57 protein-coding genes (1 of these 57 cut by a window edge) are annotated in these 57,671 nt (G+C 41.4%); 31 read left to right on the plus strand and 26 right to left on the minus strand.

What is annotated here, in order from left to right; all coding sequences use genetic code 11:
* Positions 1–19: 19 nt before the first annotated feature.
* The 3 genes from AAFN64_RS04890 to AAFN64_RS04900 form a co-directional block, all read right to left on the minus strand.
* Positions 20–790 carry a carboxypeptidase-like regulatory domain-containing protein gene (locus tag AAFN64_RS04890; RefSeq protein ID WP_300485586.1) on the minus strand — a complete coding sequence of 257 codons (771 nt, stop codon included), beginning with the start codon at positions 788–790 and terminating at the stop codon, positions 20–22.
* Between the two features lie 78 nt (positions 791–868).
* A complete protein-coding gene (locus tag AAFN64_RS04895; RefSeq protein ID WP_347759461.1) occupies positions 869–2,743 on the minus strand; it encodes a DEAD/DEAH box helicase in 1,875 nt (624 codons plus the stop codon).
* Between the two features lie 247 nt (positions 2,744–2,990).
* On the minus strand, positions 2,991–3,563 hold the full coding sequence (locus AAFN64_RS04900; RefSeq protein ID WP_300487733.1) for a non-canonical purine NTP diphosphatase: 573 nt from the start codon (positions 3,561–3,563) through the stop codon (positions 2,991–2,993).
* Between the two features lie 185 nt (positions 3,564–3,748).
* Here AAFN64_RS04900 and AAFN64_RS04905 point away from each other — a divergent pair, with 185 nt between their 5' ends.
* The 8 genes from AAFN64_RS04905 to AAFN64_RS04940 all read left to right on the plus strand — a co-directional run bounded on the left by AAFN64_RS04905 (position 3,749) and on the right by AAFN64_RS04940 (position 8,864).
* Positions 3,749–4,603, plus strand: coding sequence for a methylated-DNA--[protein]-cysteine S-methyltransferase (locus AAFN64_RS04905; protein ID WP_347759462.1), 855 nt, complete (start codon positions 3,749–3,751; stop codon positions 4,601–4,603).
* Complete coding sequence (locus AAFN64_RS04910) at positions 4,603–5,316, plus strand: 2OG-Fe(II) oxygenase (protein WP_347759463.1); 714 nt, start codon at positions 4,603–4,605, stop codon at positions 5,314–5,316. The genes AAFN64_RS04905 and AAFN64_RS04910 overlap by 1 nt, the downstream gene beginning before the upstream one ends.
* Positions 5,317–5,318: 2 nt before the next feature.
* A complete protein-coding gene (locus tag AAFN64_RS04915; RefSeq protein WP_347759464.1) occupies positions 5,319–5,567 on the plus strand; it encodes an Ada metal-binding domain-containing protein in 249 nt (82 codons plus the stop codon).
* Entirely contained in the window at positions 5,567–6,175 is a 609-nt protein-coding gene (locus tag AAFN64_RS04920; protein WP_300487721.1) for an alpha-ketoglutarate-dependent dioxygenase AlkB, read from the plus strand. Before AAFN64_RS04915 ends, AAFN64_RS04920 begins: the two co-directional genes overlap by 1 nt.
* A 212-nt stretch (positions 6,176–6,387) precedes the next feature.
* Entirely contained in the window at positions 6,388–6,798 is a 411-nt protein-coding gene (locus AAFN64_RS04925; protein ID WP_300487718.1) for a hypothetical protein, read from the plus strand.
* Positions 6,799–6,801: 3 nt separating this feature from the next.
* A complete protein-coding gene (locus AAFN64_RS04930; RefSeq protein WP_347759465.1) occupies positions 6,802–7,449 on the plus strand; it encodes a hypothetical protein in 648 nt (215 codons plus the stop codon).
* Positions 7,422–8,210: an ATP-binding protein gene (locus AAFN64_RS04935; protein ID WP_347759466.1), complete on the plus strand. Its 789-nt coding sequence runs from the start codon at positions 7,422–7,424 to the stop codon at positions 8,208–8,210. The genes AAFN64_RS04930 and AAFN64_RS04935 overlap by 28 nt, the downstream gene beginning before the upstream one ends.
* 18 nt (positions 8,211–8,228) lie before the next feature.
* On the plus strand, positions 8,229–8,864 hold the full coding sequence (locus tag AAFN64_RS04940; protein ID WP_347065551.1) for a response regulator transcription factor: 636 nt from the start codon (positions 8,229–8,231) through the stop codon (positions 8,862–8,864).
* Positions 8,865–8,921: 57 nt separating this feature from the next.
* On the opposite strand, the gene AAFN64_RS04945 is transcribed toward AAFN64_RS04940, so the two are convergent.
* From AAFN64_RS04945 to AAFN64_RS05015, 15 genes are all read right to left on the minus strand, one after another.
* A complete protein-coding gene (locus AAFN64_RS04945; RefSeq protein WP_347759467.1) occupies positions 8,922–9,746 on the minus strand; it encodes an N-acetylmuramidase family protein in 825 nt (274 codons plus the stop codon).
* Complete coding sequence (locus AAFN64_RS04950) at positions 9,743–11,587, minus strand: carboxypeptidase-like regulatory domain-containing protein (RefSeq protein WP_347759468.1); 1,845 nt, start codon at positions 11,585–11,587, stop codon at positions 9,743–9,745. The genes AAFN64_RS04945 and AAFN64_RS04950 overlap by 4 nt, the downstream gene beginning before the upstream one ends.
* A 71-nt stretch (positions 11,588–11,658) precedes the next feature.
* The gene (locus AAFN64_RS04955) at positions 11,659–13,206 is read right to left on the minus strand and encodes a hypothetical protein (RefSeq protein WP_300487701.1); all 1,548 of its coding nucleotides are present in this window, start codon (positions 13,204–13,206) and stop codon (positions 11,659–11,661) included.
* 112 nt (positions 13,207–13,318) lie between these two features.
* Positions 13,319–13,537, minus strand: a complete 219-nt coding sequence (locus tag AAFN64_RS04960) for a hypothetical protein (protein ID WP_136402626.1) — start codon at positions 13,535–13,537, stop codon at positions 13,319–13,321.
* A gap of 382 nt (positions 13,538–13,919) precedes the next feature.
* Complete coding sequence (locus AAFN64_RS04965; protein ID WP_347759469.1) at positions 13,920–15,650, minus strand: ATP-binding protein; 1,731 nt, start codon at positions 15,648–15,650, stop codon at positions 13,920–13,922.
* Between the two features lie 6 nt (positions 15,651–15,656).
* A complete protein-coding gene (locus AAFN64_RS04970) occupies positions 15,657–16,784 on the minus strand; it encodes a sensor protein KdpD (protein ID WP_347759470.1) in 1,128 nt (375 codons plus the stop codon).
* An 11-nt stretch (positions 16,785–16,795) separates the two neighbouring features.
* Positions 16,796–17,893, minus strand: coding sequence for a porin (locus tag AAFN64_RS04975; protein ID WP_347759471.1), 1,098 nt, complete (start codon positions 17,891–17,893; stop codon positions 16,796–16,798).
* Complete coding sequence (locus AAFN64_RS04980; protein ID WP_347759472.1) at positions 17,893–18,456, minus strand: K(+)-transporting ATPase subunit C; 564 nt, start codon at positions 18,454–18,456, stop codon at positions 17,893–17,895. Before AAFN64_RS04980 ends, AAFN64_RS04975 begins: the two co-directional genes overlap by 1 nt.
* Positions 18,457–18,477: 21 nt before the next feature.
* The gene (gene kdpB / locus AAFN64_RS04985; RefSeq protein ID WP_347759473.1) at positions 18,478–20,523 is read right to left on the minus strand and encodes a potassium-transporting ATPase subunit KdpB; all 2,046 of its coding nucleotides are present in this window, start codon (positions 20,521–20,523) and stop codon (positions 18,478–18,480) included.
* A 9-nt stretch (positions 20,524–20,532) separates the two neighbouring features.
* Positions 20,533–22,221 carry a potassium-transporting ATPase subunit KdpA gene (gene kdpA, locus AAFN64_RS04990; RefSeq protein WP_347759900.1) on the minus strand — a complete coding sequence of 563 codons (1,689 nt, stop codon included), beginning with the start codon at positions 22,219–22,221 and terminating at the stop codon, positions 20,533–20,535.
* A gap of 180 nt (positions 22,222–22,401) precedes the next feature.
* The gene (locus tag AAFN64_RS04995) at positions 22,402–22,683 is read right to left on the minus strand and encodes a hypothetical protein (RefSeq protein ID WP_136402632.1); all 282 of its coding nucleotides are present in this window, start codon (positions 22,681–22,683) and stop codon (positions 22,402–22,404) included.
* Positions 22,684–22,847: 164 nt separating this feature from the next.
* Complete coding sequence (locus tag AAFN64_RS05000) at positions 22,848–24,200, minus strand: sigma-54 dependent transcriptional regulator (RefSeq protein ID WP_347759474.1); 1,353 nt, start codon at positions 24,198–24,200, stop codon at positions 22,848–22,850.
* 158 nt (positions 24,201–24,358) lie between these two features.
* Positions 24,359–25,774, minus strand: coding sequence for an alkaline phosphatase (locus AAFN64_RS05005; protein WP_347759475.1), 1,416 nt, complete (start codon positions 25,772–25,774; stop codon positions 24,359–24,361).
* Between the two features lie 124 nt (positions 25,775–25,898).
* Positions 25,899–27,107 carry a diaminopimelate decarboxylase gene (gene lysA, locus AAFN64_RS05010; RefSeq protein WP_347759476.1) on the minus strand — a complete coding sequence of 403 codons (1,209 nt, stop codon included), beginning with the start codon at positions 27,105–27,107 and terminating at the stop codon, positions 25,899–25,901.
* A gap of 290 nt (positions 27,108–27,397) precedes the next feature.
* Positions 27,398–28,423: a GntG family PLP-dependent aldolase gene (locus AAFN64_RS05015; protein WP_347759477.1), complete on the minus strand. Its 1,026-nt coding sequence runs from the start codon at positions 28,421–28,423 to the stop codon at positions 27,398–27,400.
* A gap of 49 nt (positions 28,424–28,472) precedes the next feature.
* On the opposite strand from AAFN64_RS05015, the gene prfB reads away from it, so the two are divergent.
* A protein-coding gene (prfB, locus tag AAFN64_RS05020; RefSeq protein WP_300486564.1) for a peptide chain release factor 2 occupies positions 28,473–29,580 on the plus strand; the annotation gives its coding sequence in 2 pieces (ribosomal slippage) (positions 28,473–28,535 and positions 28,537–29,580; 1,107 coding nt in all).
* A 103-nt stretch (positions 29,581–29,683) separates the two neighbouring features.
* Here the strand turns inward: prfB and AAFN64_RS05025 are convergent.
* Positions 29,684–30,754 carry an endonuclease gene (locus AAFN64_RS05025; protein ID WP_347759478.1) on the minus strand — a complete coding sequence of 357 codons (1,071 nt, stop codon included), beginning with the start codon at positions 30,752–30,754 and terminating at the stop codon, positions 29,684–29,686.
* Between the two features lie 235 nt (positions 30,755–30,989).
* Here AAFN64_RS05025 and AAFN64_RS05030 point away from each other — a divergent pair, with 235 nt between their 5' ends.
* The 16 genes from AAFN64_RS05030 to AAFN64_RS05105 all read left to right on the plus strand — a co-directional run bounded on the left by AAFN64_RS05030 (position 30,990) and on the right by AAFN64_RS05105 (position 46,302).
* Positions 30,990–31,511, plus strand: coding sequence for a hypothetical protein (locus AAFN64_RS05030; RefSeq protein ID WP_300486570.1), 522 nt, complete (start codon positions 30,990–30,992; stop codon positions 31,509–31,511).
* Positions 31,512–31,712: 201 nt separating this feature from the next.
* Entirely contained in the window at positions 31,713–33,902 is a 2,190-nt protein-coding gene (locus AAFN64_RS05035) for a glutamine synthetase III (RefSeq protein ID WP_347759479.1), read from the plus strand.
* A 305-nt stretch (positions 33,903–34,207) separates the two neighbouring features.
* Positions 34,208–35,026, plus strand: a complete 819-nt coding sequence (locus tag AAFN64_RS05040) for a hypothetical protein (RefSeq protein ID WP_347759480.1) — start codon at positions 34,208–34,210, stop codon at positions 35,024–35,026.
* Between the two features lie 66 nt (positions 35,027–35,092).
* The gene (locus tag AAFN64_RS05045) at positions 35,093–35,575 is read left to right on the plus strand and encodes a hypothetical protein (protein WP_347759481.1); all 483 of its coding nucleotides are present in this window, start codon (positions 35,093–35,095) and stop codon (positions 35,573–35,575) included.
* Between the two features lie 10 nt (positions 35,576–35,585).
* Positions 35,586–36,302, plus strand: a complete 717-nt coding sequence (locus tag AAFN64_RS05050) for a CsgE family curli-type amyloid fiber assembly protein (protein ID WP_347759482.1) — start codon at positions 35,586–35,588, stop codon at positions 36,300–36,302.
* A gap of 16 nt (positions 36,303–36,318) precedes the next feature.
* Positions 36,319–36,771, plus strand: coding sequence for a curli production assembly/transport component CsgF (locus AAFN64_RS05055; protein WP_300486584.1), 453 nt, complete (start codon positions 36,319–36,321; stop codon positions 36,769–36,771).
* A gap of 1 nt (position 36,772) precedes the next feature.
* The gene (locus AAFN64_RS05060) at positions 36,773–38,209 is read left to right on the plus strand and encodes a CsgG/HfaB family protein (protein ID WP_300486587.1); all 1,437 of its coding nucleotides are present in this window, start codon (positions 36,773–36,775) and stop codon (positions 38,207–38,209) included.
* A gap of 11 nt (positions 38,210–38,220) precedes the next feature.
* Positions 38,221–39,708 (plus strand): carboxypeptidase regulatory-like domain-containing protein, encoded by a 1,488-nt coding sequence (locus AAFN64_RS05065; protein ID WP_300486590.1) that lies wholly within the window; start codon positions 38,221–38,223, stop codon positions 39,706–39,708.
* A 138-nt stretch (positions 39,709–39,846) separates the two neighbouring features.
* A complete protein-coding gene (locus AAFN64_RS05070) occupies positions 39,847–40,674 on the plus strand; it encodes an OmpA family protein (RefSeq protein WP_300486592.1) in 828 nt (275 codons plus the stop codon).
* An 83-nt stretch (positions 40,675–40,757) separates the two neighbouring features.
* The gene (locus AAFN64_RS05075) at positions 40,758–41,936 is read left to right on the plus strand and encodes an AIR synthase related protein (RefSeq protein WP_347759483.1); all 1,179 of its coding nucleotides are present in this window, start codon (positions 40,758–40,760) and stop codon (positions 41,934–41,936) included.
* Positions 41,937–42,022: 86 nt separating this feature from the next.
* Positions 42,023–42,463: a hypothetical protein gene (locus AAFN64_RS05080; protein ID WP_347759484.1), complete on the plus strand. Its 441-nt coding sequence runs from the start codon at positions 42,023–42,025 to the stop codon at positions 42,461–42,463.
* 3 nt (positions 42,464–42,466) lie between these two features.
* Positions 42,467–43,030, plus strand: coding sequence for a Crp/Fnr family transcriptional regulator (locus AAFN64_RS05085; protein WP_300486600.1), 564 nt, complete (start codon positions 42,467–42,469; stop codon positions 43,028–43,030).
* 68 nt (positions 43,031–43,098) lie between these two features.
* Positions 43,099–43,425: a multidrug efflux SMR transporter gene (locus AAFN64_RS05090; protein ID WP_300486603.1), complete on the plus strand. Its 327-nt coding sequence runs from the start codon at positions 43,099–43,101 to the stop codon at positions 43,423–43,425.
* A gap of 105 nt (positions 43,426–43,530) precedes the next feature.
* Complete coding sequence (locus AAFN64_RS05095; protein WP_347759485.1) at positions 43,531–44,274, plus strand: class I SAM-dependent methyltransferase; 744 nt, start codon at positions 43,531–43,533, stop codon at positions 44,272–44,274.
* A gap of 9 nt (positions 44,275–44,283) precedes the next feature.
* Positions 44,284–44,700 (plus strand): Holliday junction resolvase RuvX, encoded by a 417-nt coding sequence (gene ruvX / locus AAFN64_RS05100; protein ID WP_347759486.1) that lies wholly within the window; start codon positions 44,284–44,286, stop codon positions 44,698–44,700.
* A 105-nt stretch (positions 44,701–44,805) separates the two neighbouring features.
* On the plus strand, positions 44,806–46,302 hold the full coding sequence (locus tag AAFN64_RS05105) for a malate:quinone oxidoreductase (protein WP_347759487.1): 1,497 nt from the start codon (positions 44,806–44,808) through the stop codon (positions 46,300–46,302).
* A gap of 106 nt (positions 46,303–46,408) precedes the next feature.
* Here AAFN64_RS05105 and AAFN64_RS05110 read toward each other — a convergent pair whose 3' ends face one another.
* Positions 46,409–48,625 carry an FUSC family membrane protein gene (locus AAFN64_RS05110; RefSeq protein ID WP_347759488.1) on the minus strand — a complete coding sequence of 739 codons (2,217 nt, stop codon included), beginning with the start codon at positions 48,623–48,625 and terminating at the stop codon, positions 46,409–46,411.
* A 198-nt stretch (positions 48,626–48,823) separates the two neighbouring features.
* Between AAFN64_RS05110 and def the strand changes: the two genes are divergently transcribed.
* The 5 genes from def to AAFN64_RS05135 all read left to right on the plus strand — a co-directional run bounded on the left by def (position 48,824) and on the right by AAFN64_RS05135 (position 52,214).
* Positions 48,824–49,411 (plus strand): peptide deformylase, encoded by a 588-nt coding sequence (gene def, locus AAFN64_RS05115; RefSeq protein ID WP_300486620.1) that lies wholly within the window; start codon positions 48,824–48,826, stop codon positions 49,409–49,411.
* 56 nt (positions 49,412–49,467) lie between these two features.
* A complete protein-coding gene (locus AAFN64_RS05120) occupies positions 49,468–49,896 on the plus strand; it encodes a DUF5606 domain-containing protein (RefSeq protein WP_300486623.1) in 429 nt (142 codons plus the stop codon).
* Positions 49,897–49,966: 70 nt separating this feature from the next.
* Positions 49,967–50,740: a nucleoside triphosphate pyrophosphohydrolase gene (gene mazG, locus AAFN64_RS05125; protein ID WP_347759489.1), complete on the plus strand. Its 774-nt coding sequence runs from the start codon at positions 49,967–49,969 to the stop codon at positions 50,738–50,740.
* Between the two features lies 1 nt (position 50,741).
* Positions 50,742–51,059, plus strand: a complete 318-nt coding sequence (locus AAFN64_RS05130) for an antibiotic biosynthesis monooxygenase (RefSeq protein WP_347759490.1) — start codon at positions 50,742–50,744, stop codon at positions 51,057–51,059.
* 18 nt (positions 51,060–51,077) lie between these two features.
* Positions 51,078–52,214, plus strand: coding sequence for a hypothetical protein (locus AAFN64_RS05135; RefSeq protein WP_347759491.1), 1,137 nt, complete (start codon positions 51,078–51,080; stop codon positions 52,212–52,214).
* Positions 52,215–52,380: 166 nt separating this feature from the next.
* Here the strand turns inward: AAFN64_RS05135 and fabF are convergent, their stop codons facing one another.
* The 5 genes from fabF to AAFN64_RS05160 are packed head-to-tail and all read right to left on the minus strand — an operon-like array spanning position 52,381 to position 56,500.
* Positions 52,381–53,619 (minus strand): beta-ketoacyl-ACP synthase II, encoded by a 1,239-nt coding sequence (gene fabF / locus AAFN64_RS05140; RefSeq protein WP_347759492.1) that lies wholly within the window; start codon positions 53,617–53,619, stop codon positions 52,381–52,383.
* Between the two features lie 37 nt (positions 53,620–53,656).
* The gene (locus AAFN64_RS05145; protein ID WP_300486635.1) at positions 53,657–54,202 is read right to left on the minus strand and encodes a TetR/AcrR family transcriptional regulator; all 546 of its coding nucleotides are present in this window, start codon (positions 54,200–54,202) and stop codon (positions 53,657–53,659) included.
* 47 nt (positions 54,203–54,249) lie between these two features.
* Positions 54,250–54,684, minus strand: a complete 435-nt coding sequence (locus AAFN64_RS05150) for a hotdog domain-containing protein (RefSeq protein WP_347759493.1) — start codon at positions 54,682–54,684, stop codon at positions 54,250–54,252.
* A 14-nt stretch (positions 54,685–54,698) separates the two neighbouring features.
* A complete protein-coding gene (locus AAFN64_RS05155; RefSeq protein ID WP_347759494.1) occupies positions 54,699–55,871 on the minus strand; it encodes an acetyl-CoA C-acyltransferase in 1,173 nt (390 codons plus the stop codon).
* A gap of 44 nt (positions 55,872–55,915) precedes the next feature.
* Complete coding sequence (locus tag AAFN64_RS05160) at positions 55,916–56,500, minus strand: TetR/AcrR family transcriptional regulator (RefSeq protein ID WP_347759495.1); 585 nt, start codon at positions 56,498–56,500, stop codon at positions 55,916–55,918.
* A 121-nt stretch (positions 56,501–56,621) separates the two neighbouring features.
* Between AAFN64_RS05160 and AAFN64_RS05165 the strand changes: the two genes are divergently transcribed.
* Entirely contained in the window at positions 56,622–57,236 is a 615-nt protein-coding gene (locus AAFN64_RS05165) for an LpxA family transferase (protein WP_347759496.1), read from the plus strand.
* Here the strand turns inward: AAFN64_RS05165 and AAFN64_RS05170 are convergent.
* Positions 57,222–57,671, minus strand: partial view of an MFS transporter gene (locus AAFN64_RS05170; protein WP_300486649.1) — the final stretch only. 723 nt of this gene lie beyond the right edge of the window; only the last 450 of its 1,173 coding nucleotides appear in the window; its start codon lies beyond the right edge, outside the window — the gene reads right to left on this strand; it ends in the stop codon at positions 57,222–57,224. The two genes, AAFN64_RS05165 and AAFN64_RS05170, sit on opposite strands and share 15 nt — an antisense overlap.

Here is a 57,671-nt window from a genome sequence, read left to right on the forward strand (position 1 = left end):
CTCTTTTTTTATTTTATACTTATTTTTTTCGTTTTAAGATCTTATAATCTTCATAACAGCTACTAATCGCTTCCATGATTTGGAGATCGTTTGCTGTTTTGATAAAGGTTTCCGAATAATTACAGCGTTGTAAGATTTCGTTGATTTCCTTCGGATCGATTCCCAAAAGCGAAGCCAGGGTTTCTTTGTCGAATTTGGAAGCCAAAAGGTTTTTGACCACATCGTCTTTTTTGATTTCCTTTAACTTGCTCATTTCTTTCGGTTTTTTTCCAAAGAAATTATAGAGTAAATCGGCAGGATTAAAAAGTGATCCTAAGACGCGGTTAATTTTATTAGGAGAGTGATCACCGGCTTCATAACCGTATGGTAATCCCGAAATCGGATAACGGAAATTTTCATTTAACGGTAAAATTTTGGTGTCGACTTCCAGATAACCTGTTAGCTGGTATTTATTGATTACGACTTCCTCCAAAGCATAGGCCTTTTCGGTTAAGCGGATCTTGGTGTTTTTGTTTTTAATCCAGTCGTTGGTAACCCGTATTTTAATTGATTCAAATCCAATAAAAGAGAAGTGAATCGTGTCGTTAACTTTGGCTTCAATGGTGAATTCACCATGTCCGCTGGAAGTGGTTCCTTTAACGGTATTAATGTTAACAATATTGACGTTACTCTTGGGTAATAAAGTCGTAGCGTTCACTACTATACCGGAAACCGTTGAGGGGGTTTCCGTTTCCTGTGCGTAGGAAGCAAATGTTAGTAGGGTAAATAAAAAAACTGCAAAAAATCTCATACGGGTTATTAGATTGGTCTAAAAGTAAGGGATATTTTGCAGTTTTTAAGTTATATTAGAAGAAAATTAACAAAAGAATTAGCTTCTTCTAGGGCGTTTTCCGCTGTTGTTGTTCGAAGAACCTTCGGAACGACGCGGAGAACGGTCTGATCCTGATCTTCTTTCATTTCGTAATGGTCGGTCACCGAAATCATCTTTTCTTTCCGAACGACCACCGCCAAAACTACGCTCTCTTCTTGGTCCTCTGTCACGATCGCCACCTCTGTCGCGGTCACCACCTCGGGAACGGTTGCGATCACCGCCACCGCTACGTCCGTTATGGTCGCGTCTTCTGTTGTTGGAACCACCGTCGTTTTTAGAAATTTCCACGTTGATTTTACGTCCTTCCAAATGAATGTTGTTTAAAACATCCATTACTTTTTCAGCGTATTCAGAATCGGTATTAAAGAATGAGAAACCTTCTTTTACATCCACTTTAAATAAATCGTCACGACCTAATTCTAAAGTGTCACGTAAGAAGTCTTTCAACGTCATCCAGTCAAAATTATCACGGGAACCGATGTTGATAAAGAAACGTACCGCTCCGTCAGACGGGATACTTCCTGCATCTTCACGACGTTCACCAGCATTTTGAGCGGATAAATCACGAGATTTTTTATAGTAATTGATAAAACGGTTGAATTCTACCGAAACCATTTTCTTGATTACTTCCTCTTTTGTAAGGTCTTTCATTACCTCATAAATAGCTGGAAGGTAGGCATCGATTTCATGGTCAACTTCAACGTCTTTGATTTTATTCGCTAAGTGGAATAACTGAATTTCGCAGATTTCAATTCCGGAAGGAATTGGTTTTTCTTCGAATTTCGTTTTGATGATACGTTCGATTTGTGAAATTTTACGCAATTCACTTTTCGTAATGATCACCATTGATGTTCCGGATTTTCCGGCACGTCCGGTTCTACCGGAACGGTGTGTATACGTTTCGATTTCGTCCGGTAACTGGTAGTTGATTACGTGTGTAATATCGTCTACGTCAATACCACGAGCCGCTACGTCGGTAGCAACTAACATTTGGATCTGACGACCACGGAACGATTTCATTACGCCGTCACGTTGTGCCTGAGAAAGGTCACCGTGTAAAGCGGCAGCATTATATCCGTCTTCGATTAGTTTTTCAGCAACAGCTTGTGTGTCTCTTTTGGTACGACAGAAGACAACCGAGAAAATATCCGGGTTAGCATCAGCCAGTCGTTTTAAAGCCGAATAACGGTCGCGGGCATTTACCAGGTAAAATTCGTGCGAAACGTTTTGTGAACCAGAGTTTTTGTGACCCACTGTAATTTCAAGTGGTTTACGCATAAACTCACGTGCAATACGCGCTACTTCCTGTGGCATGGTTGCCGAAAACAACCAGGTACTTTTGTCTTCCGGTGTATCGGATAAAATGGAAGTGATATCATCATAAAATCCCATGTTTAACATTTCGTCGGCTTCGTCAAGAACACAGAAATTAATGTTCTTAATGTTTACCATTCCTCTGTTAATCATGTCCTGCATTCTTCCTGGAGTGGCCACGATAATCTGTGCGCCTCTTTTTACATCTTTCGCCTGTTCGGTAATGCTTGCACCACCATAAACGGCTACAGTGTGAATTCCTTTAACGTATTTTGAATATTGTTTAATCTCATTGGTGATCTGTAAACAAAGTTCGCGTGTTGGCGATAAAATTAATGCCTGAGTCGTTCTGTCCTCAGCGTCAATCTTTTGAATCAGTGGAAAACCAAACGCAGCGGTCTTACCTGTCCCGGTCTGTGCCAATGCAACTATGTCTGTGTCTTTTTCCAATAATAGGGGAATCGCCTTTTCCTGTACCTCCGACGGATTTTCAAATCCTAGATCTTTAATCGCCAGCAGTAGCGATTCATTCAATCCTAATTGTTCAAATTTATTCATTCGTTATTTTTAAATTGGGGGCAAAGTTACTGTAAATTAACGAGATATGCTAATATGTTTTCGATATTTATGCTTTTGTTTTTTACTGATTTTCAATAAGTTATTGTTTTGATGCCAACTTCATTGGGCTTTCCGAAGGTTTTCAATGTCAAATTGATGAAATATTGGTTCTAATTTGTGAAATTTTTAAACAGAATTTTCGGCAAAATTTAACAATGACATTTCTGTAATCCAAACTTTTACCGCACTATTGGTTTAAAAAAGCAACCAGTTGTTTTACGGCTTTTCCACGGTGACTGATGCCGGATTTTTCTTCCATTTCCAGTTCGGCAAATGTACGGGTGTCATTTTCGGGTACAAAAACCGGATCATAACCAAAACCGTTGCTTCCTTTTCGCTCGCGGATAATCGTTCCGTTGATAATACCGGTAAACAGCTGTTGCGTTCCGTTGAGGTTTAAAGCAATCACGGTTTTAAAATTAGCCTTGCGGTTGTTTTCTGTTTCCAGTTCCGACAGTAATTTGTCGATATTGTCGTTATCGTTTTTATGATCACCGGCATAACGGGCCGAAATAACACCCGGAGCACCGTTTAGTGCGTCAACTTCCAGTCCGCTATCGTCTGCAAAACAGTTATAGCCGTAGTGTTCGGTAACGTAATTGGCTTTTAAAATGGCATTGCCTTCAATGGTATCGGCTGTTTCCGGAATGTCTACATCGCAATGGATATCACTTAGACTTAAAACCTGAATGGAGTCGGGAAGGAGTTGCTGAATTTCTTTAATTTTGTTGTGGTTGTTGGATGCGAAAACCAGTTTCATACTCGTTGGGAATTTGTAGTTTAAGCACACAAAGATAATTCAAAAAGCATTTTTGTATCACAAACTGAGGCAAATAATTTTGTAAATTTAAAGGACTTTTCGAAGCGTTTTAATCCCGCAAGTTTCGGGTCGGAAAGCGTTTTTTCGGCGATTACCTTTGTAAGGTGAATTCCAAATATATACTCATGAAAACACAGGAACAATTTCAGTTTGACCGAATTGCAAAGGCAATCGACTTTTTGCATCATAATTTTAAAACACAACCGTCATTGGACGAGGTGGCTTCTTTTGTCCATGTGAGTCCATTCCATTTTCAAAAACTATTTACCGAATGGGCAGGTGTGAGTCCGAAGAAGTTTTTACAATATCTTACAGTGGAACACGCCAAAAAAATGCTTAAATCCAGTCAGCTTACCTTATCCGAAGCGGCCTTCGAAACCGGACTTTCCGGAACCGGACGCTTGCACGATTTGTTTATCAACATCGAGGGAATGACACCCGGAGATTATAAAAACGGTGGCGAACAGTTGCGTATCAATTATAATTTCGACGAAAGTCCGTTTGGGACGTTGTTGATGGCTTCCACCGAAAAAGGAATCTGTCGGCTTGTTTTTGCCGACGATCAGGAGTTGGCATTACAGGAATTAAAAGCGGAATTTCCCAATGCGTCTTTTACCAATCAGACCGATACTTTTCAAAAAGACGTACGTTCGTTTTTTGGCAACGACTGGAATGAATCGCATACTGTAAAATTACACTTACGCGGAACGGATTTTCAGCTAAAGGTCTGGGAAACGCTGTTAAAAATACCGATGGGACAGTTAACGACCTACGGTGATATTGCCAAAAGTATCGAAAAACCGAGAGCTTCACGAGCAGTGGGAACGGCAATCGGAAATAATCCGGTGGCGTTCTTAATTCCGTGTCATCGCGTAATTCAAGCTACCGGAATGATTGGTGGTTATCATTGGGGAAATGCCCGGAAAAAAGCCATTATCGGATGGGAAGCCTGTCAATCGGATCTTTTACTACAGGAATAATGGAGACTATATTGGAACAATTGCAGGCTACCGATTGGGATCGGGTGGCCGGAATGATGCATGAAAAAGGATACGCCGTATTGTCGGACATAATTCCGGAATCGGTTTGTGATACCTTGATCGGATATTATCCGGAAGATAAACGGTATCGGAAAAAAGTAGTGATGGAGCGGTATCGCTTTGGACAAGGCGAATACAAATATTTTGATTACCCGTTACCGGATCTGATTCAGCAATTGCGGACTACGGTTTATGAAAAATTGGTGCCGATTGCCAATTTATGGATGAAAGCATTACAGATAGACCGGCAATTTCCCGGAAAACACGAGGAATTATTAGCGCTTTGTAAGGCAAACAACCAGTTGAAACCTACGGTATTGGTACTGAATTATAGTGAAGGCGGTTTTAATACCTTGCATCAGGATTTGTATGGCGATGTCTTTTTCCCGATTCAGATTGTGTTGTTTCTCAATGAACCTGAAGAAGACTATACCGGAGGCGAATTTGTGCTGACCGAACAGATTCCCAGAGCACAATCAAAAGCGATCGTCTTACAACCAAAACGTGGTGATATGCTGATTTTTACGACAAACTTCCGCCCGGTACGCGGTACAAAAGGCTATTATCGTGTAGCGATGAAACACGGTGTGAGTGAAGTTCGAAGCGGAAAACGGTATACGATGGGAATCATTTTTCACGACGCGATCAGTTAAAGATGTGGCTACACGAACAACTTCCGGATACCGAACTACACCGTCGGATCCGGAAACAAAGCATTATCTTTGGAGGAAATAAAAAACTGAAAATTGTTGGACGTTTACATTGTGCATCCGGCAAAAGAATGAAAAAAATAAACCGGGTATTTTTTGCTTCAATGGAAGAAGCGGAAGCGATGGGATATCGGCCTTGTGGTCATTGCATGCGGGAAGCGTATCAACACTGGAAAATAAAACAACAACTATAATGGATTTATTCAGCACCGGAGAAATCGAAAACATACTGCCATATGACGGGGAAGTGTACTATCACGGTTGTATAATCAACGGTCGGGAAGCACAGCAGTATTACGATCGTTTTATGGAAACCATCGAATGGCGCAATGACGAGGCGGTTGTTTTTGGGAAGCTGATCCAGACCAAAAGAAAAGTGGCCTGGTATGGTGATCATCCGTTTCAGTATACCTATTCCAATACGACCAAAACGGCTTTACCGTGGACGGAAGAATTAATCGCCTTAAAAAAAATAGCCGAAAATGTAAGCGGTACGACTTTTAATTCCTGTCTGTTAAACCTCTATCACGACGGACAGGAAGGAATGGCCTGGCATAGCGATAGCGAAAAATCCCTTGGTGTGAATACCGTGATTGCGTCGCTAAGCTTTGGAGCCGAACGCAAGTTTGCCTTTAAACACAAAACAACTAAAGCTACGGTTTCGCTGGTATTGGAAGCCGGAAGCCTACTCATTATGCAGGGAACCACCCAAACCCACTGGTTACACCGTTTGCCGCCAACAACCAAAGTGATGCGTCCGCGTGTAAACCTCACTTTCAGAACTATTGTGGATCAGTATTGATAAAATCCGGGATTTGTTAAAAAAATAGGAAAATAGAAATAGAGCGAATCGTTATTTTATGATTAATTTTGTTTTTTCTTTGAAATAGAAGAATTTTCGGAGTTAAACGAAAAAAAATGGTTAGTGAAAAAGGGGAAAATTCCCCTTGTAATAGTTTCGCCAAGCCTGTAATTTTGCTTTTAAATCAATAAACCCATCTAAAAATGAACACAATGGTGAAACCTACTCAATTAATTTCTTTTGAAAAAGGGAAAGAGTTGAACAAAAATTACAATGAACAAAGAGGTGCTTTAGTTACCGAAAGATCCGGATTGGAAGATGCCAATGCCTTTTGGTTTTCTATTGAAGAGCTGGAGCGTTATATCGCGTATGTAAAAGAAAATGCTGTCGAAAAAGGCTTTTCGGTAGACGGTATTCGTATTTATCTGGGTGTTTATCCGGAAACCGAAGAGAAAAATGCGGGTTATACTACCGTATTTTTAACACCAACCGGAACGATCAACGACGAACAGGGAACCCGAGGAGGCGCTAGTCTGCAAGGTAATGCATTGGACATAACAACTATAGAACCTTTGAATTTCGGTTCCATGGGGAATCCTCCAAAACTCAATTACGGTGGATAACGAATGTTGGCAGATCTAAGATTATATACTGTGTTTCTCGCCTTATTATCGGGAATGTTTGGCATTATTTACTGGTACAAACTTCCGAATAATAAGGCAAAGTTTTTTGTATTATCCATATGGCTCTCGGCAATTACGGAGCTAACCGGAATTTTTTATACGCAAATAACCGGGCAGGTTAACTATATGGTTTTTAATATCTATATGTTTATTATTCTGCCGTATTATATACTGTTTTTAAAATCCATTTTACAACAACCTAAACACAAACAGGTTGCGAACGTATGCTTTGCGCTTTTTTTGGTGTCAGTATTCGTGAACCTCACCTTTTTTCAGGATGTGGTAGAAGAAGTCTGTTTTAACAATTTTGCCATTGGTGTGGTGATGATTCTGATGTTGAGTTGCCTTTACCTGATGGAACTGTTCAACTCGAATCTGATATTATCCATTAAAGACACGATTTTTTTCTGGTTCGTATTGGGAATATTACTTTTTTATGTTCCCTTTTTACCATTTATGCTCTCTTTACGTTGGTTTTTATCTGGAATCCACGAAACAACTTATAGCTTGATCATTTTCTTTTTAAACGTATTAATGAACACCAGTTTTATCTTTGGTTTTATATGGAGCAAAAAGAGATACCATTATTGATCATTTCGTTTAGTATCGTGCTTTTAACCTTGTTGGGCACGTTACTGGTCTTTTTCCTGTATTTTCAGAAGAAAAAGTCGAAATTCCTAATGGATAAAATGGAAGCAGAGTTGTTTTTTAATTCCGAGTTGGCCAAATCACGAATCGAAATCAAAGAGCAAACCCTGTCGAATATCAGTCGGGAGCTACACGATAATATCGGACAAATTTTATCGGTTGCGGTGATGCAGCTCAACCTGATGGTGGCTAAAATCGATACCGACGATAAGCATGAACTCGATGAGGTACGCAAGCTTGTTAGTAAATCGCTGGACGAAATCCGTATGGTTGCCAAATTGATCAATGGCGATGTGGAACTGCAATCCGGCTTTATTGATGCCGTAACCGAAGATCTGAACCGAATTACCAAATTGAAAATCATTAATGGTAACCTGAATATATCCGGGCAAATACAACCTATTGATCCGCAACACGAAGTGATCATTTACCGGATATTACAGGAAGCCATTTCCAACGCCTTAAAATATTCGCATAGTAAAACCATCGATGTGGATATCTGTTTTGACGCCAAGGAGTGTATTATCGAAGTAACCGATTCCGGAATCGGTTTTAACAATGCCACCGTGGCCAAAGGTTCCGGATTGGCAAACATGAACACGCGGGCCCGATTAATTGGCGCCGCTTTTTTGGTTTCGTCCCGTCCGAACGAAGGTACGAAGCTCAAAATTGTATATCCTTTGGAAAAAGGACGCAAAGAGTAAAAAAATCCCCTTACTACTATGAATAAAATAAAAATTGTAATTGTTGACGACCACTTGCTGTTTTCCCAGTCGTTATCGTTCCTGATAAACAGCTTTAAAGAGTTTGTGGTCTGCGGAAATTACAACAATGGAAAAGATTTCCTTACCGGACTAAAAGCTATGGATGAACTTCCGGATCTGGTATTGCTCGATGTCAATATGCCGGTTATGGATGGCGTGGAAACCATGAGACGCCTCAAAGAAGATTACCCGGGTTTACGGGTATTGGCGTTGTCGGTAAACGATGACGAAGACACGATCATTAAGATGATCAGTAACGGTGCCAGTGGTTATTTATTAAAAGATACCCATCCGAATATGTTTCGGGAGGCATTGCTAAAAGTACACGAAACCGGGTATTTCTATACCGAAATGGTTTCAGGTGTTTTGATCAATAAATTAGAAGCCGGTAATAAAGCCAGTTTAAAAGAACGCGAACTGGAGTTTATTCGCCTGGCCTGTACCGAAATGACCTATCGCGAAATTGCCGATGAAATGTGCCTGAGTCCGAAAACGGTGGATGGCTACCGGGAAAATCTTTTTCAGAAACTGGAAATAAAAACCCGCATCGGACTGGTGTTATACGCAATGAAAAACAAAATCGTTTGTGTATAGTGGGTACGATTGCTGCCGATACGGGGAAGGGAGGAAACGGTTAACCTGAATTTAGGTTCAGGTTGTATATTTTTGATACGCTCTGGCCAACTTTTCGTCGTATTTGTTCGCTTTATAGCCTTCGCCATTATAACGGTAGGCAAAAGTGTCCCAGTCTTTATTTTGTAAAGCAACGATCAGGTTGTTCGTTTTCAGAAAACAGCCAAAAGCAGTAAGGTGTTCCCGTTCATGTAGGTACATTTTACCAACAAAACTGTCCATACTGTCATACCCGATTGGGATGGCATTAAATCCCATGATCTGGAAAACGCCCCAGGAGGCGGAAGCATGAGCGGCATCGGTAAGATTTAATCCCGGAATAAGTGCGGCAGCTTTGGCCAAACGTTCGTATTCCCGCGAACCGCCCTGATAGTATTTTTTGGTCCATTTTTTATATAAAACATCCTGATTTTCCGGTCGGACATAGGCTTGCGGATCAATATTCCGGTGTTCCAGTTCCTGCCAGAAAATATGACCTTCGAATAAAATCTTAGGTCGGCCGTCGATAAGAAAGCCTTTTCCGCTGCTTTCGATTTCGTTTACCGCCTTAATACAAGCGAGTTCCACCTGATAGTCATTGGCAAAATCGATCAGATCCTGTTCGGAAAGTAATTTGTCGTTATACTGCGTCAGCGTACTGTTTTTCTCGAAAAGGCGGGACCAGGTTTTAATACCAACGATCCCGTCTACAACAAGGTTATAGTCGCTCTGAAAGCTTTTTACGGCTTCATCAACCGCAACAGTAAAAACGTCCGAAACCATAACCGGATAGCCCATTCGGACCAATATCTCGCATAAAGTGGTCACTTCGGGGCCTTTTGAATGCAATCGGACGGTTTTCATGATCCGGATATTTTAGGGATTTGCGGTAATTTTTCGCAGACCATACCAATCAGGAAAAAACTGTCGTAGGTAACCGATTCCGGTGCCAGGGCATATTCTTTGGTCACGGTAAACAGGTTCTCGATTTTGAGTTCGGTTTCAAAAACTTTATAACCGTCTTTTTTGATCTTAACCTTATAGTTTCCTACCGGAAGCTGGAATTCGATCGCCCCGTTTTTATCCGATTCGATTTCTTTAAACGTATTATTATTGGTTCCGATGATCGATATCTCCGATTTATAGACACTTTGTCTGGAAACCGAATCGGTAACGGACAAAATCACCGTAGTTAGGGTTTTGGCCGGAGTAGGATCTTTAATGACTGGCGTAAACAATATCGGATTGGTACGGATAAAACGTTTGATGCCCCAAACGGTATTCGAGGTTTGCGGTAAAGGTGTCGGAGCCGGAGCCGGATCGGTTGACGGCATCATTTTGATACCCGGAGCCATAGTAGTTTTGATCAACGGTTGTTTGATACCCGCCAAAGCCTTATAAATAGGAGCGGAAGCAATTGGTTTGATCGGTGGCGTGGTAACCGGTTCCGGTTCGAATGGAGCGGGTTCGTCCAGTGTCGCTTTGGTACTGTAATATTTGACGTTATTCGATTCCAGCGTTTCCTTGTTTTTGATTGCCTTGATAAAACGGACATTCGTACTGGCATTGGTAAACAACTGGTTTTTCATAATGATCGGACCAAAATGTATCAACTGATCAATATTGCTGACAACCGCATCCGAAATATTCGGATCGATGTTAATTTTCAGGTTTTTGATCAGAATCATTTTTTTTGGAAAAGCCGATAGCAAGAAATCGTTACTAATGGTTTGTCCGTCGGATACCGGTTGTTTGCCGTTCCATTTAAAATACTCCGACGTAAGTGTTGGCAGTGAAAACCAGTTGCGAAGCATCGTTACGATCGAAAATTCCAGTTCGATTCCAATAATGTTTTTTTCGTCATAATCGATCGAAATCACCTCGTCCGGAAAGGCATCTTTTTCGTTTTTCGCCATTTCATATAGGCTATCCAGTTCTTTTTTATCAATCGAAAGTTTGATCCAGCCACTGTCGTTCGACATAAAATCGTAAGGAACGAAATTAATATCGTGATACGACTCCAACGATTGAATTCCGGTTTTCCGGGACATTTCCATCGTATTCCGCGAGTTGGTCAGATTGGCCAGGAAAATTTCCAGTCCGTCCTTGCTGTTGATTTGTTTTATGGCTTCTTCGATCTGTTTTTTATAACCGAGTAGTTTATGATCAACAGCCATTTTTTCTTTTTTCAACAGGATTACGTTTAGTTTTTCCAGCCAGATGTTTTTTTCGTCATCCGAAAAAGCATCATCATAGGTGTTTACATGGGTTTCCCATTCGCGAAGCAGTGTTTCATATTGCGTCAGGTATTTGTCATAGGCTTTCTTTTCCTTGGTCGGTTTCCCTTTGGCATCGTATAAAACCTTTTGCGCTTCTTCGTTTACCGTTGCGATGGCGTTGGGCGAAAGTCCCTGATCGGCATTGATCAGCTCGCCGTAAACGTTAAACAACGTATTGGCCGGATTGACATCCCAAAAAGTATCCGAAGCCGGTAAGGAGTTTAACTGGAACGAAAGATCCTGCTTTTTGAGTAAACCTTCCCCTTTTAACGGATCGTCCAACAGGATTTGCGGCAGTAACAATTTGATTTCATCATTTTCATAGATCCGTAGCGACGGACAAATCAAAGCCAATTCGGATGGATTGGAACTTTGCGATTTATAGTATTCCTTTATTTTCTGGAATAAAGCGGTATAATATTTCATAATGTGTTTGCTTAAAGAAAGGAATTCCAAATACCGGAGTTGGTATTTGGAATTGCCTGGAATTATAAGGATTAATTAACTTCTACCCATTCGTCATCTTTGATCGATGGAAGCGGGTTAGGTGATAAATCGAGGATGTTACATTTTCGTCCGATCAGTAAAATTCCTTTCGACGACATTCCTTGTTCCGATCTTTCTCCGGAAGAATTCACACGGGTATCGTCGTAGCCATAGCTTCCGCCAATCGAAAACAATCCGAAGTGAACTCCGGCACCGGCACCGACATGGTTTTCTACTTTTTTGTAAGAATCACTTCCTTTTTTAAATCCGATTTTCAGATCGGTAATAAAGTAAAGTTCCGTGGTTACGGCCGGCATTAATCCGCCACCGTTTCCGTCGCTCACCATTTGGTTGTTTACGACATCCTGACCGGTTTTAGAGTATTTCCAGAATCGGGATTTGATAAAAGTGGTACCCAACCACGGACGCGTAATAAAGCATTTACCCAGTTTAAAGCTCATTTCAAAGTCGTTGAAATTATAGCTGGAATCGATTTTCTGATGCGATCCGCTGGCTGTTCCGCCAAAAACGCCAAGGTAAGAAGCCGCAGCCGACCAACTGTGTTTGGTGTTTTTATAACTCGTATCGTAACTCGATTTTGTAAACTTATAGTCTACCCATTGTGTCGAATTGGCTAAAGTTGTCGCCGGTAGCGGAGCCGAATAGTAGTAGGTATTCATACCGCCCAATCCGGTTCTTTTAGCCGCCAGCAATTCCGATTCGTATCGTTTTTTAACGGTGATAAAGTTGCTGCTTTCGATTTCGTCGATATAGTTCATGGTTTTTTCAACGGCACCTTTATACCCCATCGATTCCCATCTTTTCAACGCATCGTCACGTTTTTTGATATAGTTTTTACCGGAAATGGTCATCTCGGCCATGGCATCCGGATCCTGAAGATCCACACGTCTTTTTAACTCCGCCAAACGATCGTCGGCATCATAAAACAACGCTTCATATTCCAGGTATTTAACGTATTTCGGCGATGGGAAAGTGTTGAAAACATATTTCGGGTTATCGTCCGGATGTTCCGGCATACTGTCGTCATAATCCGGATTTTTTAATTTTTTGATGGTGAATAATTCCCCTCTTAATTTTTCCAGTTTTTTCTCGACTTTAGGATCGATTTTGGAATCTTTTACGACACAAAATTCCATGATATCGCTATAGACGTTCGATACGGTATGATCATTTTGTGAACTGAAAATGGTAAACTTACGGCTGCCGTCTTTATCCTTTTCCGGGATATTGCTTGGAATCTGATCCACCAGTCGTGCAAATTCTTCTGCATGGGCATAAGCCGAATATTTTTTCTCGTTACGAAGGTCGGTATACTCTTCGTCGGTCATTCCTTCCAGTTTTGGTGCGCTACCGGTAAACCCTTTGTGTGCATATTCAAAAGCAGTTTTGTCGATTACGCTGGCTACCGGTTCCCAGGCCACAAAATTATTTGGGCCTAACATTTTCGGATCGCCTCCGTTGGTTAATTTTTTAAATACGTCTCCTAAGATAACGTTCATGAATTCGGTTTCATCCGGCATAGGTGTGAATGTTCCCATAGTGTTTGATTGTTTTGATTGATGATTTCCTACTCTGTTCCGGGCTTTTCGGATACCGCCCTGATTGGATTAACTGTTCGATTTTGATTGATGTCCTTTTTAAAAGGATGGATTAGCGCCCCACATTGATTTTTGTATTGACGATTTTATTGTGAAGGTTAAGCGCGATAGCACCCAATACAACTTCGATGATTCCTAAAAAGGTCAGGATGTTTCGTCCGCATACGATACAAATAGGTTCCGGAATCGGTTTTCTTCCGATAATGATGATTACACCTCCGATAATAATGATGATCACCATCACTGCTCTAAAAATTAATTTGTTGTTCATGATTTCAATGTTTTTAATGAATGTTATTTTTTCGTTTACCAATCGAAGGATTTGACCTCCGTTTTTAATGGTTTTGTTTGTTGGTGTAAAATTGCATTAGTTCAATGTGCTGAAAAAGAGGATATTCCCGTATTTTAAACGGGGATATATTCCCTTGCGATAACGGGAAATTCACCCATAAAAGGCCTCCCTAAATTTGGTTAGATGAATTTATTAAGTTATTGATTTGTAGGGTGTTGTGATTTTTGTCGTTTTTGAGGAGGTTGTGAAGAATAGTAAAACCCGGTTTTTTAAAAAAGGCGGAAATCCGGTTTGGACATAAAAAAAGCCGTTGATTTCCAGAAAAATCAACGGCTTTTTTTAAAGCGTTTTTGACGTTATTTTAAATTGTTTTTTTTAGGAATACAGTAAAAGTACTACCGGAACCGAGTTCACTTTCTACAGTGATCAATCCCTGTTGGGCTTCGATAAATTCTTTACTAATGGCCAATCCGAGGCCGGTGCCTTCTTTTTCCGAGCCCGGAATCCGGAAATAACGATCGAAGATTTTGCCGGTATATTGGGACGAAATACCGAGTCCGTTGTCTTTTACAATGATTTTTACATACGAATCGTCTTCGGAAAGTTGTACCTGTATGTTTGCGTTTTCATACGAATAGCGAATAGCGTTTGTGATCAGATTGGAAACCACCCAGGTTGTTTTTTCCCGATCGGCCCAGACATCGGGAATCGAATTGGGAAATGCCGTAAAAAGTTTGATATTTTTCTGTTCGGCGAGTTTTTGTGTAGCGTCCACGGCTTCGGTTACAATTTGAAGGACATTGCTTTTTTCGATTTCCAATTGCGTTTTTCCGGTTTCCACCTGTGTGATGTTGAGCAATTCACTGGTAGTACGTAACAGACGTTTGGTATCGTCCTTAATACTGGCAATCAAATGTTGTTGTTCTTCGTTTAGCGGACCGATGCTTTCGTTTTCCAATAATTGCAGACTCATTTTCATCGAAGCGATTGGTGTTTTAAACTCATGGGAAACGGTAGCGATAAAATTGGTTTTCGCATAATCGAGTTCCTTATATAACGTAACATTGCGCAGTATGATAAAAGACCCGATTTCCTTTTTTTCGGTTTCTCCGGTAGGCGTGATCACAATCGGGACGATCTGCTTTTCGAAATAACTTTCTTTGTTATCGGCATAGATTGTCAGGGTTTCGTTTTTGGAATTATTGACACTATTTCCGGCCAAATGCTGAATCAGGGAACGAATCAGATCGTTATACACCGCGATATCCTGAACGGGTTTTCCGATGATATCCGCCGATTTGAGCCCGGATATTTTTAACGCTTCCTCATTGGCAAACAGAATCTTTTGGGTATCGTCCAATCCGATTACCGGGTCGTGCATATTGTTGATCAAGGTTTCTATCCGTTTCTTTTCCATCATTAAACGGGCAAGACTGCTATCGCTGTATTCCTGTAGCTTTTCGGCCATCGTATTAAAAGAACGCGCCAGATCGCCAAATTCGCTATGTCCTTCAAAATGAACCCGTCGGGAGTAGTTTTTACCGGCAATCTGACGGATACTTTCGGTCAAGTCTTTTATCGGATCGGCAATCGTACTTGGCAGGTTGATCAATAATGTAAAAGCAATGATAAAACACATGGAACCGGTAATGGAAATCCAAAGAATCGCCCTGTCGGCTGTTTGGGAAGCTACAATACTTTTCCGTTGAATGGAATCCATATTGAGTTTCATAATGGCATTCAGGTCGTTTCGAATCAAAAGAATAACCGTTTTATTATCCTGTTGTTGGATAAATGTTTGGCTATCCTCGAGTAGGTTTTCGGTTAGTTCTTTTTCGCCAATTTCGGTAATATTCCGGCTTTGGAGTTCGAGATAATACTGGAATTTATCGAGTGACTGTTTGTCGGTTTCAATTTTGTCCAGTTCTTTTAGCATGTTCCGGGAATAATCGAGCGAATTGTAATTGTCGACCAGTATATTTTCGGTATCGTTCGCCAACGTATGCAATTGTCGTACGCCCAATGCGACGAGAAGTACGATCAGGAAAAAGAGCAATCCGACACCGAGGGTCAATTTGGTTTTTATTTTCATTTGGCGTTAACTTAAAATGATCAGGTCAATATCACTCGAAGATAGTTTATTCAGCAATTCTTTAAAAACGTTTGTCGAAAGAATAATTTTTAGGAAATTCATACGCGGTTTACCAATACAAACGGTGGTTATTTTTTTGAGTTCGGCCTGTTCGATAATGGCTTTGGAAATTTTGGTGTGTTCAATTTTTAGTACTTCGCCACCGAGTTCCGTAGCCAGCTTAAAATTGTTGATCAGGTGACGTTGTTTGTCCAGTGCAATCTTATCGGCGCTTTCATCCGGAAGTTGCACATAGAGTACAAACCATTTGCTGTTATAATAATTGGCGAGCCGCGCGGTTTTTCGAATCACCCTTTTGGCTGTTTTTTCGTTACTGCTAATACACGCCATCAGCTTTTCCTGTCGGATGTTTTTGTTTTTAATGACTTCCGTTTCGACTTTCCGTTCCACCTGACTGGCGACTTCCTTTAAAGCCAGTTCGCGTAACTGCAGGATGTGTTCGCCTTTAAAGAAATTACGTAACGCCATTTCGATTTTTCCCGCTTCGTATATTTTTCCTTCTTTTAAACGGGTAATCAGCTCGTCGGCGGTTAAATCGATATTCACTACCTCATCGGCCTGCGCCAACACACTGTCGGGAATCCGTTCTTTAACCTCGATCCCGGTAATATTTTTAACCGATTCGTTTAGGCTTTCGATATGCTGGATGTTTACGGCACTGATCACATTAATACCTGCATCGAGGATTTCGATTACATCTTGCCAGCGTTTTTCGTTTTTACTTCCTTCGATATTGGTATGCGCGAGTTCATCGACAATCACGACTTCCGGACGGAGATTAATAATCGCCTGAACATCCATTTCTTCGAGTTCTTTTCCTTTATAAAATAGTTTCCGACGCGGAACAACAGGTAAACCCGCGAGTAGCTCGTGGGTTTCCTTACGGTTATGGGTTTCGATAAACCCGATTTTAATGTCGATTCCGTTTTTTAACAGGGAATGGGCTTCCTGGAGCATACGATAGGTTTTGCCCACACCGGCGCTCATCCCGATATACACTTTGAATTTTCCCTTTCTTGATTTCCGAATCAAGTCGAGAAAATGTTGTACGTTATCTTCTCTGTTATTTTCCAAAATATGCAGTTTTAAAATGAAACGGCCAATGAGGTAACGGCAACAAAATTATAGGTAACCGGTTCTGCATCGCGGGTAAAAATAGCCTCTTTACTGTTTAAGTTACGGGCTTCTATGCGCCATACGACGTTATCCATGATTTTGTAATCCAAATTTACGGAATATCCGAATGTCTGAAACCCGTTTGGTGTACCGGTACTGATAATAACCCCGTTTTTATCGGAATAATATTCACCGCGTGCCGCCAGACTGATTTTATCCGTAGCATTGTATTTTACAATGACTACAGGCGAGTACCAAATGTTATAGCTGTTGCTGTGTTTTTCTTTTTGTTCGGCTCCGATGTCAAAGCCGGTGATCAATCCCCATTTCGGGTCTAGTTGGAACTGACCGTAAAAATTGTGAAAATAGCGCATGCGTTTCTCCACCGCAGGTTTGTCGTTTCCAATAAAAGAACTACTGTTTAAAGTAACCTTACTGCTGGGTTTATAGGTAACCTGATGACCAAAAGCCAGCGATTTGTTTCCGTCGACGCGCTGGATACGTTGCCAGCCATTTAGCACGAGTCCGCTAATAAACCATTTCTGACTTGGTGACGTATACGATATCTTCGCACCACTTTCATAATACGGGGAGTTATCAGCAAGGATACTTCGGGTTAATGTCCAGCAATCTTTACTAACAGCACTTTCAAAACCGATGTGGGAAGCAAAAATCCCGGCATCAACCCAAAGATTGTGTTTTTCGGACAATCGGATTCCGGCATTGGCTTCGTAAATGTTTTTTAAGACTCCGGCTTCCGTTGCAAGATTAGCATTGCTATAGGTTCCGGCCATGATAGCCAGATTGGCACGTACCTGGTCTTTTTCGTAATTCGCTTTGATGTAACCCAAATTCAGGTTGACTTCGTTATGACGGTTATGCGAATAAATAAAGCCCGGACGCGTGTTGTTTTCCGGTGCATTCAGATCGTAAGCATAATAGGTTTCAAGGTAGCCACTAACAGTTAAAGGCGATTTTTTTTCCACATTGTCATTTTCGGTTTGTGCCTGTAAGCCAAAGGAAGAAACGAATGCGATTAAGGTCGAATGAAAAATTTTGGTAGTCATTAGGATTGTAATTTATCGAGGGCGATATTTAATTGTAAGACATTGATTTTTTCAGGTCCGAAAAGACCCAATACCGGTTGTTGTGTGTTTTGTGTAATTAATTGATAAAGCTTTTCGGGTTCGATGGCACGGATTTTAGCGATACGGTTCACCTGAACTTTGGCCGCCTGTACCGAAATATCCGGATCCAATCCGCTACCGCTGGCGGTAACCAATTCTGCCGGAACATCACTTTTGGAAACACCGGGATTCTGAATCAGGAAAGTATCGATTCGTTTTTGAACCTCAGCCAGGTATTCCGGATTGCTTGGACCTTTGTTACTTCCGCCGGATCCGGCCGCATTATAGTTAACAGCCGATGGGCGGGAATTAAAATAGTTCGGAGCGGTAAACACCTGTCCGATATTGGAATAATAAGTTTTACCTTTATAGGTTACGATTTCCCCTTTACCATGATTGGGTGCCAGTTGCGCAATTCCCCAGATAAACAGGGTGTAGATTCCGGCAAAGAACACGATACAAACCAGTGTTAGTTTGATGCCGGATAGGATATGATTTTTCATGATTTTTAATTTAAGTTGTGTTTAAAAGAACAAGGCGACCATCATATCGATGAGCTTGATTCCGATAAAAGGAACGAGTATCCCACCAAGGCCATAAATCAGCAGGTTGCGACGTAACAGCGCCGAAGCACCGATTGGTTTATAAGCAACTCCTTTTAACGCCAGCGGAATCAGGAACGGGATGATCACCGCGTTAAAGATCACGGCCGATAAAATGGCCGTTTCCGGACTGTGGAGTTTCATAATATTCAATCCCTGTAAAGCCGGAATCGCGGTGATAAACAAGGCCGGGATAATGGCAAAATACTTCGCCACGTCGTTTGCAATACTAAAGGTCGTTAGCGTACCACGAGTCATTAGTAACTGTTTTCCGATCTCGACGATTTCAATCAATTTGGTTGGATCATTATCCAAGTCGACCATATTACCGGCTTCTTTGGCCGCTTGCGTTCCGCTATTCATCGCAACACCCACATCGGCCTGAGCCAGTGCCGGCGCATCGTTTGTACCGTCGCCCATCATGGCTACCAGTTTTCCTTTTTGCTGTTCGGCTTTGATATAGTTCATTTTATCTTCCGGTTTGGCTTCGGCAATAAAATCATCCACACCGGCTTTTTCTGCGATAAATTTGGCCGTAAGCGGATTGTCTCCGGTGACCATCACGGTTTTAACACCCATTTTACGCAATCGTTCAAATCGTTCGCTGATTCCGGTTTTGATGATATCCTGTAATTCGATTACCCCGATAACCTTTTCATTTTGCGCCACTACCAGAGGTGTGCCTCCATTCCCAGAAATTTTAGTTACGGCATCGGTAATCTCCTTAGGAAACGGAAACCCTGCATTTTCACTTAGTTTGCGAATGGCATCAAAAGCCCCTTTTCGGATTCGGGTACCTTCGGTCAGATTGACACCACTACAACGGGTTTCGGCTGTAAACTGGATCAATGTCGCGCCTTTGATCGATAGATTTTGTGTCAATTCTTTCCCGGCCAGTTCCACGATGGATTTTCCTTCGGGCGTTTCATCGGCTAAAGAGGACAAGGCGCAGGCTCTTATAAAATCATTTTCAGGGATATCCTTTACCGGGTGAAAATGCGTTGCTTTTCGGTTACCGATGGTAATGGTTCCGGTTTTATCCAGTAACAATACATCGATGTCACCGGCCGTTTCCACCGCTTTACCGGATTTTGTGATTACATTGGCGCGTAACGCACGATCCATACCGGCAATCCCGATCGCCGACAACAAACCGCCAATAGTAGTAGGAATCAGACAGACAAAAAGGGAAATAAAAGCGGCAATCGTGATCGGAATGTTGGCATAATCGGCAAAAGGTTTTAGCGTAACACAAACGATGATAAACACCAGTGTAAACCCGGCCAACAATATCGTTAGAGCAATTTCATTTGGCGTTTTTTGTCGGGAAGCACCTTCTACGAGTGCGATCATTTTATCGAGGAAACTTTCCCCGGGTTCGGCAGTTACCCGAACCTTGATTTTATCGGACAACACTTTGGTACCGCCGGTTACGGAACTTTTATCACCGCCGGCTTCGCGAATCACCGGGGCACTTTCGCCGGTAATGGCACTTTCGTCAATGGTAGCAAGCCCTTCAATAATTTCACCGTCGGTTGGGATATTATCGCCGGCCTCACAAATAAAAAGATCGCCTTTTTTTAGACTGGACGACGGAACGATGGTGATCTCGTTCACATATAGTTCGCCAACCTGTTCTATTTTTTTGGCAGGGGTTTCCTCTCGGGTTTTTCGTAGGCTGTCGGCTTGAGCTTTACCACGCGCTTCGGCAATGGCTTCGGCAAAATTGGCAAACAACAGTGTAAACAGCAGTATTAAAAACACCGTGAAATTATAGGCAAAGCTACCCTGTGCCGTTTCTCCGGTAAGAATCCAAAGGGATACGCCCAGCATCACTGCAGTACCGATTTCGACGGTAAACATGATCGGATTCCGGAAAAGGCTCGCCGGGTTGAGTTTTACAAAAGATTGTTTCAACGCTTCCAACAGCAATTCTTTTTGAAACAAAGACTGATTTTTGGTTTTCATGGTATTGTTTTATTTCATTGAAAAATATTCCGCAATAGGACCGAGTGTCAGGGCAGGGAAAAAGGATAACGCAGCGATGATCGCAATCACAGCAAAGGTCATCAGTCCGAAAGTAGCCGTATCGGTTTTTAGGGTTCCGGCACTTTCCGGGATATGCTTTTTAGCGGCAAGTATACCGGCAATCGCTATCGGGCCAATAATAGGCAGGAATCGGGAAAGTAGTAATACGATACCGGTCGTGATGTTCCACCACGGATTGTTATCACCCAGACCTTCGAAACCGCTACCGTTATTGGCTGCCGATGAGGTATATTCGTATAATATCTCACTAAATCCGTGGAATCCGGGATTATTTAGCGTACTGGTACCTTGTTCCGGAAAAGCGGTAGACAAAGCGGTACCGACTAAAATCAGAAATGGGTGTAATAGTGCGATGATCATTGCGATTTTCATTTCGCGGGCTTCGATTTTCTTACCTAAGAATTCAGGCGTACGTCCCACCATCAATCCACTGATAAATACCGCGAGGATGATAAAGATGTAAAAGTTTAGAATCCCTACGCCACAACCGCCGTAAAAACAGTTCACCATCATGGCTAATAACTGATTCATTCCGGAAAGCGGCATCGCACTATCGTGCATCGAATTGACCGATCCGGTCGAAATCACCGTGGTAGCAATACTCCAATATCCCGAAGCCGCGGCTCCGAATCGGGTTTCTTTTCCTTCGGTAGCACCCTGAGTTGTATTGATTCCCATTTCGGTTATCGCCGGATTCCCGTTCATTTCCGTAACTATTGTCGGAACGGCCAGCGCCAGAAAACCGATTGTCATTACCGAAAAAATCATCCAGGATAATTTGCGGCGGTTCAGATAAAAACCAAGGGCGAAGATCATCGCAAAAGGAATGATCATCTGAGCGACCATTTCGGTCATATTGGTTATATAATTTGGATTTTCAAAAGGATGTGCGGAATTGGCTCCGAAAAAACCGCCTCCGTTGGTACCAACGTGCTTGATTGCGACAAAAGCCGCAGCCGGCCCGGTGGAAACCTGAACCGTATCACCCTGTAAGGTCGTCATCGTATCTTTACCGTTAAACGTCATCGGCGTACCGTTCCATAAAAGGATTACAGCCGTGATCACGGATACCGGTAGGAGGATTCGGATACAGGATTTAATAAAATAGTTGTAAAAATTCCCCAGTTTTTCGGTAGTACGCTCTTTTAAAGCGTTAAACAACACCGCTGCGGCTGCCAGTCCGATCCCAGCGGAAACGAATTGCAGGAACATTAAAAACAACTGACTCAGATAGCTGACACCGGTTTCTCCGGAATAATGCTGTAGGTTACAATTAACAAGGAACGAGATGATGGTATTAAAAGCCAGATCGGGCGCCATATTCGGGTTGTGATCCGGGTTTAACGGTAACCAACCCTGACCAAGTAATACGGCCATTCCGAGGACAAACCAGACCACATTAATCGCCAGTAAAGCAATCATATGCTGTTTCCAGTTCATTTCTTTTGAGGCGTCTATTCCGCTGGATTTAAAGAATAATTTTTCGATCGGATTAAAAACCGGATCAAGTATCGTTTTTTGTCCCGAATAGACTTTAGCAATGTATTTTCCCAATGGCAGTGCTGCTACCAGGGTGATGGCAAACATTGCTATGATTCCTATAATTTCTGTATTCATCATTTTAGTTTTTGGGTTTTAGAATTTTTCGGGCTTTAGCAGGACATAACAGATATAGACAAAAACGGCCAGTGCTATAAAAAATAGTAGTATCATTTCGTTAGATTTTATCAAAATAAAAAACAGACAGGTATAACAGGGCAAAACACAATAACCCGATTACGGTTAAAATTATGGTCATCATACTCCGGAGGTATTAATTTGTTTGATATACTCTTTGTGTAAGCTTACCGGAAGTAATTTGGCCATCGGATACCGGTTCAGTTCCATATAATGAGAGACGGAAAAGAGGTATACATTGGTAATGGCATTTTTCATTTCGGCATTGCCTTTTTGCAACAGTTGATCGGCCAGATTCAGACATCTTTTGGTACAAACTGTTTTCCCCGATTGCAAACTTTGAATGGTAAGATTTGCCAGACGTTCCATTTTTTGAACCAGGGTTTCGTTGAATGTTTTCATAAGGATTAAAATTATTTACCGTGTTATAACCAAATGCCGATCCGAATTTTTAGAATTCGGTTTAAAGGGTTGATTTTACGGGGATTATTTTTTTAACGGACTTATGCCAAACGAAAAACCCTATCAAAACGATAGGGTTGGTACTTTCAAAACGATAGGGTTTTTTATTGGATACGGTATTCGTCCAGTTTGCGGTAGAGCGTTGTTAGCGCAATATTGAGTAATCGTGCTGTTTCGGTTTTGTTTCCGTTGGTATGATTCAGCACTTTTTGGATGTGTATTTTTTCGGCTGCAGCCAATGAAAAAGCAGATAGGATCGTAGTAGTGTCATTTCCGGTTTCATTTTGCAATTGCTGTAATTCCAGCGGCAAACTACTAGGGGTTAGCGTTGTTTCGGTTTCCAGAATCACACTTCGCTCGATGATGTTTTTTAATTCGCGGATATTTCCGGGCCAGGTATGCCGTTTTAAAAGTTGCAGGCAATCGTCGGAAATGGTTTTGATTTTTTTATTGGTTCGGATACTAAAAAACTGAAGAAAGTTTAGAGCCAGTTGTTCAATGTCGGAAGGCCGGTCTTTTAAAGCCGGAAGCGGAATCTGAAACACGGATAATCGGTAATATAAATCCTGTCGGAAGTGTCCATTTTCGATTTCTTTGAGCAGATTTCGATTGGTGGCGGCAATGATACGTACGTTTACTTGGGTCACTTTACTTTCGCCCACTTTAATAAACTCCCCGTTTTCGAGTACGCGTAAAAGCTTGGCCTGTAAATCCAAAGGCATTTCGCCGATTTCATCAAGGAAAATCGTACCGTTATGGGCTTCTTCAAAAAGTCCTTTTTTGTCTTTATTGGCTCCGGTAAAAGCACCGGCGATATGACCAAACATTTCACTTTCCAACAAGTCATGACTAAAAGCCGAACAGTTAATTGCGACAAAATTTTTATTTTTTCGTTCTCCGGATTGATGAATCGCCTGTGCGAAAACTTCTTTTCCGGTGCCGGTTTCACCGGTTAGTAACACGGTTGTATCGGTTACAGCGACTTTTTTGGCCAGTTCGATCGCTTGCAGTAACGTTTTTGAATTTCCAATGATGCCGTTAAACGAAAATTTGGTTTCCAGTCGGGCTTCCAGTTGAGCAACCCGTTTGGTTAGTGCGCTTTTTTCGATAGCCCGGTGTAACAACGGAATGATCTTATTGTTATCGTCACCTTTTACGATATAATCGAAGGCTCCGTTTTTAATCGCCTGTACGCCATCGGGAATATTCCCGTAAGCGGTAAGTAGAATCACCTCGACATTTGGATATTTTTCCTTGATTGTTTGGGTGAGTTCCACGCCATTACCATCGGGAAGCTTTACGTCGCATAGAACAACATCAATTGGATTTTGCTCCAGTTTTTTTAAACCGGATTTACAATCGCCAGCCTGGAAGACTTCAAAATTTTCCAAACCGATAATGCGCGCCATCAGGGAACGCAGTTTTTCTTCATCGTCTATGATCAGTATTTTTTTCAAGGGAAAAGGCTTAAATGCAAAGCAAAGTTATTAAATAAGTATATAGAAAGACCTGTCAGGTTTCAAAAACCTGACAGGTCTGCTATAATTGATATAAAAAAACAAAACTTACCTAGTCTAAAAAACGAACGAGGTTTATAAATCCGGTTTTTAGCGGATTAGAATTTATTTTCCACTTCTGCTGCCTGAAGCATCAGATAGTGTAGATCGGTATTTTTTACAAATGGTTTTAGTAAATCGCTACCCGGACCAAACATAGCCAGCTCTACATAATCGGCGGAGTGATCCATACTGATCCAGCCCACAGAGTTTGTTTTTTGCTGCATTTCGGAAAACGCTTTATACGGTAGCTTTTTGTAGTTATACAAGCCATCTTCCTTATGTAGGCCGTCGTAATAGCTTAAAACGGTTTTGGCATCCTCATCGGTTATCGTCTTACCGTTGGCATGTTCGATAATGTCGTGAACCTGTTTTACCGTCGATTGCGGACTAATAGAGTTTAGAATCCACTCGTTGGTTTGGGTATAGTTCTGAATACTGTCGAAGTTCGCATTGGCGTATTTACCATAAATCACACCCGGGTTTGCATTTCCGTGATCGGTTGTAATGATCACTAAGGTTTCCTTATCTTTTTCGGCAAAATCGATGGCCACTTTTACAGCTTCATCAAACGCCACCTGATCGTAAATCAACGCACCGATATCGTTGGCATGTGCCGCCCAATCCACTTTTCCGCCTTCAATCTGCAGTACAAAACCATTTTTATGATTCTTCATGCGATCGATCGCTTTTTGTGCCATTTCGGCTAAAGTCGGGATATTTTCGGTTAATTCTTTGCTGCTTTTACGGTCGATGCTATACGGTAAGGCATCATCATAAAACACACCCAAAATCGGTTTATTGGTATCGGCGGCCAACATTTCGTTACGGCTACGCGCTACCTGATACCCTTTGGCTTTATAAGCCGCATACATATCTTTTTTATCTTTTCGGATTTCCGGACTGAAATAATTGTTTCCACCACCCATCATGATATCAAATCCCAGTTCCAGATATTGTTCGGCAATATCTTCCTGTGCATTACGACTTTTGCTGTTTACACAAAAACCGGCCGGAGTGGCATGCGTAATCGGAACAGTGGTTACACAACCCGCCATTTTTCCGGATTTTTTAAATTTTTGCCAGATCGGCATATGTATTTCCCCGTTAGGACCTACGTTAAGCGAACCGTTATTTACACGGAAACCACCACCCCAGGAAGAACTTCCCGCAGAAGAATCCGTAACAATCGAACTCGCCGAAGCGGTATCCATCAACGCACGGTTAATACGGCTGTCGCGGTATAACTGTAACCAATTGGAACCGTGACCCATTTTGCGATTCAGGTATAAATCGGCCATATTTAAAGTTCCGGTACTCATTCCGTCGCTTACCAGGAAAATGATGTTTTTTGCTTTTTTATTTTTTCGAACCGTGTCAAATTCAAGTGTATTGGAAACGGCATCCAGTGGATTTACCAAAGCAGCGCCTAAAGTAAAAATCGAACCGTTTCTGAAAAATCTCCTTCTGTCCATGTTGTATAATGCTGTAATTAGGCTCCAAAGGTAAAAAACAATTGGTTAAGCCGTTTTATCTTAGTGTTATTTTAAGTAAAAAGAGCCTTATTATGAGGCTCTTTTCTTAATTTGATTCTTATTTTTATTCAAAATCTACAATAACCTGATTGCGGATGATGTCTTCGAAAGTTTCCCGCTCGCGAATCAGGTGCGCTTTTCCGTTATACCAAAGCACTTCGGCCGGACGGACTCTCGAATTGTAATTGGACGACATCGAAAAACAATAGGCGCCGGCATTGCGGAAACACAGGATATCGCCTTCTTTGATTTCGGAAATCCGACGGTTACTGCCAAAGGTATCGGTTTCGCAGATATAACCCACAACGGTATAAAAACGCTCTTTTCCTTTTGGATTAGAGATGTTTTCGATATGATGTTGCGATCCGTAAAACATCGGACGAATCAGGTGGTTAAAACCACTGTCGATACCCGCAAAAACGGTTGAGGTGGTTTGTTTGACCACGTTCACTTTAGCCAGAAAATAACCGGCTTCGCTCACCAGAAATTTACCCGGTTCGAAAGCCAGCGTCAGTTCGCGACCGTATTCTTTGCAAAAAGTATTAAAACGACGGGACAATTTTTTACCCAGTTCTTCGACATTGGTTTCGATATCGCCTTTTTTATACGGTACTTTAAAGCCGCTTCCGAAGTCGATAAATTCCAGTTCTTTAAAATGACTGGCCGTTTCAAATAAGATTTCGGCTGCATATAAAAACACCTCGATGTCCAGAATATCCGAACCGGTGTGCATATGAATCCCGTTGATGTGCATTTGTGTATTTTCGATAATCCGTAGCAAATGGGGTAACTGATGAATCGAAATGCCGAATTTACTATCGATATGGCCTACGGAAATATTCGAGTTACCGCCCGCCATGACATGTGGATTGATTCGGATACAAACCGGAGTGGTTGGATGTTTGGCTCCGAATTGTTCCAGAATGGATAGATTATCGATATTGATCTGAACACCCAGTTGTGCTACTTCCTCGATTTCTTCCATCGAAACCCCGTTAGGCGTATAGATGATTCGTTCGGGTGTAAAGCCTGCAAGTAAGCCTAACTGTACCTCCTGGATAGATACCGTATCAAGCCCTGATCCCATCTTCTTCAGTAGCTTAAGAACAGATAGGTTCGACAATGCCTTGACTGCATAATTAATGCGCAACTTTTCCACCTTGGAAAAAGCATTGGTTAAACGTTGGTACTGTGATTGCATTTTTTCGGCGTCGTATACATATACAGGACTGCCAAATTCTTCCGCTACTGAAAGTAAATGATTGATTTGCATGCGCTATAAAATTTGTTAATAATAACAAATATAAAAATCATCCGGTTTGCGTTGGAGTAGGTATGAATAATTAGTAAATAAGTTGAAAATGCTGAAAAAAAAATAGTATTTCGATTCTTTTGCTGTTTTTTATTGTTGAAATGATAATGAATTTCCGGATTTAATAAAAGGGTAGTGTGTAATCATGACTTTGAAATGTCGTTGATTTAGAACGATTTAGTCAGATGAAATAAAAAACCGCTAACAGTGTGATACTTTTAGCGGTTGTAATTGTAATATAACAAAAAGTTTTAAAATGTCATTTTCTGTAAGGTTTCCAATACATACGAATGCATCACTTCGCGATAATCAAGGTGTGTTACGAGACGTAATTTCCCTTTACCCATCGAACTGATAAAGATGTTTTTCTGTTTTAGCTTTTCGATGATAGCATTCTCGTTATACTGTGGTTTCACCGAAAAAATAAGAATATTGGTTTCCACGGGTTCTACTTTGGCTACCCAGGGTAAGTCCTTTAAAACCGAACCGATTTGTCGGGCTCTGCGATGATCTTCTTCCAGTCGGCCAACATGATGTTGCAGGGCATAAAGACCCGCCGCAGCCAGATAACCGGCCTGACGCATACCGCCACCAAAGATTTTACGAATCCGGAGTGCTTTATGCATATCCTCACGGCTTCCCAATAATACCGATCCTACCGGAGCACCCAAACCTTTGGACAAACAAACCGAAATCGTATCGAATAACTCGCCATATTGTTTCGGATGCTGACGTTTGGCTACCAAAGCATTCCACAAACGGGCGCCGTCCAAATGGTATTTCAGACCATGATCGCGACAAACCTGTCGAATGCGTTTTAATTCTTCAATATCATAACAGGCACCACCGCCTTTATTGGTTGTGTTTTCGATGCTTACCAAACTCGTTAACGGACTGTGGTAAAATTCCGGATCGTTGATGTTGGCTTCCACCTGACTGGCGGTTATCATACCGCGGTCACCATCAACAAGACAACAGGAAACCCCGCTGTTAAAGGAAGCACCACCACCTTCGTAATGAAAAATGTGGGACCATTTGTCACATATAATTTGTTCACCGGGATTGGTGTGTAATTTTATTGCGGTTTGATTGGCCATCGTTCCGGAAGGGAAAAAAAGCGCAGCTTCCATTCCGAACAGATCCGCTACGGTTTCTTCCAATTCGATCACCGTGGGATCCTGCTTATACACGTCGTCACCCACTTTAGCCCGGAACATTTGCTGTAGCATTTCGGGAGTAGGCTTTGTAACGGTATCGCTAACTAAATTTATTTCCATATATTTAAAAAGGAATGTCTATTTTTGCGGGTATAAAACTACGATATTTATGGTAAATACCGAACAGATTAAGGATATTATTGAGCGCCTTGGTGCGTTAAGGAGGTATCTTTGACATCGATAAAAAACAGATAGAGATTACCAACGAAGAAGAGAAAACCTTTGCGCCCGACTTTTGGAATAACGCCAAAGAAGCGGAACTTATTGTTAAAAATATCCGTTCCAAGAAAAAATGGGTAGACGATTATGAAAAAGGAGTCGCTTTGGCCGAAGAGCTTCAGATCATTCAGGAGTTTTTTAAAGAAGGCGATGCGACCGAAGAGGAGTTGGACCAACAATACGAACTGACCAACACGCATATTGAAAACCTGGAATTCCGAAACATGCTTTCGGATGAGGGTGACAGTATGAGTGCCGTACTTCAGATTACGGCCGGAGCGGGCGGAACCGAAAGTTGCGACTGGGCTGCCATGCTGATGCGAATGTATCTGATGTGGGGGGAAAGTCAGGGCTATAAAATCAAAGAACTAAACTTCCAGGAAGGCGAGGTTGCCGGTGTCAAAACCGTAACCCTTGAATTTGAAGGCGATTATTCTTTTGGTTATTTAAAAGGAGAGAACGGTGTACACCGATTGGTGCGTATATCGCCTTTCGACAGTAATGCAAAACGGCATACTTCTTTTGCATCGGTTTATGTTTATCCGTTGGCCGATGATACGATCGAAATCGAGATTAGCCCGTCGGATATTTCGTGGGAAACCATGCGTTCGAGTGGTGCAGGAGGACAAAATGTAAACAAAGTGGAAACCGCGGTACGTTTACGTCACCATCCAACCGGGATTATTATTGAAAATTCCGAAACCCGTTCGCAATTGGATAATAAAACCAAAGCGATGCAGTTGTTAAAATCGCAATTGTATGAAATCGAATTGAAAAAGCGTCAGGCCAAACGAGACGAGATCGAAGCCAATAAGATGAAAATCGAATGGGGATCGCAAATCCGAAACTATGTGATGCATCCGTATAAACTGGTAAAAGATGTTCGAACCGGTTATGAAACCAGCGATGTTGACGGAGTGATGGATGGCGAACTGGATGAGTTTTTAAAAGCCTATCTGATGATGATGGGACAAAAAGATACCACCAATAATTCTTAAAAAATACCGCCTCTAACACCTGACAGGTTTCCAAAACCTGTCAGGTGTAAAAAGGAAAGTATACAAATAAAAAAGGGCTACATATTGTAGCCCTTTTTCTGTATTAGTTGATGATCACTTTTCTGGTAGTAGACTGATTTTCGGCAGCCATTTTTACAAAGTAGAATCCTTGTGGTAAGTTTTCCAAGGTATAGGTGCCTTGGTTTCCGGTAGGATTTTTGATTTGTTGTAGTACTTGTCCGTTAAGGGTAATCAGTGTGATTTCGTCCAATGCTTTTTCCGATTGAATAGCAATACGGTTGGTATTCGACGGATTCGGATATACCGTAACTGCGGCCAATGCATCGAAAGTATCGGTAGCCAGTGCCTGACCCCAGATCATTGCTACATATTCTGGATGATCAATATAAGGGTTACGATTGCCCTGAAAAGCATAAATCGCATTGTTACGGGCAATTTCACGCGGACTTACCGGATCCTGATTGTGCCAGGTTAATAATATATTTTTAAACCAGTTACTCAGTGCCTGATTGCTGGTGTTGTTAAGCATCGCATGATTCCAGGTGGCTACTTTATCTTCATAACGGGTTACGAAATACAACAAACAACGGGCTACATCTCCTTTAAACTCGTCGATCGGTTCAAAGGCTTTTCCGGAATATCCAGAGGTAGTATTATTTCCTAATTTCGAACCGTTTCTAGACGTCCAGGTCGGGTTGCTTACTATTCCAAATGGATAATTGCTACGCATACCGTTTACTTTTCCATCGGTCGGTAAAATATGGTGTGCATCCGATACCATTGGCGAAGCTTCGTTAAAAACACTTTGTGGCATTAAGTGCTCGCGGTTAAAACAATCACCTTCATTGGCATAGTTTCCACAACGGTCACCAGTAACAGTCGCAGAATAATTGTAAAAATCCGGGCCATCCGGTTTTTCAGAATAGATATCCAGAATAGTACCGTCGTTTTCATAAAAATAATCGCGATCGGATGTCTGGTAACAGGTGTAAAGCGCATTATAACTTTTGGCGCTATGTCCTTTAATGATGTTGTACAACTGCGTTTTTAGTGTATAACCCGTTCCGGTGGCGGAATTGTAATACCCTTGAGGAATCTGGGCAAACGAGGTTACTACCGACATTAAAAATGCAGATAGGTAAATTTTTGTCATAGTGGATTAATTTTGGACGGCAAATGTAAGTTGTTTATCCGGGAGCGAAAAGAATTTTAACTGTTAAAGTTTTTTAAAATAATAAGAAGTTAAATGATTGGGCTTTAAATTATTAGTATACATATTTGATAATTCTGGAAATATTTATAGGAATAAAGGCACATGATAACGTGGCGATAATTTTTGGCCTGATTATTGTCTTATATTTGTTATAATCTATAAAACCAAAATAAATATGAAAAAGATAATTCTACTTTTAACCGTTGTAGCCGCTTTTGTAATTCAGGGATGTGAAGGGCCGGAAGGGCCACAAGGACCTACAGGACCTCCGGGTGATACGATTAGTGCCGTTTATGAATTTCAGAATGTTAGTTTTAGTTATAACAGTACGGATGGCTATGTTTTTTACCGACAAATACCAGGAATGTACCAATCGGATGTAATGTTGATTTATCGTATGAATGGTACCGTTAATTCCACGACACCAATCTGGCAACAGATTCCAAGAACCTTATACCTGCCGCAGGGAGAATTGGATTATGACTTTGATTTTACCAGAACGGACTTTAATATCTATGCCGGCGGAAATTATGATTTATCGTTAACTCCGGCTTATCTTACCAATCAGACATTCCGTGTGGTAATTGTTCCGGGTTATTTTGCTAATAAAGGAGGGAAAACAGTTGATTACTCCGATTATAATGCGGTGATCAAAGCGTATAATATTGATGATTCAAAAGTGAAAGTATTAGAATAAATATATTATAGTATATAAAAAAGGAGTCAAACGACTCCTTTTTTTGTTTTTAAAATTGTTTTTTACAGGGGTTTGTTGTTAAAAAATGTATTTATTTTTGAATACACCCCTAAAAAAATAGGGGGTGATTTGTTTTTGAATTAAAAAATAATATAAATTTGCAGGGTAAAACAACTAATACAAACAAACAACACAACTTTTATGTCAACATTTCGTTTTCAGGCTTTAAAAGAGGCAAGCAGTAGAAAACCGGTAGCGGTAGAAGAACTGGAGAAAAAATCACTGATTTTTGGAAGTAATGTATTTAATGATAAGGCGATGCGTCAGTTTCTGACCAGCGAAGCGTATCAGGCGGTAAAAAATGCAGTCCAGCACGGAACAAAAATCGACAGAAGATTGGCCGATTATATCGCATTGGGAATGAAAGAGTGGGCGTTATCAAAAGGAGTAACACACTACACACACTGGTTTCAGCCGTTAACAGGAACGACAGCCGAAAAGCACGATGCTTTTTTCGAAACGTCGTTTGACGGAAGCGACCCGGTAGAAAAATTCGGAGGAAGTCAGTTGGTACAACAGGAACCGGATGCGTCCAGTTTTCCGAACGGAGGAATCCGAAATACCTTTGAAGCCAGAGGGTATACAGCCTGGGATCCAACATCACCGGCTTTTATCTTCGGAACAACACTATGTATTCCAACCGTATTTATTTCGTATACCGGAGAAGCACTGGATTATAAAACGCCTTTATTACGTGCCTTACATGCTATTGATCAGGCAGCTACAGACGTGGCGCGTTATTTCGATAAAAACGTTAAAAAAGTAACACCAACTTTAGGTTGGGAACAGGAATATTTTTTGGTTGACAGTGCTTTGGCGGCTTCAAGACCCGACATTCTGGCAACCGGAAGAACTTTATTAGGCCATACATCGGCCAAAGGACAACAATTGGAAGACCATTACTTCGGATCGATACCAACCCGTGTATTAAACTATATGAGGGATTTGGAAAACGAATGTATGTTATTGGGAATCCCGGTAAAAACACGTCACAACGAAGTGGCTCCAAACCAGTTTGAGCTGGCGCCAATTTTCGAGGAAACCAATTTAGCGGTTGATCATAACTCGTTATTGATGGATGTAATGCAAAAAGTAGCAGAGCGTCATTATTTTAAAGTGTTATTCCACGAAAAACCATTTAAAGGTGTAAACGGATCCGGAAAACACAACAACTGGTCTTTGGCAACCGATACCGGAGTGAATCTGTTAAGTCCGAGCAAAACGCCAATGAGCAATTTACAATTCCTGACCTTCTTTATCAATACCATCAAAGCGGTTTATAATAATGAAGAATTGGTACGGGCTTCGATTGCTTCTGCAAGTAATGATCATCGTTTAGGTGCGAATGAAGCGCCACCGGCTATTATTTCGGTATTCATTGGTCAGCAACTGACAAAAGTATTGGAAGAGTTGGAAGGTGTTTCAAAAGGAAAACTATCACCGGAAGAAAAAACCGATTTGAAATTAAACGTAGTTGGGAAATTACCGGATGTATTTTTGGATAATACCGACCGAAACAGAACCTCACCGTTTGCATTTACCGGAAACAAATTCGAATTCCGTGCGGTAGGATCATCGGCAAACTGTGCCAACTCGATGACGATTTTAAACACCATCGTGGCCAAACAGTTAAAAGACTTTAAAATCGAGGTGGATAACCTGATCGAAAATAAAGAAATGAAAAAAGATGATGCGATCTTCAACGTATTGAGAGAGTACATCAAACAATTCAAAAAAATCCTTTTCGAAGGTGACGGTTATAGCGAAGCCTGGGAACAGGAAGCGGCCAAAAGAGGACTAAGTAACCATAAAACAACTCCAAAAGCTTTAAAAGCGAAAGTATCCAAAGCGGCATTGGCGTTATTTGAAGAAATGGGCGTTATGAATCATGTGGAAATGGAAGCCCGTTACGAAATCGAATTGGAAGAATATGTAAAAAAGATCCAGATCGAAGGACGTGTTTTAGGTGACATTGCCCGTAACCACGTAATCCCTACAGCGATCCGTTATCAGAACACTTTGATCGAAAACGTAAAAGGATTAAAAGAGATTTTTGGAAAAGAATTTGAAACTATCGGACGCGAGCAAATTGGCTTGATCAAAGAAATTTCAGAGCACATTGCAGCAATCAATGCCAAAGTGGAAGAAATGACCGAAGAGCGCAAAAACGCCAACGAACTGTTGGAAGTAGAAAAACAGGCTGAGGCGTATTGCGAAAAAGTAAAACCATATTTTGATGTGATCCGTTATCACAGTGACAAACTGGAACTTTTGGTCGACAATGAGATTTGGACACTAACCAAATATAGGGAGTTACTTTTCACCAAATAAGGTTAGAAATCAATATATTAGTAAAAATAAGCCTCCGGAAACGGAGGCTTATTTTGTTAAAAAACAGTGCTTTTTATCCGGTTTTTTATTCCGCTTATAGAAAATCGGGTGTTTTTACGAATAAAGTCAAATGGCTGTCTTTTAGCAAAATATAAAATGGCTATCTTTGAAATGGAAAATAACCACAATTTTCCGGACTTTCAAAACAACATTTCCACATGTCGCAACCGACATAAAGGATACCCACGTATCGTATTGCTTCCTCATAATAGAAATGAAATTTTAACCAATTAAATATTTTTATTATGAAAAAAGTGATTTTTGGCATCTCCGCGATGCTGTTAACCGCAGGGGCATTTGCCCAATTTAATTTAAGCACTGTAAGCCAGACCGGAATCGGAAACATGTCGAATGTAAACCAGGCTGGACTTTTGAATATTTCCGATGTAGATCAGTTGGGATTTTTCAACAATTCTGATGTACATCAATTGGGAATTTTAAATGGTTCCGATGTCGATCAGGTAGGATGGGGAAATGACGCCAGTGTAACACAATGGGGTATTTTTAACCAATCATCCGTTTATCAGTTGGGCGCTTTTAACGATGCTACTGTAACGCAAATCGGTATTGCCAATAGTTCTGATATTCAACAAATCGGAATTGGAAACGATGCTTCCGTAATGCAAGTTGGAACGCTCAATGACGCTAATGTATTACAGGTTGGAGCTGGAAACGACGCGGCTGTGATTCAGGTAGGTACTGCCAATGTAGCCGATCAGACCCAGTTTGGAGTAGATAACACCGCTTTGGCTGTTCAGGCCGGAACCGGAAACCATTCAACACAAATGCAAGTGGGTGAGGATAATACGGCTATTGCTTTCCAAACCGGAACCGGTAACCAATCTTACCAATTCCAGTTAGGCGACGATAATATGGCGGTTCACACTCAGGACGGATTCTATAATATGGCAATAACCACTCAGGCCGGCGACGCCAACCTATCTTTAATTAATCAGGATGGTGCGTTAAACTTTGCCTGGACCAATCAAACCGGTTTAGGACAAATGAGTTTTGTAAACCAGGCTGGTATTGCTAACGTATCTTTAGTAAACCAATCAAATTAATCCCATAGAAAAGAGGAGAGGTAACTGCAAAGCGATCTCTCCTTTTTCCTCCTAAATAACAATGCCATGAAAAAGACGGTAACATACGGATTGCTGATGGTTTTGTTTTCCTGTAACCTTCAGGCACAGGACGAGCAGGATTTTAAACAATTCGGACTGCAAAAGCAGCAGGAAGCCGTACAAAAGGCTCAAAAAGAAAAAAATGTTGCTGGAAATAATACGGTAACGATTCAGCAGATAGGTTATCAGAATTATACCAACATAGCCGTTAAAGCCCAACAATCCAACATCGATGTAAAGCAGTTGGGCAATCAAAATAACCTGGATCTGTATAAAAATGCCAGGGAGATCAATCAGTCATTGATTCAGAAAGGAAACAACAACAAGATCAATGACTTTTCCGCCAATCCGTATAGCGCGAGCAACAATCAGATACTCCAATACGGAAACAATTTGAATTATACCAGCTACGGATCGAATTCGATATCCGATGACATGAAAATCATCCAAAGAGGGAATTCCGGATCCATACTTATCTTAAACCGATAACAGCGCCATCATGAAACCAATCTACCCACTTTTAGTACTACTGTTTGCCTTTTCATTTTCCGGTTATACTCAGATTATGAACAAAGAGGTTAAAGCCAAAATCGAAACTTCCGAATTAGAAAATATGCTGTCGGTTACCGGAACGGCCGAAAATGTAACGGAAATACACAAAAGTTTGCGTTACAAACTAACGGTCATCAAAAAGAATAAAAGAAGTAAAAACCTTTCGAACAATTCGCAGGACGGCCGGTTTACTCTGGCGCCAAACGAAAAAAAAGTACTGTCCAAAACCCAGGTCAACATTTCCAAAGAAGACGAAACCATTCTGTTGTTACTCATCTATGATGAAAACGATAAGATTATCGGAAAAGACCGTATCGTGGTAGGCGAAACCGATAAAGCCGAACAACCTGCCGATGGACTGGAACTGATGGGAATTGTATCGGACGAAACCAAGACCAAGTTCGGAAAGGAATTCTACGACTATTTCTACGGGAAATATCAGGAAAAAAAACTCAATGCCCGTAAAATCGTAAAAGTAGAAGAAGAACTTAGTTTCGGACGCACTACCCGAATCCGGGTGGTCATTGATAATGATTTGATAAACGAATTTGTTTCGCGACCCGATGAGGATTTCCTGCTCTATATGGCCGAGGATTCCATCGCAAAACTGATCAAATATTTTCAGGATGTCGAAAAACAAAAACAATATATAACACAGTATTAATTCTAGCTTTTGCAGTATGAAAACAATCGTTTTTTTAGTGATGATGACGCTTTCCGGAGTCTATGCAACGGCACAGGATCTGGTTTACAAACCGATAAATCCGGCCTTTGGAGGCGACACCTTTAATTACCAGTGGTTACTCAATTCTGCCGATTCGCAGAACAAGTTTAAAGAACCGACAAGCGATTTGTACAAACCGCAGACAGAATTGGAACGATTCAAAGAAAATTTAAACAACCAGTTGTTAAACTATATATCGCGTTCACTATTTCAGCAACAATATGGCGACGGTACCACAACAGGAGGTACGGGAACGGGAACGGGCACAGGAACCGGCGGACTTCAGCAGGGAACCTATGTTTTTGGAAGCCTTTCGGTCGAAATATACCCGTCTAATCTCGGTGTCGTCGTGAACATACTCGATATCACAACCGGTGAACAAACTCAAGTAATCATTCCAGGGAATTAATATGAAAAGAGCACCATTACTTTCGTTATTACTGGTACTAACCTTATCGGGTTGCGGCGCCTATTTTAACCAACCGGTTGGCGTCGAAAAAGCCGCCATCGGTGAGCCAACCCCGTCGACCAGTGCCTTAAAATCGCTACCGCCTCCTAAGGAACCGGTAGTGATCGGAGTCTATAAATTTAGAGACCAAACCGGACAATACAAACCCACCGAAACGGGAAGTACTTTTAGTACGGCTGTTACGCAGGGCGCGACCTCTATCCTGATAAAAGCATTGGAAGACTCCAAATGGTTTACGCCCATTGAAAGGGAAAATCTGGCAAACCTGATGAACGAACGCAATATTATCCGTTCTACCCGACAGGAATACAACAAAGATCAGAATGCGCCCGAAATGCAATTGGCACCTTTGCTGTATGCCGGTGTATTATTGGAAGGCGGCGTGATTTCATACGATTCGAATATCATTACCGGTGGCTATGGCGCCCGTTATTTTGGCGCAGGCGGATCGACCCGTTACAAACAGGATCGGATTACGATTTACCTACGTCTGGTGTCGACTTCAAACGGGAAAATATTGAAAACGATTTATGTTTCGAAAACAATCCTGTCGCAATCGGTAGATGCAAGTCTGTTCCGCTATGTCGATTTTAAACGATTGTTGGAAGTGGAAACCGGATTTACCAAAAATGAACCGATCCAGATGGCGATTACCGAAGCCATCGAAAAAGGAGTGGAAGGACTTATTATCGAAGGAATCCGCGATAATATCTGGGAAGCCAAAGCACCCATTGCAAAGTTAACCGAGTTGATCAATAATTATGATGCGGAAAAACAGGAAGCCGATGTCTCCGCATTATACGGTCGGCATTTCACGGAACGTCGGGCGCGTTATGGCGTTGAAATCGGAGGCGGAACAACTTTGATCAACGGCGATTATCCGAATGCCGAGTTAAAACCGATGATCCGCGGTGGATTAAAATATTTTTTCTGGCCGAATTTTAACCTGAGTGCGACCTTAAGTCCGTCGTGGTTTGGGAATAAAAACTACCTCGATGTGGGCTATCTCATCGGTGATCTGAATTTCGAGTTATTGGTTTTACCCTACGACCGGTGTACGCCCTATATCTACGGCGGCGGTGGAATGGGAATCAATAGTGCCTACGAAAACCTGCATACGAAAATACAGTTTGGACTGGGCGTGGAGTATCTGCTGACGGATAACTTCGGTATAAAACTATACGGCGAAAACAATATTACCTTTTCGGATAAAGTCGATTATCTGGTGATGGGAAAAAGAGACGATTATTATTGGCGTTTTGGAGCCGGGATTACCTATTATTTTCCAAAACAAAAGTATCCCAATAAAGCAATTAAAAAACATGTAGAAGAAAGTAAACGCGCTACAGGTTATACCAACGGCTTTCCGGAAAACTAAAAGAAAGGGATATGAAAATAGTAATCAGAATAGGACTGTTGCTAATGCTTTTTGGGATCGCATGGTCCTGCAGTCAGGAAGAATTTATTGAAAAAGGACAGGGAATTGTCAAGGGAAGAGTGGTCGAATCGGAAACTTTTACACCCATTCCCAACGCCCGGGTATCGTCCAGTCCAAGTACCAGTACGGTTTTTACCGATTCGTCGGGTTATTATACCGTGACGCAGGTTAACGAAGGCGATTATTCGTTCGAAGCCCGAAAAGACGGCTATATTGCCAAATTTGAAGCCGTACACGTCAATACCGGCGGAACCACCGAGATGGTCTTTGAACTGGTTAAACAACAGCAGGCCAATTTGCCGCCAACGGTTCCGGTTTTGACCACACCAACCGATAATGCATTGGATCAGTCGCTGGAAGTGACGCTTAAATGGACGTGTACCGATCCGGAACAGGATGCGATCACCTACAAAGTTACCTTGCGAAATGATACCAATAATAATGTCGTGACGTATGATGCTATCACGACGACCAGTTTTACGCTGACGAACCTGAATTATAGCACCAAATATTACTGGCAGGTTACGGCAAACGATGGTATTAATGCGGATGTGAATAGTCTTACAAGTTCCTTCCGAACCCTGATGTTTCCGAATGCCCGTTATCTTTTTGTGCGGAAAGCTGGCGATAACAATGTAATTTTTACAGCCGATGATTCCGGAAATGAATTGCAAATCACTTCGGATGCAACCAATAGCTTCCGACCACGCAAAAATACACAGGCCAACAAAATAGCCTTTATCAGAACCACCGGCGGACAAGGGCATATTTATACGATGCGACCCGACGGTTCCAGTGAATTTAAAGTAACGAGCAATGTACCGGTGGCTGGATTTAATCTGGATTATTATAATTATTGCTGGCGCGCCAATGGTAGTCAGCTGATTTACTCCAATTTCGATAAATTATACCGAATTAACGCAGACGGAAGTGGTTTAATCCAATTATACCAAACACCGAATGGGAAATTTATATCGGAATGTGACTGGAGTTACGACGGCAATCGTATTGCGCTTAAAGTGAATGATCTTAGCGGTTATAATGTTGAAATTTATGTGATTGATATGTCCGGAAATGTCGTGGCAAATGTGTTATCCGGCGTTAATGGTGCCGCCGGAGGCTTGCATTTGTCGGTAAATAATACCAAACTGGTATTTACCAGAGACGTTTCCGGCTACCAAAGCAGCGATTACCGCCAATTGGACAACCGAATATTTATGTACGATTTTACAACCAATGCAACCACCGAAGTCGCAGTGCAACGTCCGGCCGGATACAACGATCTTGATGTGCGCTTTTCACCAAATGAAGCCGAGTTGATCTTTGTGAGTACGTCCAACGATGGCGTATCGCCGCGCACGATTACAAAATATACGATGGGAACATCGAATTCCCGGACAACACTGTTTAGCAACGGTGTGATGCCCGACTGGAAATAAACGTCCACCTCTTTCTTTTTGGTAAAGGCGTGTCTCTTGAACATTCGGGATGCGCCTTTATTATTTTCGCGAATAAAACATCGGAATACTTTTAAAATTCACCGGAATATCGTTAATTCGTTACAGTAAACTACTGAAATGAAAACGTTTTTAGCCCTTTTTCTTTTCCTTACGGCTGCGTTTAGCGCATCGGCACAGGAATCATTTGTTGTCTATTTCGAAAGCAACAAACACGAACCAAATAAAAAAGAAATGCTCCGACTGGAAAGCTGGATGCAACAAAATGCCACATCCAAAATCGTCGCGATTAACGGATTTACAGACGAAGATGGAACCACGGCCTATAACGATACGCTGGCTCAGAAACGGGTGTCCTATATTTATGATCTGGTAAAAGAAAAAGTGAAAACCCGGGACGATTTTAAAACCCGCAGTTTCGGAGAAAGTCACAAACAATCTAAAATCAAAGCCGAAAACCGGAAAGTAACCATCCATTATATCCTGGCAAAAGACCTGTCGCGGGAAAATGAAATATTAGGGATTAAACCGGTTACGCAAGTGCAAAGAGTCGGATTACCATTGGATGCATCACTGGAATTACAGGTACAACGTGCCGCAGTAGGAGATAAACTAAAACTGGAGAATCTTAATTTTTACGAAAATACCTTTGCTATTTTACCCGAATCCCGACCGAAAATGTTTGAGTTACTGGAGATCATGAAGAAGAATCCGAAACTAAAAATCCAGATTCAGGGACATATCTGCTGTATGCCAAACGATCGGGCCGATTTGTCGACCAAACGCGCCAAAGCCATCCGAATGTTTTTAGAAGCACACGGAATCGACAAAAGCCGGGCGACCTTTAAAGGATTCGGAAGTACGCAACCGATCAATCCACTACCGGAAAAAAATGAAGAAGAACGTGCGGCCAACAGAAGAGTGGAAATTGAAATCATAGAAAACTAAGCGGAATATTTTCAAATCCGCATTTTTTTCAAATTCCACATTTTAGAGTATCTTTGCGGAACAACAACACACACAAAAAATACATGAGTTCTGATACGAGTAAACGTTACAGTTTAAGAGGCGTTTCTGCCGCCAAAGAAGATGTGCATAATGCCATTAAAAACATTGATAAAGGGCTCTTCCCGAAAGCATTCTGCAAAATAGTACCCGATTACCTGACCAATGACGACGATTATTGCTTGATCATGCATGCCGACGGTGCCGGTACAAAATCCTCATTAGCGTATTTATACTGGAAAGAAACCGGTGATATGTCGGTTTGGAAAGGCATTGCGCAAGATGCTTTGATTATGAATATCGACGACCTGTTATGTGTGGGAGCGGTCGATAACATTATGTTGTCGTCTACCATCGGACGAAACAAAAACCTGATTCCGGGCGACGTAATTTCGGCCATTATCAACGGAACAGAAGAACTGATCACCGAATTAAAATCGTTTGGCGTAACCATTCATTCCACCGGAGGCGAAACCGCCGATGTAGGCGATTTGGTACGTACCCTGATTGTCGATTCGACCGTAACGGCACGAATGAAACGCGCCGATGTGATCGATAATGCCAATATTAAAGCCGGTGACGTAATTGTAGGTTTGGCTTCTTTTGGACAGGCAACGTACGAAACCGAATACAATGGCGGAATGGGAAGTAATGGACTAACATCGGCTCGTCATGACGTATTCCATAACTATCTGGCGCAAAAATACCCGGAAAGTTTTGATGCTTCCGTACCGGCAGATTTGGTGTATTCCGGAAATGTGAAACTAACGGATGCGGTTGAAAACGCACCGATCGATGCCGGAAAACTGGTTTTATCGCCTACGCGTACCTACGCACCGGTGATCAAAAAAATACTGGAAAAATATAAGGCAGATCAAATCCACGGAATGGTACATTGTAGTGGTGGCGCACAAACCAAAATCTTACATTTTGTAGAAAACCTACACATTATAAAAGACAATCTGTTCCCGGTACCGCCTTTATTTCAATTGATTCAGGAGCAATCCAAAACCGATTGGAAAGAAATGTACCAGGTGTTTAATTGCGGTCACCGTATGGAATTATACGTGCCGGCCGAAATTGCCGAAGACATCATTGCGATTTCCAAATCGTTTAATATTGAAGCGCAAATAGTAGGACGCGTAACAGCATCCGAAACCAAAAAGCTAACGATAAACAGCGAATACGGACAATTCGAATATTAATAAAATACCAAAAGAATCCCTCAAATGAGGGATTTTTTTATAAGGAATACCGCTAAAAGAAATATCTTTGAGGAAACAAATTGACTATGAAAATCAACTTAAAAACAGGAATAGCCGAACTGGTTTTCGGAATGAAACAAAAAGATGTGGAAGCGGTTTATGGCAAACCGGATCGTCAGTATAAAGACGATGACAACAACATCATTTACCTGTATAACGCCAATTATATGCGTCTTACGTTTTATGAAGATGAAGACATGAAACTGGGCTATATTATCGGATCGCATCCCGAATTGGAATTATTTGAAAACAAACTGATCGGCAGAGCTACCAAAACGGTACAGGACGAAATTCAGGCCAAAGGAATCAAAGATTGGGAAACCGAAACATTTGATACGGTGGATAACATATTCAACGAAAGCAACTGGCTGATTTTACAATCGGAATTTGGAAAAGTTATCCGTGTTGAGGTGGGTGCGATTATCAACGATAAGGACGAATTCGACTGGAAATTCAAATCAAAATAGGCGATGACAGCCACAGAGATTGTACAATCCATCCATCCGCTGCCGGAAAAATCCCTGCAAAAAATCCTCGACCGATTGTCGGAAGTTGCCTATCCAAAAGGGCATTATCTGATTGAAAGCAATAAAATCGAAAACGATATTTATTTTATCAAAAAAGGAATGGCGCGGGCATTTTGTTATACCAGCGATACCGAAGTAACCTTTTGGTTTGGTCGGGAAGGAGGGGTTGTACTGTCGTTTAACAGCTATATCTTTGGAAAAACAGGATACGAAACAATAGAATTGCTCGAAAATGCCGAATTGTACCATATTAAGGCATCCGAGTTAAAAGCTTTGTACGAAGAAGATATCCATATCGCCAATTGGGGGCGAAAACTCAGCGAATACGAACTGGTTAAAACAGAAGAACGACTCATTTCCCGTCAGTTTAAATCGGCTTTAGAACGTTATGAAGAATTGATAAAAGGCGATCCGGAGTTATTAAACCGGGTATCCTTGGGACATATTGCGTCCTATTTGGGCGTAACTCAGGTCACCTTAAGTCGGATTCGAGCCGAAATTCGGTAGCTTTTTTATCATTTGTTAAAAAATAACCGACTAAAAAGACAGAATTTTGCGGTCTAAAAGTAAAGTATATGAACTGGATTTTAATTGTTATCGCCGGACTGTTTGAAGTAGGATTCGCTTCTTGTCTTGGAAAAGCCAAAGAAACCACCGGAAATGAATCCATTATGTGGTATTCGGGATTTTTTATCTGTCTAACCATTAGTATGTTGTTATTGATCAAAGCAACACAAACCTTACCAATTGGTACAGCCTATGCCGTGTGGACTGGAATTGGTGCGGTTGGTACCGTATTGGTCGGTATCATTATTTTTAAAGAACCGGCCGATTTTTGGAGAATGTTCTTTATTGTTACCCTGATTGCCTCAATCATCGGATTAAAATACGTATCCCACTAAAATCGAAAACTTTAAGAAATATTTAAAGCCGTCTTCCCTTTAATTTCACGTTGTTGGAAGTAACTTTGTATAGCACTAGGTTTTATAGTGCTTAAAAAAGAAGAGATGAAAGACAATTTTTCGAAAATAGCAGCAGAATATGCTGTTTTCAGACCGGGATATCCACAAGAAATTATCGACTATATAGTATCGTTGGCGCCACGTACGGAACAGGCGTTGGACATGGCTACGGGAAACGGTCAGTTGGCCCGGAAGTTAGCCTTATATTTTGATCAGGTGTATGCGACCGATATCAGCGCACAACAAATTGAAAATGCCGAAAAAGCAGCCAATATCACCTATAGCCTACAACCGTCTGAAAAAACCGATTTTACCGACAAACAATTTGATCTGATTGCGGTAGCGCAGGCGATACACTGGTTTGATTTTAATACGTTTAACAAAGAAATTTATAGAATCCTGAAAAACGATGGGGTTTTTGTAGTGTTGGGTTACGGATTGCTAAAAACAAACCCGAAAACCGACGCTATTATTAAAAAACTATATAAAGAAATTTTAGGCGAATACTGGGATAAGGAAAGACGTTATATCGACGAGAATTATAAAACGATTCCATTCCCGTATGAAGAAATCAAAACCAGATCGTTCGAAAACCATTACGAATGGGATTACGAGCAATTGTTGGGCTATTTGGGCACCTGGTCGGCGGTACAGCATTATAAAAAACAAAATCAGACCGACCCGTTGGAGCTTATCCGGAAAGAGCTGAAAACATCCTGGAAAGAAAGCGATAAAAAAGTAACATTTCCACTACTTTTGCGGATAGGAAAATTACAGAAAACACTTTAACGACTAGTTATGCCGAGAATAATAGCCATAGATTACGGACAAAAGCGAACCGGAATAGCGGTAACCGACGAATTGCAGATTATCGCATCGGGACTTACAACCGTTCCTTCGGAAGAGGTAATTGCGTTTTTAAAAACGTATTTTGAAAAAGAAGATGTGTTAAAAGTACTGATTGGCGAACCCTTACAAATGAACGGTCAGCCGTCTGAAAGTACACCGATAATCGAAGCTTTTGTAGCCCGGTTTAAAGCGGCTTTTCCCGACATGAAAGTGGAGCGGGTGGACGAACGTTTTACGTCAAAAATGGCTTTTCAGACCATGATCGATAGTGGATTAAAAAAGAAACAACGGCAAAATAAAGCCCTTATTGATGAGATTTCTGCAACAATTATGCTTCGGGATTATCTAACTCGAAAAATGATTTAGAAAAAAACTATAATTTACTAAAAGTGCATTTTGCATTGTAAAGGTTGGGAAAAAGTGATAGTTTTTCAAACTTTCTAAAGTAACTTTGCACTTTAAAATACTGCGATGACTACTACAATACAAAAAACTGAGGCCGATGTGGTCTTAATTGGAGCAGGAATAATGAGCGCAACATTAGGACTACTACTAAAAGAACTACAACCAAACTTAAAAATTGAAATCTTTGAACGTTTAGATGTTGCGGCTGCCGAAAGTTCGGATGCCTGGAACAATGCCGGAACAGGGCACTCAGCGTTTTGTGAATTGAACTACACACCGGAACTGGAAGACGGTTCCGTAGAAACCAAAAAAGCCGTAAAAATCGTGGAATCCTTTGAAGTTTCCCGACAATTCTGGGCCTATCTGGTAGAACAGGGATTACTGGATAATCCGGAAAGTTTTATCAGAAGTGTACCGCATATGAGCTTTGTTTGGGGAGATAAAAATGTAAAGTACCTTAAAAAACGATTTGAGGAACTACAAAAATACCATCTTTTTAAAGGAATGGAATATACGGAAGACCAGAACCAGATTCGCGAATGGGCTCCGTTGATCATGGAAGGCCGTAAAGGAACTAAAAAACTGGCGGCGACTTCGATGAAAATCGGTACCGATGTGAACTTTGGAGCGTTAACCCGTAGTATTTTTAATCATCTACAAAAACAGGACGGTGTAAAAATGCACTTTGTCCACGACGTAAAAGACCTTAAAAAGTACGAGGATGGAAGCTGGAAAGTAAAAGTAAAAGACGAAACCAACGGACAGAAAAAACGGGTAAAAGCAAAATTCGTTTTTATCGGAGCCGGCGGGGGATCGTTATTATTACTGGAAAAAGCGAATATCCCGGAAGGAAACGGTTTTGGCGGATTCCCGGTAAGCGGACAATGGTTAAAATGTGTGAATCCTGAAATCATCGAAAAACACCAGGCAAAGGTATACGGAAAAGCATCGGTTGGAGCACCGCCAATGTCGGTTCCGCATATCGATACCCGTATGATCGATGGTAAAAAAGCCCTGTTATTCGGACCTTATGCCGGATTTTCGACTAAGTTCCTGAAAAACGGATCATATTTCGATTTGGCGCAATCCATCAAATTAAACAATATCAAACCGATGCTTTCAGCCGGTATTAAAAATATTCCGTTGACAAAATATTTAATTGATCAAGTGTTTCAGTCTTCGGAAGACCGTTTAAAAGCGTTAAAAGAATATTTACCGGATGCGAAAAAAGAAGACTGGGTATTGGAAAATGCCGGTCAGCGTGTACAGGTAATTAAAAAAGACAAAGAGGGAAGAGGTGTCTTGGAATTCGGAACCGAAGTAGTGAATGCAGCCGACGGTACACTGGCGGTATTGCTGGGTGCTTCTCCGGGTGCTTCGACTACTGTTTCGATCATGTTGGATTTGCTAGGACGTTGTTTCCCGGAACAATTGGCAACTCCGGAATGGCAATCCAAGCTAAAAGAAATGATTCCTTCTTACGGTACTTTATTAAATGATCAACCGGAATTGGCCGATACATTACGTGCCCATACGGCTAAAGTATTAAAACTGGAAAACTAGATTATAGTTTAAAATAAACGAATAAAAAAGCGACATGTTATAACATGCCGCTTTTTTGTTGGGATGCCAGACCTGACAGGTTTTTAAAACCTGTCAGGTCTAACTTCTATTCAGCATTTTTGTTTTTTAAAGCAATAGTAGCTTTTAAAATATTTTCCGAAAGGTTGGTCAGCCAGATTAACTGTTCGATGACCAATTGCGCTTCTTCCAGTTTTAGTTTAAAATCGACATCATTTTCCAGATCTTCATGGAGTTCTTTGGCCCGAATGCTCTTTAATTCTGAGAAACTGACTTCCAGTTTGGTGCGTTCTTCTTCCGAAAGCAAATCACTTTTCGTATTATTCAATACGGCAATCGCCTGATCAAGATTTCGAACCACGGTATTGACCACGATATTAAAAGCTTCCGAAGCCTTGGTGGTTTTATGGGATTGGACATAAGTACCTATCGATGCCAGTGACGATAATAAGGTATGGTTGAGTACCGCCAGTTTAAAAACCTGCGACTTCTGACGTTGTTTGGATTTCGGTTCCTGAATCATACGCTGAAACGAAGCCATCAGGTTCCCGATTTCGATAAAAGCATGTTTCCGCGCCAGTTTATACGACGTGGTTACCTCGCCTTTTTTATTGTAAAAAACACTGATTTCCAGTAGATATTCCCGGTTGGCGGCAATCGCTTTTTCAAGGAAAGTCCGTACGTTTAGAAATTCCCAGGAAGGCCATAACAGGTAACTTGCCGTAAAGGAAAGTACCGCACCTACAAGTGTATCGAGAATACGGTATTGAATTACTTCGTTTACATTTGGGGTTAATATCCCGTAAATAAAAATCACATAAATCGTAACAAAAGTTGCTCCAATCTTATAATTGGTATTTGAAAACGTAAAGCCCAAAAGCATCGAAATCACGCATAAAACGCCTAAAATCGTATGATTGTTGGTGATATACAGAAAACCGAAAGCGATAATACCTCCTAAAACGGTTCCCAATATCCGTTCGATCGAACGCTGTTTGGTAAGCCCGTAACCCGGACGCATGATCACGACAATCGTTAACAGAATCCAATACGGATTCTGGAACGGTAAAAACTGTCCGATGATATATCCCAATAACAACGTAATTGTCATCCGTAGGGAATGGCGGAAAAAAGTAGAGGAAAAACTCAGGTTTTCGACCAATGTATTCCAACGGTAATTTTGTGGTGTCAGGAATTTTTCAATGTCCTTATTTCTGTTTTTATAATCCTGAAGGTTGATGGAATCGGAAAAAACACGTTCCAATACCTTGATTTTTTCAATCTGACGTTCGGCATAATGCAACATATTGTTAAGCATCAGTACGCCTTCATAAGCTTCGACTTTGCCTACGTTTTGTTCGTAGGCCGCGATAACTCTTTGTAAGGCTTCCAGATCTTCCAGTAACGAATGTCGGGATGTATATTTGGTGCCTTTTTCGATACTTCGGGCAATTTTCTTCAGACTGGCGGCAAGATTATATGCCAGATTCTGATAGGTTGCCAGTACTTTCTGATGTTCGGCAAACTTTTTATGTAATTTATCGTAATCGAATGCTGTCGATAAAGCCAGTTCCAGAATATCGACCATCGTGGTAAAAACGATCAGCATCTTACGGTTATGGTTCGAGTTGGACGAGCTGTTGTTTCGGATTAAAAACTCGCGCAGGTTCTCGTGAATCGCATTAATTTCGACCTGTAAGTGCAATTGCTTTTCGATGATTTTGGATTTATTCGCGTCGATATTCCAAAGATCACCTCTCAATTTCAGGTATTTGGACGTGAGTCGGATGCAATCTACGGTTTGTAATTCGACATAGCGTTTCGGACGGATAAAATAGAAAAGCAGTGAAATCAGGATATAAAAAAGACCGCCAACGGCAATCCATACACTATGCATGATCAAATCCCAACCTTTATAATCGTGACTAAAAGCCAGCGCGATGGCAATAAGTCCGGAAAACGAAACCAGATTTGCCCGTTGTCCGTAGGCCGACAACATCGAAAGGAAAAACAACGTAATACCCATTACCGGATATAAAACCCAGGGATGGTGACTACAGGCGCTGATCAATAAGGTACAGGCCGCACCGAGGAAAACCGCAACCAGCAAACCGTTTATTTTGTGTTTCAGATTCCCGTGAATATCGCTCGGAAAAGCCATAATCGTTCCCAATGCAACGGTAAAGCCAATGCTGGAATAATCCAGTCGGGCAAAAACGATAAATGGAATTACAGCGGCAAGGGTAACTTTAAAAGCATTCGTGAAGTTGGTACTGTCGATGAATTTTCTAATTTGATATAGCATTGTCACAGTGTTAAAAACAAAGGTAGAAAATGTAAAAAAAGTAAGCATAAAATTAAGAATGATTTTGCATAAAAATGTTTAAAAAAAGTCAAATCCGGAGAATCGGTATCGGAATCTGTAAAAAATCATTACTTTTGCGCACGGATTAAGGGTATGATTTTTGCTTTTAATCCACGTAAATCCTTTAAAATAAGAATAATGATTTTACCTATTATCGGATATGGGGATCCCGTACTGCGCAAAGTATGTGATGAAGTGACGCAGGATTACCCGAAATTGAAAGAAACGATAGCAAACATGTACGATACGATGTATAATGCCTATGGTGTTGGTTTGGCCGCGCCGCAGGTAGGAATGCCGATTCGCATCTTTATCATCGATTGTGAACCGTTTAGCGATAGTGAAGATCTGACGCAGGAAGAACAGGAACTGTTAAAAAACTTCCGCAAAACGTTTATCAATGCCAAAATTCTAAAAGAAGAAGGCGAAGAGTGGGGATTCAACGAAGGTTGTTTGAGTATTCCGGATGTTCGGGAAGATGTATTCCGTAAAGAACAGATCACAATCGAATATTACGACGAGGACTTTAACAAGCATACCGATGTTTACGACGGATTGATTGCCAGAGTAATCCAACACGAATACGATCATATCGAAGGAATATTGTTTACGGACAAAATTTCGTCCTTGAAAAAAAGATTAATTTCAAAAAAATTACAAAACATTATGGAAGGCAAAACGCGTCCGGATTATAAAATGAAATTTATTGCCAAAAAAGGGCGATAATTTTTGTTTTTCAATTCAAAGATTAGATATTTGTCATCCTTTAAAAAAATAGAAAAATGAGCATCGAAAGAATATTAGCAATTTCAGGAAAACCAGGTTTATACGCATTAAAATTACAAACCAGAACCGGATTTGTAGCCGAATCATTATTAGACGGTAAAAAAATCACGGTTGGTTTACGTAGTAATGTAAGTTTACTGTCTGAAATTTCAATCTATACCTATGATGGAGAAATCCGTTTGGCAGAAGTTTTCAGAGCAATTGCTGAAAAAGAAGACAACGGACCTGCGATTTCACACAAAGAAGATAACGCAACATTGGAAACCTATTTCAGAGAAGTATTACCGGAATTTGACGAAGACAGAGTATATGCTTCCGATATTAAAAAAGTATTGAACTGGTACAACATGTTACAGGCTAACGGATTGGTGTCGAAAGAAGCACCGGCCGAAGCAGCTGAAACAGAAACAGCTACTGAAGAATAATTGCTGAAACACTTGTAAAATAATCCTGCCTTCGGGCGGGATTTCTTATTTTTACACAAATTCTGAACCTATGAATACACGACAGCAGCAACTGGACGCTTTTAATCGCTTACTCGATATTATGGAAGACCTACGGGCAAAATGTCCCTGGGATAAAAAGCAAACGCTGGAAAGCCTTCGCCATCTTACGATTGAAGAAGTTTATGAACTGGGCGATGCGATTCTGGATAACGATCTGGACGAAATCAAAAAAGAACTGGGCGATGTCTTGTTGCATATCGTTTTCTATGCTAAAATCGGAAGTGAAAAAGAGGCATTCGATATCGGCGATGTAGCCAATTCAATCTGTGACAAGCTCATTGATAGACATCCGCATATCTATGGTGATACGGTCGTAGAAAACGAAGAACAGGTCAAACAGAATTGGGAAAAATTAAAACTCAAAGAAGGTAAGAAATCCGTTTTGGAAGGCGTACCTAAAAGTCTGCCGGCATTGGTAAAAGCCAGTCGGATTCAGGATAAGGTAAAAGGAGTCGGTTTCGACTGGGAAGAACCGCATCAGGTATGGGATAAGGTTCAGGAGGAACTGGAAGAATTACAGGTTGAAGTCCAAAGAGGGGATCAGGATAAGGTGGAAGCCGAGTTTGGAGACGTATTGTTTTCGATGATCAACTATGCTCGTTTTCTAAATGTAAACCCGGAAGATGCTTTGGAGCGAACCAATAAAAAGTTTATCAAACGCTTTCAGTATCTCGAAAGTAAAGCCGCCGAAATGGGAAAACCACTGGCGGATATGACCCTGGCCGAAATGGATGTTTTCTGGGAAGAAGCTAAAAAACACTAAAATGATCGCACAAACACCGGAACCACCGTATTATGCGGTGATCTTTACATCCGAACGAACGGAAATTGACGACGATTATGGCCTAACAGCCGATCGTATGGTCGAACTTGCCAAACAGCAACCCGGTTTTCTAGGAGTGGAATCGGCTCGGAATGCGATTGGTATTACGGTTTCCTACTGGTCCGATTTGGAAGCAATTACCCACTGGAAAAAAAATGTCGAACATACCATTGCCCGCGAAAAAGGACGTACCGACTGGTATCGCGTTTTTAAAGTGCGTATTGCCAAAGTGGAAAGCGATTATGGTTTTGAAAAATAAAAGATAACAAACGAACAGATGAATAAAATTACCCTACTGTTTTTATTGACAGTTAACGTTCTTTTTGCACAAAAAAATAGTACAGTTGCCGAAATCGCCATACAGGTAAAACCCGGCACAACAGAAGAATTGGTATACGGTTTTGCCGAAGGTGATCAGATTTTGCTCACTTTTGAAGAGGAAAATGGAAAAAAGCTAAACGAAGTATCGGTTTCGGAATTTCCGGACATCCTGAAATTTAAAGCGATGGATGTCAAAAAAGTAAAAAAACAGGCCATTGTGGTGAATCATAAAGGGGTTTATAAATTCCTTTTTAAAAATACCGATAAGGAACCCAAACAACTTTCGGTATTGATACAACGTATACCGGCTACTGAAGAAAACCGGAATTTCAATACGACGGTCAAATGGGTAACGGAACAGGACACGACCTGGAATTCGTTTACCAAAGAAGTTGTGGTGGGTTATGATACGTTATATGTTCGTAAAACCAGAAAGGTAGTTACTTTCGAAAAGAAATACGAGGAAATGGTGGTTGACAAAAGTCAGCGGGTGAGTGCTAAAACAAGCCTGGATCCGAGTCAATCGGGGATCTTTTTTGCACTACCGGGGAATACCATTACGGCAGATGAAACCAAAAAAGTAGTGGCTTGGGCGTATTGGGTTGGCGTTGGAAAAGAAAGCAATGATTATTGGCAACAAAACCGTAAGGTTATCGTAGGGGCTGTTCAGGGCGCGACAACGATTTTTACCAGTCCGTTAGGTGGACTTGCGGCCGGAGCGGTAACCAACCTGGCGTTGCCGTCTATTGGGGAAGATGTGGAATATGCTTTGGTAAACGAAGAGAACAAAAAGTTATACCTTCAGGGGAAACCGATTAAATCCTACGATTTCGGAAAAGGAATTGCAACATCGAAACGCTTTACCGAACTGGGAATGTTACAGGGGAAATTCTATGTGATGCTGAAAAATGACAACTACGTACAGCCTATCGATGTGAATGTAAAAGTATCGGCTATTATTGAACATAAAAAGTTTAAAGAGGAGACCTATATGGACAAACAGATCAGTCCGAAATATGAAAAAAAGATACTGTCCGAACCGAATATCGTAACCCGTAAATTCCCGTCAACGTTCGATTATAAACGGAAATAGAAAGAGAATAAAGAGAAAAGAATAAAGAGAAAAGAGGCTGGAATTTCCAGCCTCTTTTTGTTTTACACCTGACAGGTTTCTAAAAAGCAGCTTTGATCAAAGCTGCTTTTTTATTACGTGCTACACCTGACAGGTTTCAAAAACCTGTCAGGTGTGAAAAATAAGATTATATCTTTTTAAAGATCACAATTCCATTATGACCACCAAAACCGAATGCGTTACTCATCGCAACATCCACTTTTTTCTCAAGTGCCTGATTCGCTACGATATGAATGCCTTCCGGAATATTTGGATCAACGTCATCCAAATTGATGGTTGGCGGAATAATCCCGTGATTAATCGCTTTAATCGACAGTATGGCTTCGATCGCACCGGCAGCTCCTAATAAGTGCCCGGTCATCGATTTGGTTGCGCTTACGCTAAGATTCGGACTGTTAGCAAATACTTTTGTAACAGCCGTTAACTCACTCACGTCACCAACAGGAGTGGAAGTCGCGTGCATGTTTAGATAATCCACCTGATCCGGAGTCAATTGCGCTTCTTCAAGAGCCAACTCCATCGCTTTAGCGGCACCGATTCCTTCCGGATGCGGTGAAGTCATATGATAAGCATCGGCTGTCATTGACGCACCTACGATTTCCGCATAAATTTTAGCCCCTCTTTTTATCGCATGATCATAATCTTCCAGAATTAAGGCTCCGGCACCTTCACCCATCACAAACCCGTCGCGATTCACGTCAAAAGGGCGACTTGCCGCTGCCGGATCGTCATTGCGGGTCGACATGGCTTTAAGGGCCGAAAAACCACCCATGGAAGCCGGCGTAATCGGTGCTTCCGAACCACCGGTGATAAATATTTTGGCTTTACCCAGTTTGATATAATTATACGCATCCATGATCGCGGTATTAGACGTCGCACAAGCCGAAACTGTCGTATAATTGATTCCGCGTAATCCGTATTTCATCGAGATCATTCCCGATGCCATATTGATGATCAATTTCGGAACAAAAAACGGACTAAAACGAGGTGTACCGTCGCCTAAAGTATAATCGCGCACTTCGTTTTCGAACGTCTCCATTCCACCTTGTCCAACGCCCCAAATCACCCCAATATCAAACGGATCGATAGTGGTTAAATCCAATCCGGAATCTTCCATTGCCTCAGCGGCACTATATAAAGCATACTGTGTAAACAAGTCACTACGCTTGATTTCGTTATGGGTCAGATAATTCGAAGGTGTAAAGTCCTTTACCTCACAGGCAATCTGCGATTTGAATTTCGAAGCGTCGAAACGCGTTATTTTGGAGGCTCCGCTAATTCCTTTGATACTGTTGTTCCAGAATTCGGCTACCGTATTTCCAATTGGGGTAAGCGCCCCAAGTCCTGTAATTACAACTCTTTTCATTATTAATGGTTTTCTACTGATAAGTATGTTTAAAAATCTACGTTTCCTGAATATTTTGCTGAATCACCTGGCAAACATCGTTTTGCAATACCTTGTTTAAAAGCAAAGAAGCCAATAACGACGATTGAATGCAATAGGCTTTCGCTTTTGGTGTCTCTGTAAAATGAAAACTACCATCGGCTTTGCCTTTTTCCAGTAAACCGGTGAGCCATTGAAGGATACTTTCGGCCATTTCTTTTAGCTTTTGCTGCATCTCGGGCGATAAGGTATCGTGTACCGGAGACAAAGCACCCATAAGACATACCCATCGATTTTCACGGGTTTTATTATGCATACAGGTATACTGATGCAGTTGCGTCTCATACGGTAATGATTCCCATGCGGCAATGGTTTCCAAAAACTTTTCCGTTGTATGATCAATTACAGCTGCGCCCAAATCCGATTTGGAGGGAAAATAGTAATGTATGGCCGCATTTTTAATGTTCAGTTCTTTGGAAATATCCGCATAACTAAATGCATTATAGCCTTTTGACCGGATCAATTCGTCGGCAAGCCGGATAATATGGGATCGGGTATCCTTCATCGGGACAAAGATATGAATTTTACTTATTAGTAAGTAAGTGTTGTGATTTATTTTATATCGGTACGCAACAAGTTGGTATATCCTTTGGCTAAGAGTCGGGTTTTATCGTGATTCCAGATTTCGCATTGGGCATTTACGATTTGTTTTCCTTTTTTGTTGATGGCTGTTTCGGCAATAATAACATCGTTTTCGCGTGCCGAAGCAAAATAATCGATCACATTATTAATCGTCGGATAAAAATAAGGTTCATTATAGGAAATCAGTGTCGCACCGATCGCATCGTCTATTATGGCGGCGATAATACCACCGTGTAACGTGCGATACGGATTCGTCATTTCGTGACGTATCGTGTATTGGAAAACCAGTTTGCCTTCTTCGACTTCAAGCATCGTTGGTCGAAGCCAGTTCATAAAAGGAGATGGAGAAGTACTGACTTCCTTGCCAATATGTTGTTTTAAAAAATCAAAAGCGTCGTTTTTCATAGGATAAAATAAGATTAAAGTTTTTCGAGAACTACTGCCGATGCACCACCACCGCCATTGCAGATTGCAGCGACACCATAACGGCCGTTTTCCTGTTCCAAAACGGAGATCAAAGTTGTGATGATTCGGGCGCCGGAAACTCCGATAGGATGACCCATAGCCACCGCGCCACCATATACGTTTACTTTTTCGGGCGCAAGACCTAGTATTTGCTGATTGGCCAGAATCACAGCCGAATAGGCTTCGTTGATTTCATAATAATCGATCGTATCCAAGGTCAGATTTGCCTGTTCCAAGGCTTTTGGAATTGCAAGCGAAGGCGAAGTGGTAAACCATTCCGGAGCTTGTGCAGCGTCGGCATAACCGATAATTCGGGCTACGGGTTTTAGGTTGTATTGCGCCACCGCCTCATCGGAAGCCAGTAAAATAGCGCAGGCGGCATCGTTTAAATTACTAGCATTCGCAGCGGTTATGGTGCCATTTTCTTCAAACGAAGGCGCTAATTTTGCGATTTTCTCCGGGATGATTTTATAAATGTCCTCGTCCTGATCCATAATCCGGGTTTCCTTTTTGTCTTGTAACGTGATCGGAATTATTTCGTTTTTGAATTTACCCGATTGCGTAGCCTCGGTAGCTTTGCGATAGGATTCCAATGCATAGGCATCCTGTGCTTCCCGACTGATATTGAATTTACGGGCGCAGATTTCGGCGGCATTTCCCATATGAAAATGATGATACGGATCGGTTAGTCCGTCTTTTAAAAGTCCGTCGGTTAGAGTATCGTGTCCCATTTTGGTACCTTTTCGGTGTTGGATATAATGCGGAACATTACTCATGCTTTCCATACCACCGGCCAATACAATTTGATCGATTCCCAATTGGATTTGTTGTGCGCCCAACATAACCGCTTTCATACCGGAGGAACAAACCTTGTTGATCGTTGTACAATCTGTTTTGTCCGGAATTCCGGCGTTTAATGCGGCTTGTCTGGCTGGCGATTGCCCCAGATTGGCAGAAAGGACGTTCCCCAAATAGACGGAATCAATTGCGGTTGGCGGTACTCCGCTTTGTTCTAAAAGTCCGTTTATGGCGATTTTACCAAGTTCGGTGGCACTTAATGCCGATAAGCTACCCAGAAATCCTCCAATAGGAGTACGTCGGGCTAAGATGATGTTTACATTTTTCATAAAATAGTTTTTATACCGATCGGTATATTTTTAAATAAAAAAAATCAGAGTTCGAGTATTAGTTTTCGCAGCGTATGCATAACGGAGCGATTATGGTTTAGTTTTCCAGTTAGTTTGATCATCATACGGGAACCTTCGATCAATGCGATGATTGCCAATGCATTTTCCTCGGCATCGGTTTCGGGTTTAAATTCCCCTTTTTCTTTTCCTTTGTTGATAAGATGGGTTAAGGAATCTTTCCAATATAATAAGGCATTTTTGGCCGTTTCTTTTAACGCCGGATGGGTGTCGTCTGCTTCGATGGCAGTATTTAAAATCGGGCAACCGCCAGCCGGGAAGTCGTGCTTGGCGAAATCTTCATATAAATCCGGATAACATAGCAATTTGTCCCGATAGCTCTTTTTTTCGGCGATAGCGCGGATCACAAGGCTACTGACTTTATTGAGATTGTGTTCCAAAACGGCCAGTGCAACCTCGTCTTTATTTTTAAAATTGCCGTAAATACTCCCTTTAGTCAAACCGGTTACACTGGTAAGATCCTGTAAAGAAGTACCCCAAAACCCTCTGGAATTAAAGACCGGAGCGGTTTTTTCGATAATAAATTGCCTGGTTTTTTCAGCTTTTCCCATCAGTTACGGATAAAAAACAAATATATACCGATTGGTATTATTTCGCAATACTTTTAATTTAAAATTAGTATTTGGAAATGGTGTTTCGCCTATTTTTGTAGTGATAAAACCGCAAAAGACCATGAAAATATCCGATTATGCCCTTGATTTTAAAGCCATTTTTCCGGAATACGAAAACCGGTTTCCATGGGAAATAACACCGAAAATCCCGGAAATCGTACAGAACCGGATTACTGAGCTATCGGAAGAAGAATACCATATCGACGGCACAATTGCGATCCATAAAACAGCGGTTATCGAAACGGGGGTGATTTTAAAAGGACCAATTCTGATTTCAAAAAACTGTTTTGTTGGCGCACATGCCTATTTACGCGGCGGTGTTTTTTTGGCCGAATCGGTAAAAATTGGTCCGGGATGCGAAATCAAAACCAGTATGCTACTTCCCGGTTCGGCTACGGCTCATTTTAACTTTATAGGCGATAGTATTATCGGAAGTTATGTGAATTTCGAGGCCGGATCCGTGATCGCGAATCTTTATAACGAACGGGAAGATAAACAAATAACGGTTCGTATAGGTATGGAAAACAAGGCAACCGGAGTCGAAAAATTCGGTGCTTTAGTCGGCGATTATTCTAAGATTGGAGCGAACGCAGTTTTATCACCCGGAACCATTTTAGATTCAAGGACGATAGTCGGGCGATTAGCATTAATTGACCAGCAATCAGGCCAATTGTGACCGTTTTCGCAACAGCATATAGACTAAAGCAATAACCGCCATTACGGCTGTGGTATACATAATGATTGGAATTTTAGCGATGACATCCTGATAATACCATCCGGCACAAAGCGCACCAAGACCAATACCGGCTTCCAGTGCGATATACATCGTAGCCATGGCTTTTCCTCGGTGATCCACATGACTCATATCGACGGTCCAGGCATTTAAAGCCGGTGATAGTATACCCGTTGCGATACCATAAATAGAAGAACCGATCATCAATCCGGTAAACGTATCGGCATAACCGATGACGGCTAACGAAACAAATAGTAAAACCAGTCCGATATTGATCACGCGGATGCGTCCGTATTGATCGGAGGCTTTACCGGCTATAAATCGGATCACTAAAGAGGCGATCGTATACACCATAAAAAACAAACCTTTATTCTCAAT

This window comes from Flavobacterium sp. CAU 1735 (assembly GCF_039888695.1).
Taxonomy (GTDB): Bacteria; Bacteroidota; Bacteroidia; order Flavobacteriales; family Flavobacteriaceae; genus Flavobacterium.

What these genes read in the sequence shown, in the direction of transcription:
- AAFN64_RS05105 (WP_347759487.1), top strand. Translation starts at nt 44,806, where the DNA reads ATGACTACTACAATACAAAAAACTGAGGCCGATGTGGTCTTAATTGGA.
- AAFN64_RS05130 (WP_347759490.1), top strand. Translation starts at nt 50,742, where the DNA reads ATGATCGCACAAACACCGGAACCACCGTATTATGCGGTGATCTTTACA.
- AAFN64_RS05050 (WP_347759482.1), top strand. Translation starts at nt 35,586, where the DNA reads ATGAAACCAATCTACCCACTTTTAGTACTACTGTTTGCCTTTTCATTT.
- AAFN64_RS05160 (WP_347759495.1), bottom strand. Translation starts at nt 56,500, where the DNA reads ATGGGAAAAGCTGAAAAAACCAGGCAATTTATTATCGAAAAAACCGCT.
- AAFN64_RS05120 (WP_300486623.1), top strand. Translation starts at nt 49,468, where the DNA reads ATGAGCATCGAAAGAATATTAGCAATTTCAGGAAAACCAGGTTTATAC.
- AAFN64_RS04890 (WP_300485586.1), bottom strand. Translation starts at nt 790, where the DNA reads ATGAGATTTTTTGCAGTTTTTTTATTTACCCTACTAACATTTGCTTCC.
- AAFN64_RS04920 (WP_300487721.1), top strand. Translation starts at nt 5,567, where the DNA reads ATGGATTTATTCAGCACCGGAGAAATCGAAAACATACTGCCATATGAC.
- AAFN64_RS04945 (WP_347759467.1), bottom strand. Translation starts at nt 9,746, where the DNA reads ATGAAAACCGTCCGATTGCATTCAAAAGGCCCCGAAGTGACCACTTTA.
- AAFN64_RS05095 (WP_347759485.1), top strand. Translation starts at nt 43,531, where the DNA reads ATGAAAGACAATTTTTCGAAAATAGCAGCAGAATATGCTGTTTTCAGA.
- AAFN64_RS05015 (WP_347759477.1), bottom strand. Translation starts at nt 28,423, where the DNA reads ATGGAAATAAATTTAGTTAGCGATACCGTTACAAAGCCTACTCCCGAA.
- AAFN64_RS05090 (WP_300486603.1), top strand. Translation starts at nt 43,099, where the DNA reads ATGAACTGGATTTTAATTGTTATCGCCGGACTGTTTGAAGTAGGATTC.
- AAFN64_RS05075 (WP_347759483.1), top strand. Translation starts at nt 40,758, where the DNA reads ATGAGTTCTGATACGAGTAAACGTTACAGTTTAAGAGGCGTTTCTGCC.
- AAFN64_RS05165 (WP_347759496.1), top strand. Translation starts at nt 56,622, where the DNA reads ATGAAAATATCCGATTATGCCCTTGATTTTAAAGCCATTTTTCCGGAA.
- mazG (WP_347759489.1), top strand. Translation starts at nt 49,967, where the DNA reads ATGAATACACGACAGCAGCAACTGGACGCTTTTAATCGCTTACTCGAT.
- AAFN64_RS05080 (WP_347759484.1), top strand. Translation starts at nt 42,023, where the DNA reads ATGAAAATCAACTTAAAAACAGGAATAGCCGAACTGGTTTTCGGAATG.
- AAFN64_RS05045 (WP_347759481.1), top strand. Translation starts at nt 35,093, where the DNA reads ATGAAAAAGACGGTAACATACGGATTGCTGATGGTTTTGTTTTCCTGT.
- AAFN64_RS05035 (WP_347759479.1), top strand. Translation starts at nt 31,713, where the DNA reads ATGTCAACATTTCGTTTTCAGGCTTTAAAAGAGGCAAGCAGTAGAAAA.
- fabF (WP_347759492.1), bottom strand. Translation starts at nt 53,619, where the DNA reads ATGAAAAGAGTTGTAATTACAGGACTTGGGGCGCTTACCCCAATTGGA.
- kdpB (WP_347759473.1), bottom strand. Translation starts at nt 20,523, where the DNA reads ATGAAAACCAAAAATCAGTCTTTGTTTCAAAAAGAATTGCTGTTGGAA.
- AAFN64_RS05030 (WP_300486570.1), top strand. Translation starts at nt 30,990, where the DNA reads ATGAAAAAGATAATTCTACTTTTAACCGTTGTAGCCGCTTTTGTAATT.
- AAFN64_RS05110 (WP_347759488.1), bottom strand. Translation starts at nt 48,625, where the DNA reads ATGCTATATCAAATTAGAAAATTCATCGACAGTACCAACTTCACGAAT.
- AAFN64_RS04930 (WP_347759465.1), top strand. Translation starts at nt 6,802, where the DNA reads ATGTTGGCAGATCTAAGATTATATACTGTGTTTCTCGCCTTATTATCG.
- AAFN64_RS04980 (WP_347759472.1), bottom strand. Translation starts at nt 18,456, where the DNA reads ATGAAAAATCATATCCTATCCGGCATCAAACTAACACTGGTTTGTATC.
- AAFN64_RS05060 (WP_300486587.1), top strand. Translation starts at nt 36,773, where the DNA reads ATGAAAAGAGCACCATTACTTTCGTTATTACTGGTACTAACCTTATCG.
- AAFN64_RS04910 (WP_347759463.1), top strand. Translation starts at nt 4,603, where the DNA reads ATGGAGACTATATTGGAACAATTGCAGGCTACCGATTGGGATCGGGTG.
- def (WP_300486620.1), top strand. Translation starts at nt 48,824, where the DNA reads ATGATTTTACCTATTATCGGATATGGGGATCCCGTACTGCGCAAAGTA.
- AAFN64_RS05145 (WP_300486635.1), bottom strand. Translation starts at nt 54,202, where the DNA reads ATGAAGGATACCCGATCCCATATTATCCGGCTTGCCGACGAATTGATC.
- AAFN64_RS05065 (WP_300486590.1), top strand. Translation starts at nt 38,221, where the DNA reads ATGAAAATAGTAATCAGAATAGGACTGTTGCTAATGCTTTTTGGGATC.
- AAFN64_RS04935 (WP_347759466.1), top strand. Translation starts at nt 7,422, where the DNA reads ATGGAGCAAAAAGAGATACCATTATTGATCATTTCGTTTAGTATCGTG.
- AAFN64_RS04950 (WP_347759468.1), bottom strand. Translation starts at nt 11,587, where the DNA reads ATGAAATATTATACCGCTTTATTCCAGAAAATAAAGGAATACTATAAA.
- AAFN64_RS05040 (WP_347759480.1), top strand. Translation starts at nt 34,208, where the DNA reads ATGAAAAAAGTGATTTTTGGCATCTCCGCGATGCTGTTAACCGCAGGG.
- ruvX (WP_347759486.1), top strand. Translation starts at nt 44,284, where the DNA reads ATGCCGAGAATAATAGCCATAGATTACGGACAAAAGCGAACCGGAATA.
- AAFN64_RS04940 (WP_347065551.1), top strand. Translation starts at nt 8,229, where the DNA reads ATGAATAAAATAAAAATTGTAATTGTTGACGACCACTTGCTGTTTTCC.
- AAFN64_RS04975 (WP_347759471.1), bottom strand. Translation starts at nt 17,893, where the DNA reads ATGACTACCAAAATTTTTCATTCGACCTTAATCGCATTCGTTTCTTCC.
- kdpA (WP_347759900.1), bottom strand. Translation starts at nt 22,221, where the DNA reads ATGAATACAGAAATTATAGGAATCATAGCAATGTTTGCCATCACCCTG.
- AAFN64_RS04960 (WP_136402626.1), bottom strand. Translation starts at nt 13,537, where the DNA reads ATGAACAACAAATTAATTTTTAGAGCAGTGATGGTGATCATCATTATT.
- lysA (WP_347759476.1), bottom strand. Translation starts at nt 27,107, where the DNA reads ATGCAAATCAATCATTTACTTTCAGTAGCGGAAGAATTTGGCAGTCCT.
- AAFN64_RS05085 (WP_300486600.1), top strand. Translation starts at nt 42,467, where the DNA reads ATGACAGCCACAGAGATTGTACAATCCATCCATCCGCTGCCGGAAAAA.
- AAFN64_RS05150 (WP_347759493.1), bottom strand. Translation starts at nt 54,684, where the DNA reads ATGAAAAACGACGCTTTTGATTTTTTAAAACAACATATTGGCAAGGAA.
- AAFN64_RS04900 (WP_300487733.1), bottom strand. Translation starts at nt 3,563, where the DNA reads ATGAAACTGGTTTTCGCATCCAACAACCACAACAAAATTAAAGAAATT.
- AAFN64_RS04905 (WP_347759462.1), top strand. Translation starts at nt 3,749, where the DNA reads ATGAAAACACAGGAACAATTTCAGTTTGACCGAATTGCAAAGGCAATC.
- AAFN64_RS04895 (WP_347759461.1), bottom strand. Translation starts at nt 2,743, where the DNA reads ATGAATAAATTTGAACAATTAGGATTGAATGAATCGCTACTGCTGGCG.
- AAFN64_RS05025 (WP_347759478.1), bottom strand. Translation starts at nt 30,754, where the DNA reads ATGACAAAAATTTACCTATCTGCATTTTTAATGTCGGTAGTAACCTCG.
- AAFN64_RS04925 (WP_300487718.1), top strand. Translation starts at nt 6,388, where the DNA reads ATGGTGAAACCTACTCAATTAATTTCTTTTGAAAAAGGGAAAGAGTTG.
- AAFN64_RS05055 (WP_300486584.1), top strand. Translation starts at nt 36,319, where the DNA reads ATGAAAACAATCGTTTTTTTAGTGATGATGACGCTTTCCGGAGTCTAT.
- AAFN64_RS04955 (WP_300487701.1), bottom strand. Translation starts at nt 13,206, where the DNA reads ATGGGAACATTCACACCTATGCCGGATGAAACCGAATTCATGAACGTT.
- AAFN64_RS05155 (WP_347759494.1), bottom strand. Translation starts at nt 55,871, where the DNA reads ATGAAAAATGTAAACATCATCTTAGCCCGACGTACTCCTATTGGAGGA.
- AAFN64_RS05005 (WP_347759475.1), bottom strand. Translation starts at nt 25,774, where the DNA reads ATGGACAGAAGGAGATTTTTCAGAAACGGTTCGATTTTTACTTTAGGC.
- AAFN64_RS04995 (WP_136402632.1), bottom strand. Translation starts at nt 22,683, where the DNA reads ATGAAAACATTCAACGAAACCCTGGTTCAAAAAATGGAACGTCTGGCA.
- AAFN64_RS05070 (WP_300486592.1), top strand. Translation starts at nt 39,847, where the DNA reads ATGAAAACGTTTTTAGCCCTTTTTCTTTTCCTTACGGCTGCGTTTAGC.
- AAFN64_RS04965 (WP_347759469.1), bottom strand. Translation starts at nt 15,650, where the DNA reads ATGAAAATAAAAACCAAATTGACCCTCGGTGTCGGATTGCTCTTTTTC.
- AAFN64_RS05135 (WP_347759491.1), top strand. Translation starts at nt 51,078, where the DNA reads ATGAATAAAATTACCCTACTGTTTTTATTGACAGTTAACGTTCTTTTT.
- AAFN64_RS04915 (WP_347759464.1), top strand. Translation starts at nt 5,319, where the DNA reads ATGTGGCTACACGAACAACTTCCGGATACCGAACTACACCGTCGGATC.